The organism is Shewanella sp. MBTL60-112-B2 (assembly GCF_019655055.1).
Taxonomy (GTDB): Bacteria; Pseudomonadota; Gammaproteobacteria; order Enterobacterales; family Shewanellaceae; genus Shewanella.
On sequence record NZ_BPFA01000006.1, the window covers coordinates 1 to 57,671 of the forward strand.

Genomic DNA, 57,671 nt, shown 5'->3' on the forward strand with positions numbered 1-57,671 from the left:
GATAAAAGGCGCTTAGGCGCCTTTTTTGTATTTTCCTGTTGAAATCAGGTTACTGTTGATAATGGTTATCAGTACTCTATTGATTCTTCTCTGACAGGATGTTTTTAATCCTCCTTCGATTGAGTCTTTTTAAAAAGTTGCCTTAATATCTGAAAGTAGAGGCTTTATCCTATAGATGTGTTGGCATTTTTAGTCTTTATTAGTGAAATCTAAAAGTGATCTCTTTCATAGTTTTAGCCTTTAATCCTAGAAAGTCCTTTTGCAAATTCTCAAGAAGCGTAGACTAACCTCAAAACATGCAAATAAAATGCATGATTAAAATATAGGAGTTAGTGTCGTGTTTTGTATTCAATGTGAGCAAACAATTAGAACACCTGCGGGTAACGGCTGTAGCTATACCCAAGGTATGTGCGGTAAGTCATCTGATACTTCAGACTTACAAGATCTTCTTATCTATATCTTACAAGGCGTGTCTTCATATGCGGCACTGGCCCGTGAAGTGGGGATTATTGATCATGAGATTGATACCTTTGTGCCAAAGGCATTCTTCGCGACACTGACTAACGTGAACTTTGATGATGAACGTATTATCGCTTACACCACTCAAGCTGAAACGTTCCGTAATCGCTTAAAAGCAGCGTATGAAGCTAAGTGCAGCGAACTCAATATCGAAGCTAAGCCAATGAATGCGCCAATGCAGTTGGTACTTGGTGCAAGCAAGCCTGAAATGCTTTCTCAAGCACTTCAAGCTGTACCTAACCGTGGTAAAGATGAAGTTCATGAAGATATCATGGGTTTACGTTTACTTTGCTTATACGGCCTTAAAGGCGCTGCTGCCTATATGGAACACGCTCGCGTACTTGAGCAAACTAGCGACGAAGTTGCTGGTGAATTCCATGAGATCATGGCTTTCCTTGGTGAAGACTCAGTTGATGCCGATAAGTTATTTAATACTGCCATGCAGATTGGCCAGCTTAACTACCGCGTAATGGCAATGCTAGACGAGGGTGAAACTCACGCTTTTGGTCACCCAGAGCCAACTCAGGTCAATACCAAGTCTGTTAAAGGTAAGGCTATCTTAGTGTCAGGTCACGACATGAAAGATCTTGAGCTTATTCTTGAGCAAACAGAAGGTAAGGGCATTAACGTATACACTCACGGTGAAATGCTACCAGCTCTTGCTTATCCTGAACTTAAAAAGTATCCACACTTAGTGGGTAACTACGGCAGTGCATGGCAGAATCAGCAAAAAGAATTTGCCACATTCCCTGGCGCAGTGGTGATGACGTCTAACTGTATCATCGACCCAAATGTTGGTGACTACTCAGACCGTATCTTCACTCGTAGTATTGTTGGCTGGCCGGGTGTGACTCATCTAATAGGCGATGATTTTAGTGAAGTAATTGCTAAAGCTGAGTCTTTAGAAGGCTTTATCTATGATGAGATCCCCCATCTAATCACCATAGGTTTTGCTCGTAATGCGCTAATGGCTGCGGCACCAACTGTAATTGAAAATGTGAAGAGTGGTGCAATCAAGCATTTCTTCTTAGTTGGTGGTTGTGACGGTGATAAGCAAGAGCGTGGTTACTTTACTGATATTGCGACTCAAGCTCCAGCTGACTCAGTTATTCTGACTTTAGGTTGTGGTAAGTATAAGTTCAACAAACTTGAGTTTGGTGACATCAACGGTATCCCACGCCTATTGGATATTGGCCAGTGTAACGATGCTTACTCTGCTATTCAGCTTGCAATTGCGCTTTCTGAAGCATTCGAATGTGACATCAATGAACTACCGCTTACTTTAGTACTTTCTTGGTTTGAGCAAAAAGCGATTGTGGTACTGCTAACGCTATTGTCATTGGGTGTTAAAAACATCATGACAGGCCCAACAGCACCTGCATTCTTAACGGCTAATCTAGCTAAAGTGTTAGAAGAAAAGTTTGGTCTTCGTAACACAACTACAGTTGAAGCTGATTTAAACCGTGTATTGAATGTCGCGTAGCATTAACTGATTGGGTGAAAGTTAAGTCAAAAATGGTCACCTACGTGTGGCCATTTTTTAGTTCTAAGGTTTATGTGGGAAAGGTAGGTGTCGCATGAATGTAGCAATCAATAGTCAAATCTCTAAGCCGGATCCATTTTCGGCTCAGCAGTGGCAATCGGGTGAGCATCAGTTAGTTTGTGTGGAAAAGTGGAATGAAACTCACGATGTCATAAGTTTTCGATTTCAGGGCACAGAGCCTGTAAAGTTTCACTTCAAACCGGGGCAGTTTCTGACCCTGCTACTTGAAATTAACGGCGAGAAAATTGGCCGTAGTTATACCATTAGCTCATCCCCTTCACGGCCTTATTCGATTGTACTAACTATCAAGCGTATTGAAGGCGGGAAGGTTTCTAACTATTTAGCAGATAATCTTGAAGTCGGACATCTAGTGCGCGCTTTGGGACCTGATGGCGCATTTAACTTGGTAGATATCCCTGCTAAAAAATACCTGTTTTTAAGCGCTGGTTGCGGTATTACACCAATGTTTTCCATGTCGCGCTGGTTAACCGATACCGAAATGGGTCCCGATATAAGCTTCCTGCACAGTGCAAAGTCTAATAAAGATCTGATTTTTGAATCAACCATTGCACAAATGGCCGAGCGCAGTAGCGAATTCAAGCTTAACTATATTTTAGAAGAGCTTGGCATATTTGCTAATGTTGGAGTAAGCGGTAAGTTTACCGACAAACAAGCAGGGCGCTTAAATGCTGAAAATCTTGCACGCCTAGTACCAGACTTTAAAACTCGTACTGTGTTTGTCTGTGGTCCAGAGCCTTATATGAATGCCGTTAAAGCATTACTAGAATCGTTAGATTTTGATATGTCGCAGTTTCATCAAGAAAGCTTTGGCACCTTTAAAGGTGATAGTGCCGAGCTCGATGCTGCTATAGAGCAAGGTACAAACAATAGTGCCGATGCTAGCGGCTTTATGCTAAGTATTGGTGACAGAAACCGCACCTTGTCTGCTGGGCAAACACTGCTGGACGGCATTGAGGCGGAGGGCTTACCTATTATTGCTGCTTGTCGTTCAGGAGTATGCGGCGCGTGTAAGTGTAAGGTTGTCGATGGTGAAGTAGAGTCATCAAGTCTGATGGCATTAACAGCAGATGAAATAGCACAAGGGTACGTCCTTGCGTGTTCGACTAAGTTAAAGTCGGATGTGAGCTTAGAGCTTTAGCTGAGCGTTTAAGTCTTCATGGAATAACGGTGATTAAGTCGATTGCATGAAATCTTAAATAATCCAGATGTGAAAGTTGCGTTACAGACAATGAGAAAGTAAGGTTAAAGACAGCGCATGAAGGATTTGCGCCTGTCTTTTTATACCAAGTATGTTCCTCAGGTATTATTTCTCTATGGAGTGGCGCATGGCATCAACTTTACATTCTCAATCGCTAGCACTAGAAGATAGAAGCCTTGCTCATCTTTTGTATGGGCTTATGGCCTGTTTTCCGCTTTTTCTCGTTCCCGCAGGGCTTAGCCTACTTATTAATATCTACCAGCCGCAACAAGATCCAAATAGCACTATGGCAGTGCACTTACGTTGGCAGCGCTGGTCTATCATGGGTCTGTTTACCGTTTTTCTTGTTGGTTATCTAGCTAGTCAACAATGGCTTAGTACAACACTGTATGTTGCTGGTGCAGTATGGTTTTCTGGCCGTGTGTTTAAAGGTTGGTTAAGCCTCATTGAAGGCCGAAATCTTTAGTCAAATATATCTAACCCTACCTATCTAACCTAAATATTTAGAATCAGACTGAGACCTGCCTGTGACTAGTTACGAAATTCTTTGCCTGCTATCTGCACTTTCTTTAGTTATTTCACTTATCTCTTCTCGCTTACATCGTTGGCAGCAAACCATCACCATTACCGCCTTAGCTTTAGGGCTGAGCTTAATTATTTTAATTGCCGGTAAAATCTTTGGCGTCGAGCTCTACTCGACTTTGGTGACAGATCTCGAGCAGCTTGATTTTAAGGCCTTACTGCTTAACGGCATGTTAGGCTTTTTATTGTTTGCAGGTGCGCTGCAGATAAAGCTCAATGTGTTAAAGCAGCAGCGCTGGGAGATCTTTGTTCTAGCATTTGTTGGAACACTTATTTCTACTTTAGTTATTGGTGGTTTGCTATACCTGCTGTCTGGCTTTTTGGGATTACAGCTTAACTTTAGCTACTGCCTTTTGTTTGGGGCCTTGATCTCGCCAACCGATCCGATTGCTGTGCTGGCGATAATTAAGCAGCTAGGTGCGCCAGAAGATATCGCGATTCAAGTCGAAGGCGAATCACTGTTTAATGACGGCATCGGCTTAGTTATTTTCGTTGCCATATCTCAGGTGGCCTTCTCCACTGAACCGTTAACGTTTGCCGGTGTCAGTGGTTTATTTATTCGTGAGGCGTTAGGCGGATTGCTATATGGCGGGGTGTTAGCGGCGATGCTTCATGGCATGCTGCATTTATCCGAAGAACGTACTCAGTATTTATTAATGACACTGTTAGTGCCAAGCGCGGGGTACGTTGGTGCAGATATGCTTGGTGTCTCAGGCCCGTTAGCTATGGTGGCATCGGGAATTATTATTGGTAATGTCAGTGTACCTAAGTTACTTAAAGAGAGTGAGTGGGACCATCTCGATAGTTTTTGGCTGCTGATTGAGTCTTTCTTTAATTCATTATTGTTCTTACTGCTTGGCTTATTGTTACTACTGATCCATTTTGACGCCGAGCTATGGTGGTTCATGTTGTTGGCTGTGCCGATAGTTCTTATTGGCCGTATCATCAGTATTTATCTGCCTTATTTCGGATTCAGGCGCTTTAGACGCTATAACTCTTATGCAGAGAAGATATTAGTTTGGGGTGGGCTGCGTGGGGGCTTAGCACTGGCGATGGCGATGAGTTTACCTACGGGAGTATTGATTATACCTGGTAGTAATATCGATTTGCGTGAACTACTTATGGTGATGACGTATGCGGTAGTGGTGTTTTCTATACTCGTTCAAGGAACCACAATTCCAAGCTTAATTGATAAAAGTAACGCCGAGCATGCTGCTCAGCGTAAACCTTAATCTGCACTCATTCTCGCCAGCTCGCTATTACCTGCTCTCACTCATCTTTGTTGCAGGTAATGGAGAGCGTCGGCTAATGGTACAAGTTACCTAATACCGCTTTAACAAGCTCACCTGGCTGACCTTGAGCTGCAATATCTATCGCGCTTAGGTTTATCATGACACCATCACCTTTAAGCTGCTTAATGGCTTTAGCAAATGTAGCGAGCTGATCTGCATCAATGGCATAACTTGGATTAACAACAACGGGTAAGTGACTCAAGGCTTTTAGCTCAACCAATGCGGCCAAATCTAGCGATGGTTTACCTGAATTGTTCAATGTAGTCACGCCTGACTCACAAAGTATCAGCTGCTGATTACCTTGGCTGAGTACTTCTTCTGCGGCATTAAGCAGGTCATCTACACTTGCCATCGCATTACGTTCTAAAATCACAGGAACCAGCAAACTGCCTAGTTGGCTTAGTATGGCTTGGTTATACATTAAGTTGCCTGCAAGCATCACCACATCGGCAAATTGGATTGCCATACTTAAATCTGTTTCGTGCTCAATGGCTAACACACAAACTAGATTAAATTGGCTCAGGGCATGCTTAAATTTCTCTATCGAGCTAATAAGATCACTTTGTTGACTCAAGCCCTGAATAACAACCGCTTGGAATCCTGACTCTTTAAGCTCTTTTGCCATTTGTTCAAATTGCAGCAGATCAAGTGGCAACTGTACCTGAGCTATAGCGCCTAGATTCCCATCGCCGAGGCTTAGTTGGCCGCAAATCACTTGAGTAGATTCATTTTTATATTGCTTACTTACGCGCATCTGTTTACTCGGCGGCGTAGCGGCAACTGTGGTCGATTTAGACGTGTCAGGTTCTATCATCAATTGGCTATTACTTAGCTGAGTTGGTTTAACTGTTTCACATGGATAGCAGCCAAGCACCTTAATAAAACGAGTGGTTCTTTCTAACTCTTTTAATGCTGCTTGCATCGGCTCACTCGATAAGTTTGCATCGATATCGAGATAAAACATCTCTTCCCATGGTGTACCAGGAATTGGACGCGACTCGAGTTTGCTCATATTCAGGTTACGGGCTTTAAGTACCAGTAAGGCTTCAACCAGTGCGCCTGGTTTCTGCCCCGTAGCCATAATAAGTGTGCACTTAGCTGGAAGCTGAGACGGTACTTCGACTGCTTTTCTTGCTACAACTATAAAGCGGCTTTGGTTGATTTTTTGATTGGCAAGCCCACTTTCAACGGCTTCTAATTGATATAGAGCGCCACCTTCAGCGCTGCCGATTGCTGCTACGCTGTTATCATTGGCATTACAGACCATTTCCATTGCTTCGGCGCTGCTTGAGCAATATTCGAGTTTAAACTCGCCGTGTTGACTCAGGTAGCGACTGCACTGACTTATTGGCTGTGGGTGTGCGTAAACGGTTTTGATATCATTAATGGTGCTGCCACTATTTGCTAATAAACAATGGCCAACTTCGATAGTGGTTTCACCGACAATGGCAAGGCTGGTGTGCTGCAGCACATCATAAACTTCGTTGATTGAGCCTGATGATGTGTTTTCAATAGGTAGAAAACCATAATCAGCGTGTCCAGATTCGACGGCGGCAACGATTTCATCAAAACTTTGGCAGCCTAAATCTTGCATCTCTACTTGGCGTCTATCGCAATAACGACTCGCTGCGAGGTATGAATAAGAACCGCGAGCCCCTAAATAGGCAATGCAATATTGTTGCTGCTGAGTTTCAGGGTTTGCACGGCCATGCAAGTAGGCTTGTTGGTTAAGCACAGAGTCTTCGATAATGCTTTGATACAGAGATATTACGTAGTGAGCATCTAAACCTTGTTCACGGCCTTGTTTCACCAAGCGAGATAACAGCTCTTTTTCACGAATGGTATCGCGTATAGGCCTAACATCAACCTCTTTACTGCGGGCGACATCTAAACTTAATTCTCGGCGCTTAGCAAGCAGAGCCAGTAGTTCATTGTCGAGACTAGTGATCTGCTCTCGAGTGTGGTTTAAGGGTTGTGGTTTACTCATCTTAGCCTCTGAATCTATTTCTAATATCCGTAGCAACAAGCTTCAAGTGAAAGCTTGTCCTTGCTGATATAAAAAAGCCTCCCATGTGGGAGGCTTTGGAATTTTCACTTTCGTTTTTACACCGAAATTCCGCCTCCAGGAGTGGGGGATATAAAAAAGAAAGTAAAAAATGCAGTATGGATTTTGTTCATGCAATTAAAACTAAAGGTGGGGGGCTTGAGTGTCAATCAAAACTTGGTGTAATTGAGTTTTTTGCATTAAAAAGCGCACCCGAGGGTGCGCTTTGCGTGTAAATTTAACAATGATATCAAGCTGCGTATTCCTCCTCTAAGTTGTCATCAAAGTCGTCATCAATGGCATCATCTTCTACTTTAAGTGCTGCGTGACGTTGACTTTCTGGTTTATGAGTCAGGCGATTTAGCTGTTTCTCCAGCTTTTGTCCCATTGCATTAATTGCTGCGTAAAGGTCGTCGTGTTTCGCCTGGGCAAATAATTTGGCACTTGGAATGCCTACAGAAGCTTCAATTTTAAAACCTTGCTTCTCCTGCTCAATAATAACGTGTGGATTAATTAGCTGCACATCGTGTCTTGCTAACTTATTTAATCTGGTCTCAATACGTTCGCGGATAGATTCAGTAACTTCAAAGTGCTTGCTAGTAATCTTTATCATATTTCGAACCTTTTGTTGTTTCCTTGAGTTCAGATTACCAATCTCAGGCAGGAAAGTCGTGATCTAAATCACATTTTATTGGCTCTTTTAAACTGTTCGGCTTTTATTTGATCACTTAGACAAATATAGCCAATAACTGGCCAAATTTCCTTGAAAATCGGTAAAAAGCAGGTCATATTGGATTGGATAAGTCCTACCTTATTTAGCACTTCCAACAAAAAAGTGTGTGTAAATAACCCCATAGCTCTTCTTTATTTCCCGCTTTATAATGTGCCCGTAAACTAAAATTAATTACTAAGAGTGGCTAAACATGGAACAAGATCTAGTCAAAGTTAAAGTGTGGGATATTCCAACAAGGGTTTTCCATTGGGGAATGCTGTGCTTGCTTGGTGGATTATGGTGGACAGCAGATGCTGGAGAAATGGAATGGCATCAGATTTTAGCCTATATGTTGATGGTATTGATTGGTGTCAGACTAGTTTGGGGATTCATAGGCAGTGACACTGCGAAGTTTAGCCACTTTGTTCGTTCGCCAAAAACGGTTTTGAACTACCTTGGTAAAACGAAGCGCGAGGGGATTTCAACATCGCTTGGTCATAACCCTGTTGGTGGCTATATGGTCGTCGCTTTAATTACCCTTGTATGTGTGCAATTGGGCACTGGATTATTTGCCACTGATGATATTTTTACTGAAGGCCCGCTTTATGGGCTAGTCAGCTCTGATACCGCTAGCTGGCTTACATGGTTACATAAGAAGAATTTTGATTTGATTTTAATCCTAGCGGCAATACACGTATTAGCAGTTGGGGTGCATATGATCAAAGGTGATAAAATCCTTGGGGCTATGTTTAGCGGTTATAAGAAGTTACCTGAGTCAAAGGTCGTTGCTGTAAACGCTGATGAACTCGCCTTTGCTTCTGTGATTAAAGCTGTTGTTATTGCGGCAGTGATTGGCGTATTGGTTGTGAATTACTTAATGCTACCTGTGATTGATATGCTTTAATCAAGGTATAGAATCTACAATTTAAAAAGCCTGTTTAATTAAACAGGCTTTTTTGTGTTTGGCGCAAAGATAAATTAGTCTTTCTTATATACGTCGTGACAGCCTTTACAGCTCTTACCTGTATTACCAAAAGCTTTCTTAATCTCTTTTTTATCACCTTTGCTAGCAACAGTTGCTAAAATGGCTGCATTCTCTTGGAAGGTTTTCATCTTAGCGTCAAAATCAGCTTTGTCACTCCAGATTTTTGCCAATGCTTCAGTATCGCCTTTATCTGAACCAGCAACAAATCCTTCAAGAGGCAGCTTTGACAGCGCAGCTACATTTTCTGCACGCATAGCAAATACTTCTGCATTGTATTCTTTCTTGCCTTTTAACATGGCGCCCATATCACCAAAGTTATAAGCAATCATGCTGAAAGCTGATTGGCGGTAATGCACTGCATCTTCAGCTTTTTTAAAGTTATTAGCTTGCACACTTGTGGCCAAAGTAGCTGTTGCAAGTAGTGCGCTAAGGCTCATTATCAATGTCTTTTTCATATTAAATCTCACGTTTTTATTATGTAGTGTGAACTTTGTCGGCTCATTGTAGCTAAATTTATCCTACTGACTCCAATCGTTTTTTACTTTAGTTACGCTTAGTTACAAATGACTGTTTTAGCAGCTTGCTTAAGGCAAAGCTAATAAGGTTGGGAAATGTGTAAGCTAGACCAGATTCTTGCTACACTACCGTAATGACGCACTAGTACGTGACTATACTTGTACGTTATGGGTTTATTGTAGCTGTAAACAGGAGTTGAAATGCGTGCAGAGTGGGATTCAGTTTTAGAGAAAGTCTTATTACAGCAAGAGCGACAGAATTTAATCGTATTATTTGAGCTATTGCTTACAGAAGAAGAGCGCAGTGCCGTGGCGGGGCGGTTAAAGGTTTTTCAGACATTATTACAAGGTGAAATGAGTCAACGGCAAATTGCTCAAGAATATCAGATAAGTATCGCGACGATTACTCGTTGCTCCAACTATCTGAAGCACATGAGTTTGCAGCAAAGAGAAGGTATTAAGCAGTTAATCTTATAAAGGTTAACTGCTCAAATTATACTCTATAAAGATGACGTGCTCTGTTATCGACTCGGCAGGTTAGTTATATCTTGTATCAACTGTGCGGTGACAGTTTTGTGTTTGCGGTACATCGCGCGGCTGATAACAATGTATAGCGCATAGCTTATTAATACCATGCTAAACACTGGAGCTAATTTTGAGTCGAGCTTTAACAGTAATAGCGCAGTGAGTATGTATATGTACGGCATGTGTTCGTAAATAAATGCTGGTAACAGCCCTTTTCGTCGGCGCTTTTTAGGATCGGTACGACGGTTACTCGAGCGTAATGCATAGACTCGACTTCCCATGAGAAATAATAAAATTGAGAATACCTGGGCATAGGTTTGCTCAAGCATCATGACACTTATGCTGCCGATAGCTAAATAAGTGTAGGGCAGGGCTTCGTAAACGGGTTTAGATAGCATTTGCAGTTCCTTTGCAAAAAAGAATACCGAGCAGCTCCGCTGCTGATTAGCATTGTTCGTTAACGCCTGCAGTTTAGATTAAAAAAAAGCCCGCTTCACTTTAATCAGTGAAACGGGCTTAAATTCATTCTAAAGAACTAGAAGGATCTAGTGTCTGCAGCCACAGCCGCCGTTACCGTCACAGCCTTCTTTAGCTTCTTTTGTTTCATCGTCACTGCAGCAACCGCCTTCGTGTCCGTGATCGTGTTCACCACCACAACAACCGCCTTCCTGTCCGTGATCGTGTCCACCGCCACAACAGCCGCCTTCATGAGAGTGACCATGACTACCACATCCGCCGCCATGAGCGTGGATATGACCGTGAGCGATCTCTTCTTCTGTAGCTGCGCGAACTTCAAGTACTTCAACATTGAAGGCTAGAGATTGGCCTGCAAGAGGATGGTTACCGTCAACAACAACAACATCGTCTTTAACTTCGGTAACTTGAACTGGGCGCTGACCCATTTCAGTTTCAGCAATAAAGCGCATGCCAGGAACGATATCTTCGATGTCGCCAAATGCAGAAATAGGCACTTCTTGACGAAGACCGTCATGGTAAGCACCGTAACCTTGCTCTGCATCAACGGTTACATCAAGGATGTCACCTTGTACTTTGCCTTCAAGCGCAGCTTCTAAACCAGGGATCATGTTTTCTGCACCATGCAGATAGATCATTGGCTCGCCTTCAAAAGAACTTTCTACAAGCTGACCTTTCGCATCTGATAATCGGTAATGGATGCTAACAGCACATTTTTCGGTGATTTTCATATTGGCTCCAATCGGAAATTTGCGCGCATTCTAGCCTGCTTTAACGGGATTTGCGATAGAGTGAATCCACTTCTGCTACCTAAGCCACATCTTTAATTTCGATAAACCGTGTTGAGTCGGACAAGTTTTGTTCTCTACATCTGTTTTTTATTGTTAACTGGCAAATTAATCCACCTAAATGATTAAGCTAAAACGGGCTGTTTTTTTGAGTGAATTTGTTAAGAAAACCGGTTTGGTAGTCGTTTTGATATGAGCCTATACTCATAGCCAAATACCCTGTTGGTAATGACTTGCTTTAGGTTTTTATCTATTTAATATCATTTGGTTATAAGTTTTTAGTGATTTAGTTTACGTAAACGTAACTTGGTTTTCATCCTGTTTCTGGCTCGATGACTGATTATAAATAGGTATTTATGAGTGCTTTGGCTTGGGATTTTGCTTGTAAGCTCATTATTAACAATAAACTTGTATTTAGGGGTTGACACTCGCGGGTGAAAAAGGCAATTCTGTTAGTACACAAATTATTCCATTTGGATAACTACAATTTTTTATGTTTAGCCAAGTTTTAATGATCACCACCATTATTACAACCACCACGATTACGAACGTGGGGGCGGGCTAAGCACAACCTGATATTAGTAAAATATCAAGCCCGCTCCCCCAAAAGGAGCGGGCTTTTTTGTTTCTTAGGTGGCGCGGTAAAAGGAGTTTTTGATGAAAGTTATGAAGTTTGGTGGTACCTCGCTTGCTAATTGGCAGCGTTTTAAAGGCGCTGCAGAGATTGTTAACCAGTCAGCAAAACTAGAACCAACTGCAGTGGTTCTGTCCGCGCCTGCGACGGTCACAAATGGCCTAATTGAGATGGTTGAGGTTGCTATCAATGGTGGCGATTACCGTGCCGTGTTAGCCAATGTTGAGAAGGTGTTTGACGATTTGTATGGTGCAGCTGCGGTAAGTTTAAACCCGGAGCAAAACGCACTTTTACTCGAAAAGCTCAAGCAACAGCTTGGCTTTTGGCAGAGTAAGCTTGAAGGGATGAGTTTACTGGGTGAGTGCCCTGAAAGTGTTGAAGCGCAGATTTTGGTTGGCGGAGAGAAGCTGTCTTCTGCATTAATGGTCGAGGTCATAAAATCCTTTAACCATAGTGCTGAACTATTACTACCTGAGTCTTTATTATTAGGTTATGGGCCGCGTCTTGAGTCTGCAGTGGATATTGAAGCCAGTAAACTCCGCTTTAACGCTGTGGATTTATTAGCAGCAAGGGTTTGGGTAATGCCAGGTTTTACTGCCGGCGATGCCCAAGGCAATATCGTGACACTAGGGCGTAACGGCTCTGATTATTCAGCAGCGGTATTATCGGCTTGTATTGGTGCAAGTTGTTGTGAGATCTGGACCGATGTCGATGGGGTCTACAATACGGACCCAAGAGTCGTTGCCGACGCAAAACTGCTATCCCAGCTGAGTTATCAAGAAGCGATGGAAGTTTCATATTTTGGGGCTAAGGTTTTACACCCTAAGACTGTGGCACCCATCGCTCAGTATCATATTCCTTGTTATATCCGTAATACCTTCAACCCTGAAGCAGTGGGAACGCTAGTATCGGATCAACCAGATGAAACAGGTCTGCATGTAAAAGCGATTTCCAATCTCGATGACCAAACAATGTTTGATGTGTCAGGCCCAGGCATGAAGGGAATGGTCGGCATGGCGAGTCGCACACTCGGCGCCATTTCTCGCTCGGGAGTTTCGGTATCTTTAATCACCCAGAGCTCATCTGAATATAGCATCAGTTTTTGTGTTGCCACTGAAGATGCGATTAAGGCTAAGTTTGCTCTAGAGCAGGAGTTTGAGCTTGAGCTAAAAAGTGAGATTTTAGAGCCTGTCGAGATGCGTCATAACTTAGCGATTGTATCCTTGATTGGCGATGGTATGCGCACTCATAAAGGCGTAGCGGCAAAATTTTTCCAAGCGCTTGCTCAGGCAACGGTTAATATTGTTGCGATTGCCCAGGGCTCTTCAGAGCGTTCAATTTCTGCGGTTGTTGAGCAGCGTAAGACTAAGCATGCAATCTCTGCCTGCCATCAATCATTCTTTGATGTGCAGCACTATCTCGATGTGTTCCTAGTGGGTTGCGGCAACGTGGGTGCAGGCTTGCTTGAGCAAATAAAGCTGCAACGCAGCATGTTAAAAGAGCAGCATATTGCTATTCGCGTCTGCGGCATCGTTAACTCTAAAAGAATGTTGTTAGATGCTCAGGGTGTCGACTTAGCCAACTGGCAAGGGTTATTGGCCGATTGTGAGCAAGAGGTCGATCTTGATGGCATGCTAAAATGGGCAAAAGAGCAGCAATTACTTAACCCTGTGCTGGTGGATTGCACCTCGAGTGAACTTGTTTCAAATAAATATCTAGATGTGATGAACGCTGGCCTACACGTAGTGACGCCTAATAAGAAGGCTAACACTCGTGATATGGCTTATTACCAAGACTTAAGAGCAACAGCCCTTAAGCAGCGTCGTCAGTTTCTGTACGAAACAACGGTCGGCGCCGGTTTACCGGTAATCGACAACTTGAAGAAGCTACTGTTTGCGGGTGATAAATTGCTACGTTTTAACGGTATCTTATCGGGAAGCCTGTCTTATATTTTCGGCATGCTAGATGAGGGGATGACACTGTCTCAAGCAACTTCAATTGCTAGAGATAAGTGCTTCACAGAGCCAGACCCTCGTGATGATTTAAGCGGTATGGATGTTGCTCGTAAGGTGCTAATTCTTGCGAGAGAAGTCGGAATGCAGCTTGAACTTAGTGATATTAAAGTCGAGTCTGTGCTGCCTGAGTCATTTGACGCCTCAGGTGATGTTGAGCAGTTTATGGCTAATTTACCTGCATTAGACTCTGCTGTGGCTCAACGTATCGAAGCGGCCAAGGCGCAAGGCAAGGTACTGCGTTATGTCGGCCAGATTGATGATGAAGGCTGTAAAGTTAAGATTGCCGAAGTCGATGCAAGTGATCCGCTATACAGTGTTAAAGGTGGTGAGAATGCATTGGCCTTTTATAGCCGCTACTATCAGCCAATCCCATTTGTGCTCAGAGGCTATGGCGCTGGCACTGACGTTACTGCAGCGGGGGCATTTGCCGATATATTACGTACTTTAAATTGGACTCGTGAGGTGGGTGTATGAGCGTAACCATTTATGCTCCAGCGTCTATGGGCAACGTAGGCGTAGGTTTTGACTTACTCGGTGCAGCTTTAGCCCCTATCGATGGCAGTTTGCTAGGTGACAGGGTAACCGTTGAACCTGCCGAGCATGGGCTGTCACTGGTTTTGCAAGGCCACTGGGCGAGCAAGCTGCCACAAGATGAGCGAGAAAATATTGTTTATCAATGTGCAGAGTTTTTCTTAAGTCATCTCGGTAAAGATGTGGGCCTTAAGTTGACCCTTGAGAAGAACTTGCCCGTAGGCAGTGGACTCGGCTCTAGTGCTAGTTCAGTTGTTGCCGCATTGGCGGCCTTGAACGACTTCTTCTATAAGCCATTCTCAGAGCAAGCTTTGTTACGTTTAATGGGCGAATTTGAAGGCAAGATCAGTGGATCAATTCATTATGATAATGTCGCACCTTGTTACTTAGGTGGTATGCAGCTGATGCTAGATACCCCGAAAACAGTTTGTGAAGCGATCCCAGATTTTAAACAGTGGTACTGGGTCGTGGCGTACCCTGGAATTTCCTTATCGACCTCTAGAATGCGTCAGTTGATGCCAAGCGAGTTTGATAAACAGACAACCATTGATTTTGGGCGTTACTTAAGTGCATTTGTGCATGCTTCATATAAGCAAGATGCAGAGCTTGCGATTGCAGTATTAAAAGATGTGCTGGCCGAGCCTTATCGCGCCGCGGAAATTCCAAATTATCAAAAGGCGAAGGCAGCATTGGCCGAATTTGGCATGCTAACGACAGGGATCTCAGGCAGCGGGCCAACATTATTTAGCATTACCGATGATCTTGATGTGGCTAAACAAGCACAGCAATGGCTGGATGCGAACTATGTTGAGCCTGGCAAAGGCTTCTCTCATATATGCAGAATAGATAACCAAGGGACTCGTCGAGTCGATGAAGCCTCTTAACAAACAGAATTTTAAGGAAGTTGTCATGGAGTTGTATAACCTAAAGCATCCATCTCAGGTGGTGAGTTTTACACAAGCGGTTAAGTTAGGGCTTGGAAAAGATAGAGGCTTATTTTTCCCAAAAGCCATCCCGGAGCTACAGGATGTGGATAGCTTATTGGCATTGCCATTCGTAGAGAGAAGTAAAAGAGTCATCGGCGCTTGGTTAGCTTCAGAGCTTGGTCAGGATACCGTCGATAGATTGGTAGAGCGTGCATTCAACTTTGAGCTTCCCTTAGTGCAAGCGGATAGTCATCTTTATAGCCTTGAGCTATTTCACGGGCCAACCCTTGCCTTTAAAGACTTTGGCGCACGTTTTATGGCGCAGTGTTTAAATGAATTGGCAAAGTCGGAAAAGATTAACATCTTGACTGCTACTTCTGGTGATACGGGGGCGGCGGTGGCAGATGCTTTTTATGGCTTAGATAATATCAATGTAGTGGTCTTATATCCTAAAGGGAAGATAAGCGTACTGCAGGAAAAGATGTTCACCACTTTAGGCAATAATATTCACACGGTAGCGGTAGAGTCAGACTTTGATGCCTGCCAAAGCTTAGTGAAGCAATCTTTTGAAGATCTTGATATTCGAGACGGCTTGCATCTTAACTCGGCAAACTCAATCAATATTAGTCGCTTACTGGCTCAGATCTGTTATTACTTCGAGGCGGTAGCTCAATTTAAACAGCATAATGAAGGCGAGCCTGTTATTGCGGTACCAAGTGGAAACTTCGGTAATCTTACAGCGGGTCTATTTGCTAAGGCGATGGGGCTACCTGTAAAACGTTTTGTGGCAGCAACGAACAGCAACGACACTGTACCTCGCTATTTAGGCAGTGGCGACTGGCTGCCAGAAGCCACTGTTGCCACTATCTCTAATGCAATGGATGTAGCTGAACCAAGCAATTGGCCGCGTGTTGAGGCAATAGTCGAGGCGAAGGGCTGGTCATTGACAGATATCGTTGGTCTAGGAGTCTCTGAGGCTGATACTGCAGAGTCAGTAAAAGCCTTGAACAGTGCCGGATATTTGTCTGAGCCTCATGCGGCAATTGCTGCCCTAGCATTAAAGCAAACAATGTCTGCAGATGAAAAAGGCATTTTCTTAGCTACAGCGCACCCTGCAAAATTTAATGAAGTCGTGGAAGATATTCTGGCTATAGACTTAACTCTACCAGAGCCTTTGGCTCGAGTTGTACCAAAGCAAATTTTATCGGCGCAGCTACCAGCAGATTTTGGTTTATTAAAGCAGCATCTTTTTAAAGTACTAGCAGCTTAAAATGTCGATGTTACTTAGAAAGGGGAGCTGTTAAGGCTTCCCTTTTTTTGTTGGTCAATTGTGTGTGTTCATTTAAATGTACACATGTGTTTTCTTATGGCTTTAATAGGTTTAACGCTTAACCTTAATCATTAACACTTGATACCGAATGTGCCGTCCAAACCTAATGCAGTGTGATGTATATCACTATTCTTGTCTGGGAATTTTTATATCTTGCGCCGCAGATTTTAAAAGGCGGGAGTCATTGTGTTACGTTTTGTCATGGGTATTGTATTAGTAAGCCTATTAAGTGGCTGTGCAACAGAAGATTTTGAGCTGTATCATCGAATTAACGAGGCCTATGACTTTGAGGTGACACATTGCGATAGCTTTGCGATGGTAACAGGCTTTGGCCGTGGTGATAATGCACTAGCCGATGCTAGATTAAGTGCCATTAAACAGGGAGAGGAGCTTAAAGGCACTCATATCGTATGGTTGCAATCTGATTTAGGTGAACCAACAAAAGTGGTCGCAGTGATCTATAAGTGTTTGCTCTAGTCCGTTAGCGCTGCCTTACTGTTTTGCAAGGTAGCGTAACCAATTAATCTCCTCTTGCCAGATCTCTGGTCGCACAGTTTCTAAAATAAGCGGGATCCCCTTTACCGCCTCTAACTTCATTAGGCTGGCAAACGCTTCTTGGCCTATTTCCCCTTGACCTAAAGACTCATGGCGGTCGACTCGGCTGTTGAGCGGCGTCTTACTGTCATTAAGGTGCATGGCTTTCAGGTATTGGTTACCGACGATTTTATCGAATAGCTCAAAAGTCTGCTCACAGCTGGCTTGAGTTCGAATATCATAGCCTGCAGCAAATAGGTGGCAGGTATCGATACAAACACCAACTCTCGATTTATCCTCAACCCCATCGATAATCTGCGCCAGTTGCTCAAAGCTATGGCCAAGGTTTGAGCCTTGACCTGCAGTATTTTCGATTACAGCAGTTACAGTAGATGTACGCTCCAAGGCTAAATTAATCGACTCGCTAATATTGGCTAAACAGTCATCGATTGGTATTTTTCGCAGATGGCTACCGGGATGAAAATTAAGTAGCTTTAGTCCAATCTCTTCACAGCGCTGCATCTCATCATAAAAGGCTTCTCGTGACTTACCCCGTAACTCAGGATCTGGGTGGCCAAGGTTTATAAGGTAGCTGTCATGGGGCAAAATAGCCTCAAAAGCAATGCCGGATTCGACGCAGTGCTGCTGAAATAGTGCTACCTGCTTAGGATCTAATGGGGCAGCTTGCCATCTACGTTGGTTCTTGGTGAATAGGGCAAAGGCATTTGCGCCAATTGCTGCAGCGTTAAGAGGCGCATTTGCTATGCCTCCAGCTGCACTGACATGTGCTCCAATTAGGTGAGGGGCATGCATCTTTGTGATTCCTTGTTGAGCCTAGGTTTGTTCTTTGACTATTATGCCATGCAAGATCTCCCTGTAGTTGCCATATTTATTTTTAGTTAGCCCTATCGATACAAGTTATTGTTAGTTAATCCAAAATTAGTTGATCTCTATCATTCATTTCATAGTAACGGGCTTGTTATGCTGGGCGTTATTTATACAGTTTACTAATATAGAAGATAGTGGGTGCGAATTAGGATGGAGATGACTATGCTAGCGAGACTCATGCACGACCATAAGCATATTGCTATTTTGCTTAAGGTTTTAAAGGCTAAATATACTAAGCTGGCCGCAGGTGAAGCGATAAACTATAACGTGGTACGAGATATAGTGGAATATATGCAAAGTTACGCTGAGCATAGCCACCATCCATTAGAAGAAATTATCTCAGAGTTTTATTGGAACAAGCTTGGCCGGTCACATATTAATGAAAAGCTGACTTCTGAGCACTTAAAATTAGGCGAAGCTTCTAGCTCCCTTATGGCGACGTTGAACCTGATTTTAAATGATATTGTGGTATCGAAAGAGCAGCTAGTTGCTGATTTAGAAAGTTATGTTCTGCTGCAGCAATCACATATGGAATACGAGGAGTCAACTGTATTCCCTAAGTGGAATACAGTCATTACCGATGAAGACTGGAAGAAAGTATCGACACTGTGTGACGCCCGTTTAATTGAAGACCCTTTGTTTAATGAAAACGATAAAGCGTTATTTGAAGAGCTAAGGGAATACTTGGATACGGCAGATTAGTAAATCGTAACTTGTTTGGTAAAACTAAAAAAGAGCGCTGAGGCGCTCTTTTTGTTTTGTTATCACATCAGGAGGGTGTCAAGCTCGCCACTGAAATTGTTATCCATTTCTTGAAGTTCCTTAAGTAAGCGGTGCTTCTCTTTTAGAGCTTCAATTTCACGCCACTTCCGCTTTTTATTGGAGCTTCTTGAGCGGCTTGGCTTCTCTACTATACTATCTAGCGCACTACCATAATCGAGTCGATTCATGGCAACCTCCTGTTTTTTATTTTGTCTTCAATTTAATAGCATGATTTTTGTTCATGTTGCAACTAAAATGTTTCAAAAATGTTAAATCAGGGTGAAGTTTTAATGTTTTAGTTTTAGCTCGTGGTGGATGAATGTGGATGTATTTCAAGTTGTGGTGGAATACTCCGCTGTGAAAAAACAAAAAAGCCAGTAGAAACTGGCTTTTTGTCAGGCGTGGAAGGCTTGTACTGATTGCTATTAAATATTGCCCTGTTTAAACAGGTTAATTAAACCATTGCTCGATGAGTCGAGCTCTTTGGCTTCAATTTCTGCGACTAGACGTTCTAGCACATCATTACCAAGCTGCTTACCTAACTCAACACCCCACTGATCGAAAGAGTTTATTTGCCAGATAGCGCCTTGAACAAAGGTTCTGTGCTCATAAAGGGCAATAAGTGAACCTAAGGTAGACGGAGTTAGCTTGTCCATCAAGATAGTGTTGCTTGGTTTATTACCCGGCATCACTTTATGCTTAGCAATAAGCTGCTTTTGCTCTTCACCGAGATCGCTTTGATTAAGCTCGGCTAATGCCTCATCGAATGTTCTGCCCTGCATCAATGCTTGGGTTTGTCCAAAGCAATTTGAAGCAAGTTGTACATGATGTTCACCCACAGGGTTGTGGCTATTTAGCGGCATGATAAAGTCAGCAGGGATAAGTGCAGTACCTTGATGCAGTAGCTGGTGGTATGCATGTTGGCCGTTGGTGCCTTCGCCTCCCCAAATAATAGGACCTGTGCTGTAATCAACATCAGTACCGTTTAGGGTGACAGATTTACCGTTACTTTCCATATCGAGTTGTTGGAAGTAAGCAGGTAGTCCTCTTAAGTAATGATCATAAGTCAACACAACATGTGACTGAGCATTAAAGAAGTTACCGTACCATAGAGAGAACATCCCCATAATTACCGGCATATTGCTTTCTAATGGGGTATTGGCAAAGTGCTCATCCATCTCATGGGCACCAGCTAATAACTCGCGAAAGTTATCCATGCCGATAAGCAATGCAATAGGTAAACCAATAGCAGACCATAATGAGTAGCGGCCACCAACCCAGTCCCACATTGGGAAGATGTTGCTGGCGTCGATACCAAACTCAGTTGCTTTAGCAACATTAGAGCTTACCGCAACAAAGTGTTTAGCTACATCAGATTGCGATGCACCTTGGCTTAAAAACCACTCTTTTGCCGTTAGCGTATTAGTGAGGGTTTCTTGCGTACCAAAAGACTTAGAAGACATCACAAACAGAGTTGTTTCTGGATTGAGTCCTTTAAGTTTTTCTGTGATAGAAGTACCGTCAACGTTTGCTACAAAGTGGCAGTTTAACTCTCCGGTCCAATATGGACGTAGAGCTTGAGAAACGATTTTAGGGCCTAAGAAGGAGCCGCCAATACCTATACTAACAACGTCGGTAATAGTTTTACCGGTATAACCTTTCCACTGACCAGAAGTCAGCGACTCGACGAACTCACCCATTTTTGCCAATGTTTGCTGAACTTCGGCAACAATATTATTGCCATCAACATTAATGACTTTGTCAGCAGGGGTACGCAGAGCCGTGTGCAATACCGCACGTTGTTCTGTGTTGTTGATTGCCTGTCCAGCAAACATCGCCTTAATCTTCGATTCAAGCTGAGAGTCTTTGGCTAAATTAAACAGTAATGACATTGTCTCTTGTGAAGCACGGTTTTTAGAGAAATCTAAAAATAGGCCACATGCTTGAGTCGACATATTACTGAAGCGTTCAGGTTCAGAAGAAAAGAGTTCGCGCATATGAGGAAGGACTTTACTGTGCTTCTCAAGTGCTTGCCAGCTAGCTTGTTGAGTGAGTTCTGTCATTGTCTTGTCCTATTCCGTTAAGACGAAAGCTTTTCTTTAAGCATAACTTCAAGCTTACCCTGATCGATAGCGAAGTTACGAATACCCTCGGCTAGCTTCTCAACTGCCATAGGATCTTCGTTGAACTCCCAACGGAACTGGGCTTCAGTCATGCTCGCTTCAGGTGCAACCACTTCGGTTGCTGCAAGTAGCTTTTGGACGATAGGGGTGCTGCTATTTTGTAACTCTTCTAGAAGTGCTGGGCCGATGGTAAGGCGGTCACAACCTGCAAGTTCAATTATCTCGCCTGTGTTACGGAAGCTTGCGCCCATAACAACAGTATTAAAACCATGACGTTTGTAGTAGTCGTAGATACTCGTTACTGATACGACACCTGGGTCTTCAGCGGCGCTATATTCAAGACCTGTATCTTTCTTGTACCAGTCAAGGATACGACCAACGAAAGGAGAAATTAGGTAAACCCCAGCTTCTGCACATGCACGTGCCTGAGCGAAGCTAAATAGCAAGGTTAAGTTACAGTTAATCCCTTCTTGCTCAAGTTGCTTAGCAGCACAAATGCCTTCCCAAGTAGACGCTAACTTAATAAGGATACGAGACTTGTCGATCCCTGCGGCCTGGTAAAGATTAATCAGCTTGTGCGCTTTGGCGATTGAGCCTTCTTTATCGAATGAAAGACGGGCATCGACTTCAGTTGAAATGCGACCTGGAACAATTTTTAAGATCTCAAGACCAATATTGACGGCAAGTTTATCACCGGCATCTTCAATCTGTTGCGCTAATACGTCACTTTGGCCTTTGGCCCATTCGATGGCGTTTTCGATTAATGCACTGTACTCAGGGATTTCAGATGCTTTTAAAATAAGAGAGGGGTTGGTCGTGGCGTCTTCTGGCTGGTAGCGTTTTATGGCTTCAATATCGCCAGTATCGGCAACAATTGTAGTGAAAGCTTTAAGTTGTTCTAATGTGTTGGCCATGTGTATCACATCCTTACTCTAGGAACTGCATCGATTGGACAATTAATTTAGCAGCTATTAAAAGCCATTTTAATGAACATTCCAACTATATATGAAAAAAAATTACACAAAAGTTGCAAAAAATCATTTTAAGCGTGTTTTTTGGTAATCTAAGTACAAGATTCTGCTAAAAATTGTTGTTGGGTAAAAGTTTAATCAAGAAGTATAGCGTTTTTATGAAGGCATAAAATTAAAAAGGCTCACGGTTGTGATAACCGTGAGCCTTTACTATCGAGTGTTGACTTTATTTAAGCACTGGAGTGACAGCTATATCTGTAACATGTGCTTCTATACGACGGTTTGCAGCGTTAGCTTCTGCAGAATTGCCTTCCATTAACGGCCTTGTTATACCGTAACCTTTAGTTGAAACTCTGCCCGGTTCAATACCGTATTCGTTAATAAGAACCTCTGCAACCCCGATTGCACGGCGTTCAGAAAGATCCATATTGTAGTCGGCTTTACCAGTATTAGAGGCGTAACCTGAAATCGTCACCGTAGAGTTAGGGTGCTGTCTCATATACGTAGCTAACTCAGTCATAGCACCATATGAAGACTTCTCTACTTTATCGGAGTTATTAGCAAACTTAGCTGCAATATCAAGCTGCGTCTCTACTTCTAGGTAGATAGGACAACCGTTCTCATCAACCTTATACTCAAATGGCGTATTTGGACACTGATCCATATCGTCGTTGACACCATCATTGTCTGAGTCTAGTACTGGAACAACAGGCTTAGCTTTACTACCAAAGCGATAGCTTAGCTCAAGACCCCAGTAGTTACTTTCCATCTCTAGGGTTTTCCACTTATCTTCGTCAAGGTTCTCATAGCGACGATATTTGGCTTGCAGCTTTAGGTTGTCAGTAATGTTGTAACCAATACCTGCACCAACGTAAGGCGCTACACCGTTATCGCTATAGTATTCGCTACCGTAATTCTTATTGTTAGAGATCACGTAGTTGAAGGCACCCGCTTCAGCAGACAGACTCCAATCACCCGCGAATGGCCAAAATGCTACCAGGCCAAGGTTCATGCCTTTGGCGCCGACATCATTTAGCTTGTTAGAGTAGTCAACCCATTCAGCGCGGCCTAGATCACGATAACCTAGCTCAGCGCCAAAGTAGTCATTAAATAAATAACCTGCGAATACGTCCCATGCATATGGGTCGTCCTTACCACAGCTCTTCATGGTTTTTTGGTCACAATTGGGTTCGTAGTTATTGATGCCGACACCGCCACCTACATACCAGGGGCTCATGCCATCAGCTGCGCTAGCAGCAAAAGGTAACATCGAAGTAAGCAGAACTGCTTTTAGAGTGTTGTTCATCATTCAAAATCCTTATGTGTTATGAAAACTTTCTCCGACTGCCTTTATTAAATATAAGCAGCGCTAGCGCTTATTACGGAGCTCCCTTTATGTTTTAGCTAGCTGACACTATTATCTGCTGTAAATGTAATATTTTCCACTTCGATTGTTAATTTTTATGGATAATTCAAGTTGCAAAAAAGGGCGCTTTAAAAAGCGCCCTAAAATTAACAGTGAAATAAGCTTCCAAATGAGGCTATTATCGGGTCCAGACCCAGTTCTCAATGCTTTCAGGGTCAACCCCGTTAGCTTTGATGTAATTTCTGTGGTCGACTAAGCGCTGCAGCATGTCTGTGGTGATAGCTACATGCTGAGTTTCATCAATAACGCTCTGCTGGAATAGCTTGTAAGCCATGTCAATAACCAAGTGATAACGTGAAGTACCGTTACGTACGCCCATATCAAATGGTGTTGTCGTTGAACCTTCCTCTTCATAACCTTTGATTCTGAAGCGCTTACTGCCTTTATAGTCAAACACAAGTTTCTTAATAGTGTTTGGATAGCCGTGGTAGTTAAATACCACGCCTTTATCAGCGGTAAAGACTTCATCCATTAACCAAGGTTTACTTTGGAACTCTAAGCTACCGAGGCCACTACTTGTTAGCTCTGTAACGCTCACGAAACGAATTCTAACTCGTGGTAAGAGCTCACGAATGAGTACCAATGCAGCCATTGCTTCTTGCGTGACGTAGTCACCACAACCGACAAGCACTACATCTGGATTTTCATCTGAAGCAAAATCCCAAACCATGACTCCGTCTTTAGCTTGTGTGCGGGCTTCATCGAGCGTTAGCCATTGTGGCAGATCTTTCTTACCAGCAACTAAGATGTTTAACTTGTCACGGTCGGCATAGGCGCGCTCGGTATAAACCAATGTGCTGTTACCATCAGCGGGTAAATAAGCTGAAATGATCTTAGGGTGTTTCTCTAGCATCGCACCGAGGAAGGATGGATTTTGATGTGAGTAACCGTTGTGATCTTGACGCTCAAGTAGCGATGACAATACTACGTTGCAAGCTGGTACCGGTTTACGGAAGTGAACTCCTTGGCTAGCGTAAACGTATTTACAGTATTGGTCGGCCATTGATGAGACAACTTGTGAGAAGGCCTCATAAGTTGGGAACATCGCATGGCGTCCCGTTACTGTGTAGCCATGTAGCATACCGAACAGTAGATTTTCAGATAGTAGCTCGATGACTCGGCCATCACGGGACATGTCTTCATCCCAGCTTTCGATAGGCCACTGCCATGCTCGGCTTGTTTCTTCAAACACAGCTTGTAGTTGGTTTGAATAGGTTTCATCTGGGCAGAAAATACGTAGATTGCGTTGGTCGCGGTTGAGCTTGAATGCATCACGCATCCATTCACCCATCTTAAACATAGATAAGCCACGATGACCGCGTGGAGTTTCAGGGCCGTAGGCAAGCTTTTCAAGATCGGGGTTGGCTAAAGCTCTAACCACTTCACCACCGTAACTTAAATGTTGGCGGCCACAAGTGAGTTCTTTAGGTGGTAGAAGAGACTGAATGTCTTCATCGAAGATCAACTCACCTTTATCGTTGATACTATATAGCTCGCTGAACTTATAGCTGGCTAACCAAGTATTAAGCGCATCTAGGTGACCTTTATCACTGGCACACTTATTAACGATAACTTGGTGGGATTCACAGTTACCTTCTAATTTCTTGCCATTAAACTCAGCAGTACCAGTCCAGCCTTTTGCCGTACGCATCAAAATCACTGGCCAGCGTGGTTTAACAATGTCTTCGCCTGCACGAGCTCGGGTCTGGATGTCATTGATCATTTCATATGACTTATCCATGGCCGCAGCCATTTGTACGTAGACGTCTTCTTCGAGCTGATCATCCACAATAATTGGGTAATAGCCTAAGCCTCTAAACTCAAGATCGAGTTCTTCATGGCTCATACGACCCATACGAGTTGGGCCAGAGATCTTATAGCCATTAATATGTACGATAGGTAGTACTGCACCATTGTTCTTTGGTGAAACAAGGCGGTTAGCGTACCAAGATGCTGCTAGCGGCCCTGTTTCAGATTCGCCGTCACCAATTAAACAGGCAGCGATAAGATCGGGATTATCTAACACGGCGCCCCAAGCAACAGAGAGCGAATAACCTAATTCCCCTCCCTCTAGAATTTGACCAGGAGCTTCAGGGTTTGCATGAGAAGGATAGCCATAGGCCGCTGAGAACTTCTGGCAAATATCGGTAATACCGTCTTCATTATATGGAATGGTGTCTGGGTAGAAATGGCTCAAGGAGCCTTCCATAAACAGGTTTGCTTGAACGGCAGGGAAACCATGGCCTGGGCCAACCAAGTAAACGAAGGAGCGGTTGTGCTTTGTGATAAGTCTATTGACGTTAGCATAAACAAAGTTGATACCTGGACATGTTCCCCAGTGGCCAAGTAGTCTAGGCTTGATATCGGTATGTTCGAGTGCGCGTTTATGCAGCACGTTTTTCTTTAAGTAAATTTGTGATGTCGCTAGAAAGTTAGTTGCTCGAACAAACTTCTTTAGTGCGACAATTTCTTGCTGATGTGCCATAAATATCCCCATTTACGTAATCATAAAGTTAAACAAATTTCATAATAGTCACTATATTTGTAATTTTATTACAAAAACGTGGCCTAGCTCCGATTTATTGAAAGCAATTTGTACAAAAAGTATAGTCATTTGCATGTGAATGTTGTGTTAATTTGGTTATTTTGGGTCGAGGTGTTTGTGTTGGTCTGTGATGCAGATGTCAGGTAAGTGCTGAACTGTGATCTATATCGCTCGGGGTTGAAGCAATGCTATGCTATTTTGCTGCGCGGAATACAGCAGGCGTGATGTAGTTTTTTCACGTTTAAGACAATTTGAAAATAAAATCTGCTGTTATTTAAATACTTAGGAAGGTTTAATACAGGATAGACACCATCGAGGGCTGGGACTGGCTTGATTGGGGTTTGTCATGGGGATTGAAATAATATGATAGAAACAACGATTAACTTTCTCAATGCGTTACTTTGGGGAAAGCTATTAGTATATGGTCTGGTCGGCGCCGGACTGTATTTTACAGTTCGACTGGCATTTATTCAGCTTACTCATTTTAAGCATTCTGGCGAAATTATGCTTAAAAGTAGACAAGGCGGAGGTCGACAAGGCCTTTCATCTTTCCAGGTTTTCTGTACCAGCATGGCAGCTCGTGTAGGCGCTGGTAATATGGCTGGTGTAGCTGTTGCGATTACGGCGGCAGGCCCAGGTGCTGTATTTTGGATGTGGCTTATTGCCATACTAGGTATGGCTACCGCAATGGTAGAGTCAACATTGGCACAGGTTTATAAAGTGCGCGATCAAGACGGCCAATTCCGTGGCGGTCCTTCCTATTATATGGAAAAAGGCCTTGGTCAACGTTGGATGGGGATCTTATTCTCAATCTTCCTGATTATCGCTTTCGGTCTGGTATTTAATGCTGTTCAAGCCAACACCATTACAGGTGCAATGACACAGGTCTTTAACTTGGATGCGACTTATGTCGGCATCGGGATTGTGATCGCTAGTGCCTTCGTGATTATGGGGGGCTTGAAGAAAGTGGCGAAGGTATCGGAAATTGTTGTTCCGATTATGGCTGTAGCCTATATCTTGATTGCTTTTGTTGTTGTTGCAATGAACTTCGAGAAGCTTCCAGACGTATTTATGTTGGTGATTAAGAGTGCATTCGGTCTACAAGAAGCCGTTGCTGGTGGTGTGGCTTATACTATCGCTCAGGCTATGCAGGCGGGGATTGCGCGCGGACTATTCTCTAACGAAGCGGGTATGGGGAGCGCGGCAAACGTCGCAGCAAGTGCATCTCCAAATCCTAATCACCCAGCTTCGCAAGGCTTTGTACAGATGATGGGAGTGTTTGTTGATACTATCGTTATCTGTACTGCAACAGCGGCTATTATTTTGTTAGCGGGCGACTTGGGCTCTGATGGCGATGGTATTAAGCTAACTATCGAGGCACTGACTCAGCATGTTGGCCCATGGGGCGGCGGATTCGTTGCATTAGCAATTTTGTTATTCTGCTTTACTTCCATTATTGCAAACTACTCATACGCTGAAACCAATGTGATTTTCTTATCGGGTAACAGTAAGAAAGCACTACCTATCTTTAGAATATGTGTTTTAGGTATGGTGATGTTTGGTGCTGTAGCTAAGATTGGCCTAGTGTGGAACTTAGCCGATGTGTCGATGGGCTTAATGGCTACCGTTAATATTATCGCTTTACTGTTATTGTCTGGTTTAGCTGTTCGAGTGATTAATGATTATCGCCAACAATTAAAGAGCGGCGAAACGCCAACTTTCGATGCGAGTAAGTTCCCAGAGCTTTCTAACTTAGAAGGCGGGATCTGGACGAGTAAAACTGTTGAAGAAGAAGCTAAGGCACAGGCTAAGGCCGAAGCTCAGGCTGAAGCAGATACGACTCGTGCTTAATCTATAAGCTTTATCAGTACAATCTAAAAAACCACGCTGTTAAAGCGTGGTTTTTTTGTTTTAGTTCAGTATGATTGTCCCAGTTTAAGAATTTATCTTTTAAGGACTTTTGCATGCTGATCTTAGTCTCTCCAGCCAAAACACTCGATTTTGACAATCCTCCAGGCAGCGAAAACTATTCAATGCCTACGCTACTCGAACAAAGTGAACAGCTGATTGAGGTTTGCCGCAAGCTAACACCAGCAGATGTGGCAACACTGATGAAGGTGAGCGATAAAATTGCAGGCTTAAACGTAGCAAGGTTTAGCTCATGGCAAAAAGACTTCACACCAGCGAACGCTAAGCAAGCGGTATTTGCTTTTCGTGGTGATGTATATACTGGGTTGGATGCAGATACACTTTCCCCTCAGAGCTTAGATAAGGCTCAGCAGCAGTTGAGGATCCTGTCAGGGTTATACGGTTTGCTAAAACCTCTAGACTTAATGCAGCCGTATCGTTTGGAGATGGGTACTCGCTTGGCCAATGAACGAGGGACCAACCTCTACCAATTCTGGGGCGACATCATCACTGATGAGATAAACCAAACGACGGCAGAGCAGGGTAGTGAATTTATTGTTAACCTAGCGTCAAATGAATACTTTAAAGCGGTTAAGCCTAAAAAACTAAACGCAGGCTTGATTACTCCAGTGTTCAAAGATTGCAAAAATGGTCAGTACAAAGTGATTAGTTTCTTTGCCAAAAAAGCTCGTGGCATGATGGTACGTTATATTCTGGATAATAATGTTGACTCATTAGAGGCGTTAATTAAGTTCGATACAGCTGGTTACTACTACAGTGATAAAGATTCGACAGTAAACGCACCAGTCTTTTTGCGTGAAGAGCAATAGTCTCCAGTTGCATGCATAGACATTATTTAAAAGCAGCCCTCAGGCTGCTTTTCTGTTTTCTAAGCTGACATAAACCTTTATACCTGAATGCTAATTGCGCTTCAGAAAGAAGCTGAGGCTCTGCTGAGGGCTATTACCACCTTATTTGATGCTAGATACTGGTTTTATCCTGTTAGTCTTTTAAAGCGATATTTACACTGTTTAGAGAAATTTAGAAGATTAGGATTCAACTTGTTCGTCACTAAAAGCGAAGCTAAGGGCTTTTTCTAACCCATTTCTCTGAACAAGGGCGCCTCTATAGTCCGCATGGTTACTTTTATTGGTCTTTAAGCAGCGACAAACTGACCCTAAGGGCGGGTTGAGATAGATGTTTATTATGAGTTTTCTCTGAATTTATTACTTATATCTCACTTTTAAAAACAATCTAGTAAAAAGTGTGCTTTACCTCCCGACTATATCTGTAAGGCAACGCTATATTAGGGCGTCGGTTTGTTTTAGGAGAAATGGCTCGTAATGAATATAGAACTAATGCAGCAACGAGCAGACCATGCCGTTGTATTGTTGAAAGCTTTAGCCAATGAACGTCGTTTATTTATCTTGTGTTACCTTCTTAATGAAGGCGAGATGTGCGTTGGTGAAATGAACAAGAAATTGGGTTTAAGCCAATCAGCTCTGTCCCAGCATTTAGCTTGGTTACGTAAAGATAATTTAGTCGAAACACGCAAGGAAGCTCAAACGGTTTATTATTCGTTAAAGAGTGATGAAGTTGCTGAGATCATTAAATTACTGAACAACATCTATTGCGATAGCTTAAAGACGGTAGCTTAATTAAAGCTAGGTTCAGTTTTTAGCGGAGGTGGTTTATTTGCTAAGAACTTGTTTCAGCCTGAAAGCTGTCAGTAGAGTAGATGAAATATAGAGAGGCTTGCCTCTCTATTTTTTTATCTACTGATTTTGAAACTATAGATCTAAAGGCTTTGGATGATTTAGAGGTGTTTGGGCTGGATTGGATTTGCTTGAAGGGAGTTTGAAGGGGTTTATCGCACTCAAGCTGAGCATTGTTACTTGTTTGGCTTATATTGGAGCCTTTATTATCTATGCTACTGTAGTAGCGAAAATTAGATATAAAAAAACCGGCCAAGGCCGGTTTTTATCATTTGCTTTAAAACTAAAATTAAGCTGCTAGAGCTTTGATTTTAGCGTTCAAGCGTGACTTATAACGAGCAGCCTTATTCTTGTGAATAAGACCTTTAGTCGCCATACGGTCAACAATTGGTTGTGCTACAGCGAAAGCAGCAGTAGCTGTCGCGTGGTCACCTGCATTGATTGCAGCAATTACTTTTTTAACGTAAGTACGTAACATTGAGCTACGGCTAGCGTTGTGTTGGCGACGCTTTTCAGATTGAAGCGCGCGCTTCTTTGCAGACTTGCTATTAGCCAAGGTGCAACTCCTAAAACTGGGTTTGGTATTTTTAAGGTCGAGGAATATGCCCTATTTTTGCCACTTTGTCAATGGCAATGATCGAATCAATCTGATTAACTCAAAATAATCCAACCAGCTTGGCTATCTTCAACCTAACTCGTGTAATATGTGGCCCAATTCTAGCAGGTATTACCATGAGACAATAGAGGCAATACCAATTTTTACGTGATATTGCCTAAAGTAATTTAGCTCTATTTCGGAGCAGGGGGCGTTTTGAGCAAGAAGTTAGTAAAGTCAGGACTTATTGTAAGTGCTATGACGTTGATTTCCCGTGTTTTAGGTTTAGTTCGAGATGTTGTTATAGCTAATCTTATGGGAGCCGGGAGCAGTGCGGACGTATTTTTCTTCGCCAATAAAATCCCCAACTTTTTAAGGCGTCTATTTGCTGAGGGCGCTTTTGCACAAGCATTTGTTCCCGTTTTAACTGAGTATCAAGAAAAAAATACTAGTGAAGAAGTTAGGGAGCTGATCTCTAAAGTCGCAGGTACTCTAGGTATACTTGTTACTATTGTGACCTTAGTCGGGGTAATAGCTTCACCGGTGTTAACAGCGCTGTTTGGCGGTGGTTGGTTTTTAGCTTGGGTTAATGACGAGCCTAATGGGGAAAAGTTTGAGCTGGCTTCCTTGATGTTGAAGATCACTTTTCCTTACCTCTGGTTTATCACCTTCACGGCATTAGCTGGCTCAATTTTAAACACTCGCGGTCGTTTTGCTGTTTCAGCCTTTACCCCAGTGTTTTTAAATATTGCCATTATCGCGGCTGCGATTTATCTAGCGCCAAATTTGAGCAAGCCTGAAATAGGCTTAGCATGTGGTGTGTTTTTAGGTGGGTTGATTCAGTTCTTATTTCAAATTCCTTTCTTGATAAAAGAAAAGGCGATGGTCAAGCCAAGTTGGGGGTGGAATCATCCTGGCGTAACGAAAATTCGTACCTTAATGATCCCGGCACTGTTCGGTGTGTCAGTTTCACAAATAAACCTGCTACTCGACACTTTTATTGCTAGTTTCTTGGTGACTGGGTCAATCAGTTGGCTCTATTACTCAGACCGATTACTTGAGTTCCCACTCGGTTTGTTTGGTATTGCTATCGCAACGGTTATTTTACCTGCGTTATCTAAGCGTCATGTCAATGCGGAAAGTCGTGAGTTTGCCAAAACTATGGATTGGGGAGTCAAAGCCATAATTTTGCTAGGTCTACCTGCAATGTGTGGCCTTATTATGTTGGCTAAGCCGATGTTGATGGTGCTATTTATGCGTGGCGCATTCAGTTATAACGATGTTGAAATGGCATCATATAGTTTGATGGCTTATGGTAGTGGTCTACTCAGCTTTATGTTGATTAAAATTTTAGCCCCAGGTTATTACTCCAGACAAGATACCAGAACGCCTGTCCGCTACGGCATTATCGCTATGGTCAGTAATATGGTGTTTAACCTGATCTTTGCCATCCCATTCGGTTATGTGGGTCTTGCCATTGCTACGTCTATGTCGGCATTCCTTAATGCGGGTCTATTATATCGTGGGCTGCATAAGGCAAATGTCTATCGAGTCAACAAGGCTACCCTGATGTTTTTGAGTAAATCGGCAATAGCGGCGGGTGTGATGTTACTGGTATTGTTCCAATTTGAACCGACAACACCGCAATGGCTCGACTTATCCTTTGTCGAACGTAGTTATACCTTGGCTAAGTTGATTGTATTTGCAGCAGTCGCTTACTTTATTTGCCTAGTTTGCCTCGGAATTCGTCCTTGGAAGATGAAAGCTGCAGTTTGAGTGCTGATTATAAAGGCTAGCTGGTATATAATCCGCCCATTTACTCTCATGTGTCGTGTAAGATAATGGAATTAATCCGCGGTATTCATAATATTTTGCCGAAACATCGAGGTTGCGTATTAAGTATAGGCAACTTTGATGGTGTTCACCGTGGTCATGCGGAAGTGATAAATCGGTTAGTCAAGAAAGCAGAGCACCTAGGCTTGCCTGCTGCAGTGATGACCTTTGAGCCACAACCGCGAGAGTTATTTCAAGGTGAAAATGCACCGGCTCGTTTAAGTTTGTTGCGAGACAAGATAGTCTTGCTTGATGAGTTAAAGATCGATCGCCTATTGTGTGTAAACTTTAATAATAAGTTTTCCAGTTATAGTGCCGAAGATTTTATCGAGCAGCTACTCGTTAAAGCCCTAGGTGTTAAGTACTTAGTTGTTGGTGACGATTTTTGCTTTGGTAAACAGCGCCAAGGTAATTTTGATATGTTACGCAAAGCTGGTGAGAAGTTCGGTTTTGCCGTGGTGAGTACCCAAAGCTTTATTTTGGGCGATAAACGCGTCAGCTCCACAGAAATCCGCCAGTTACTTGCTAAGGGCAACCTAGAGCAAGCAAGACGATTATTAGGGCACCCTTTCACCTTAAGTGGCAAGGTTGCTCATGGTGAGAAAATTGGTCGAACGATTGGTTTTCCTACTGCTAATATTGCTTTAAAGCGTAAAGTGACACCGGTTCGCGGTGTATTTGCGGTCAAGCTATATTGGGATAACAGCGATATATATGAAGGCGTGGCTAACGTTGGTTTTAGACCTACGGTTAATGGTCAAGTCTGTCAGTTAGAAGTCCACTTGTTTGATTTTGACGGTGACCTTTATGGTAAAACTGTTGAAGTGGAGTTAGTGGCAAAGATTAGAGACGAGCAGCCATTTGGATCGTTAGATGCGCTGAAAAAACAAATTAAAGATGATGCCAACAGAGCGAAAGCCCTACTTGGTAGCGATGCAGGCTGAACAGCTTAGCGAACAAAACGGTAAAGGATCAATGAGCGACTATAAATCTACTTTGAATTTGCCGGAAACAGAGTTTCCGATGCGTGGTAATTTGGCTAATCGTGAGCCAGAGATGTTAAAATCTTGGACCGAAAACGGACTGTACCAACAGATCCGTGCAAGCCGTAAAGATGCTAAACCGTTTATTTTGCATGATGGTCCTCCATATGCGAACGGTGATATTCATATTGGCCACTCAGTAAACAAAATTCTTAAAGATATTATTATTAAGTCAAAGACCATGTCTGGTTTTGACGCGCCATACATTCCTGGTTGGGATTGTCACGGTCTGCCAATTGAATTAAAAGTTGAGCAAAAAGTCGGTAAGCCGGGCCATAAGGTTACTGCGGCAGAGTTCCGTCAAAAGTGTCGTGAGTATGCGGCTAAGCAAGTTGATGGTCAGCGTGAAGACTTTATCCGTTTGGGTGTGTTTGCTGATTGGCAAAACCCATACCTAACCATGGATTACAGCACCGAAGCTAATATTGTGCGTTCACTGTCTAAAGTGATCGACAGCGGCCATCTGCACAAAGGTGTTAAGCCAGTGCATTGGTGTACAGATTGTGGTTCTGCTTTGGCTGAAGCTGAAGTTGAATATGAAGATAAGATGTCTCCAGCAATCGATGTTGCTTTCTCTGTTGTTGATAAGCCTGCTTTACTAGCAAAGTTTGGTCTAAGCGATTACGCACACAACATCTCAATGGTTATTTGGACCACAACACCATGGACTCTACCTGCTAACCGCGCGCTAGCAGTGGGGGCTAATGTTGAGTACACCTTAGTTGAGATGGTTAAAGATGGCCAAGCGCAAGCATTAGTATTAGCCACTGACCTGTATGAATCATGTGTTGAGCGTTTTGGCGCCGAGTCACACACAGTACTTGGTACTGCTGCGGGTAGCGATTTAGAACTATTACGTTTTAACCACCCATTCTATGACTTTGATGTACCGGTTATTTTAGGCGATCACGTAACAGTTGACTCTGGTACTGGTGTGGTACATACCGCTCCTGGTCACGGTCAAGACGATTTCGTGGTTGGTCAAAAGTACGGCCTAGAAGTGGCTAACCCTGTTGGTGATAACGGCGTTTATAAAGCGGATACAGAAATCTTCGCAGGTTTGCATGTATTTAAAGCTAACAAGAATGTTGTTGAGCTATTAGAAGAGAAAGGCGCACTACTTAATCATGTACAGATTAAGCACAGCTACCCACATTGCTGGCGCCACAAAACACCCATTATCTTCCGTGCAACGCCGCAGTGGTTCATCTCTATGGATCAAAAAGGTTTACGCAAGCAAGCTCTTGGTGAAATAGAACAAACTCAGTGGATCCCTGACTGGGGCCAAAGCCGCATCGAGAAGATGGTTGAGAACCGTCCTGATTGGTGTATTTCACGTCAACGTACTTGGGGCGTACCTATCACCTTGTTTGTACACCGTGAAACAGAAGAGCTACACCCAGACAGCGTGTCTTTGATGGAGCGCGTAGCTGCTCGTATCGAACAACAAGGCATTCAAGCTTGGTGGGATCTAGACGCATCTGAGCTATTAGGTGATGAAGCTGACCAGTACCGCAAAGTAACTGACACATTAGACGTTTGGTATGACTCAGGTTCTACTTTCTCGTCAGTAGTTGCAGCGCGCCCAGAATTTAACGGCCACCCAATTGATCTGTACCTTGAAGGTAGCGATCAACACCGTGGTTGGTTTATGTCATCGTTAATGATCTCAACTGCGATGAATGGTAAAGCACCTTATAAGCAAGTATTGACTCACGGTTTCACCGTTGATGGTCAAGGCCGTAAAATGTCTAAGTCTGTGGGTAACGTAATTGCTCCGCAGCACGTCACCAATAAACTAGGTGCAGATATTCTACGTTTATGGGTTGCAGCAACAGACTACAGTGGTGAGATGACAGTTTCTGATCAAATCCTAAACCGTAGCGCTGACGCATATCGCCGTATCCGTAACACGGCTCGATTCCTATTGGCTAACATCAATGGCTTTAACCCTGAAAGCGATATGGTTGCAGTTGAAGACATGGTTGCATTGGACCGTTGGGTTGTTCGCCGCGCAGCAGCATTGCAGGAAGAGCTATTAGAAGCGTACGACCAGTACAACTTCCACTTAGTAACGCAAAAGTTAATGCAGTTCTGCTCTGTTGAGCTAGGTAGCTTCTACTTAGATATCATTAAAGACAGACAGTACACTGCCAAAGAAGATAGCAATGCTCGTCGTAGCTGTCAGTCTGCACTGTATCTTATCTCTGAAGCTATGGTTCGCTGGATTGCGCCAATTCTAAGCTTTACAGCTGATGAGATCTGGAAGCTGCTTCCTGGTGAGCGCGGTGAATACGTATTTACTGAAACGTGGTACGAAGGCCTTAAGTCAGTGACACTTGAATCTGACCTAAGCGATGAGTACTGGGATCAGTTACTTGCAGTTCGCGCAGAAGTTAACAAAGTCATTGAAAACGCACGCCGTGAGAAGCAAGTAGGTGGTTCACTAGAAGCTGAAGTGACCTTGTTCGCAGATGAAGCGCTTCAAGTCGCTCTTGAAAATCTTGGTGATGAGCTACGTTTCGTGTTGCTAACATCAAAGACTGAAGTGGTTGCTTTAGCACAAGCTCCAGCTGATGCTATTGAGACAGAGCTTGCTTCATTGAAGTTAAGCCTTAAGAAATCTGAAGCTGAGAAGTGTGAACGCTGCTGGCACCATAGAGAAGATGTTGGCGCAGTTGCCGAGCATCCAACACTATGTACTCGCTGCGTAACAAACATTGAAGGCGATGGCGAAACCCGTCAGTTTGCTTAATAAATGATAGCAACGGCTCTTTTATAGGGCCGTTGTTTTTTTATCAGTTAATTTTGTATTGTTTATCAAAACCTTAAATTATACGAGTTGATGCTATCTATGGAAAAGGAACATTTAATGCCAACTAACTGGAAAGACAGTGGCCTGCGTTGGTATTGGGTAGTTGTGTTGGTATTTCTTGCCGACCAGGTATCCAAGCAATGGGTATTATCAAACTTTGATTTATATGAGTCGATTCAGTTATTACCTGTTTTTAACTTTACCTATGTACGTAACTACGGCGCGGCCTTTAGCTTTTTAAGTGACGCAGGTGGCTGGCAACGCTGGTTGTTTACCTTTGTTGCTGTTGGCTTTAGCGTATTGTTATCGGTTTGGCTGCGTCAGCAACCAAGTAAAATGTGGCGCTTAAATCTGGCTTATACTTTAGTTATTGGCGGTGCACTAGGTAACCTTATCGACCGTTTACAGCATGGATATGTTGTCGACTTTTTAGATTTCTATTGGAATACTAGCCATTTCCCTGCATTTAATATCGCTGATTCAGCGATTTGTGTCGGTGCAGCGCTTATCATTTTGGACTCATTTGTTGCGGGCAAAGATGATAAAAAAGCAGATGGTATAAAGGAGTAACTTAAGTGTCAGAAATGCATTCAGTTTTATGTCATATGAATATCGTTCTTGAAGATGGTTCAACTGCAGAGAGCACTCGCTCAAGTGGAAAACCTGCAAGATTCAACGTGGGCGATGAGAGTTTGAGTCCGGCGTTTGAAGCTGAAATTGTTAACCTGAAACAAGGTGACAAGCACAACTTTACACTGCAGCCAGCCGATACTTTTGGTGAATCAAATCCCGACGCTGTTCATCATATGGACAGGAGCCGTTTTCCTGCTGACATGAAACTGGAATCTGGTGTGATAGTGAGTTTTGCAGGCCCTGGTGGCAGTGAAATTCCAGGCATGGTGAGAGATGTGGTCGCTGATTCAGTCACCATAGATCTGAACCATCCACTAGCAGGTCAAGTGCTAACCTTTGAGCTTGAAGTGGTGCAGGTACTGTAATTATGAATATTCTTCTAGCAAACCCTCGTGGTTTTTGTGCTGGTGTCGATCGTGCTATTAGCATTGTTGAGCGAGCATTAGAGCTGTTTTCTCCACCAATTTATGTTCGCCACGAAGTGGTTCATAACCGTTATGTGGTGCAGAACTTAAAAGATCGTGGCGCCGTGTTTGTCGAAGAGCTGGATCAAGTACCAGACAATAGCATCGTTATCTTTAGTGCTCATGGTGTGTCGCAGGCGGTGCGAGCGGAAGCGAAGAAACGTGGCCTTAAGGTATTTGATGCGACTTGTCCACTTGTCACTAAGGTGCACCTACAAGTTGCTCGTGCAAGCCGTAAAGGTATTGAGTGCATTTTAATTGGTCATGCAGGGCACCCTGAAGTTGAAGGTACTATGGGTCAATACGATAACTCTTCAGGTGGCGTGCATTTAGTTGAATCCCCTGAAGACGTAGCGAGACTTGTAGTTAAAGATCCAGATAACCTTTGTTTCGTAACTCAAACAACCTTATCAATGGACGATACCGCGGATGTGATCGCGTCTTTACAGAAGAAGTACCCCTCAATTGAAGGGCCACGTAAAGATGATATCTGCTACGCGACGCAAAATCGCCAAGACGCGGTACGCAATGTCGCTGAAGAAGTGGAACTGTTTATTGTGGTTGGTTCTAAGAACAGTTCTAACTCCAATCGTTTGCGCGAGTTAGCAGAGAAAAAGGGCACGCAGGCATTCTTAGTAGACAATGCTGATGATGTCGATGCGACTTGGTTTAATGGTGTGCAACGTGTAGCGGTAACTGCAGGTGCCTCGGCTCCAGAGGTCTTGGTTAAACAAGTTGTCGATGCGATTGCCAATATGGCACCTAGTGTTATAACAGAAGTCGAAGGGCAACTAGAGGATACCGTTTTCGCGGTTCCAGCAGAACTTCGCTGAGAAAATACGACAAAATCTTGATACGTATTGTGACAAATTTTAAAAGAGGCTTAGGCCTCTTTTTTTTGCTCTAAATTCAATCAAAACCACTGTTTAACATGATATTTCTTTAAGTACATCTATTCAACATTCGACTAAAGTGGTATTGATCTATATGCTGTGATTTTTTCACAAAACATCAATTTTAAACGTTAAAACAACAATCTAGGTGTCAATAAAATGATCAATTCAGGGGGATTGACGGGATGCAAATCAGAGAGAACGGACTTTCATTAATCGAAGTATTAGTTGCTTTGGTTATTTTAACCGTTGGCTTGATTGGTGTGTTCAATCTCCACGTGGTTTCTAAGCGTGGTAGTTTCGAGTCCTTCCAGCAAACCTTAGCGGCATATTCTGCAAACGATATTGTTAATCGGCTTCGCTTAAATCAAACGCAAAAGGTGGCTTATAGTGGTGAATATACAGGAACCTTGAATAAACCTGGAAAGTCTTGTGACGTTGCAGTGAACGCTAATGTGACTTGTTCAAACTCAGAAACGTTAGCCTGGGATATCTATCAATGGAAATTACTCATGGATGGCTTGGATGATGCCACTGGCTGCATTGAAGCGAAGGCAAATGGCGATGTTGCCATAGCCATTACTTGGCGAGGCATTCAGGAAACTAGTGATGGTGCGGCAAATAGGACTAGTTTTGTAAAAGGTTGCGGCATGGAAAGTAATCGCCGCCGTGTCTACTTACTAGAAACGGTGATCCTATGAGACAGAATACTTTTTATCTAGTAAAACCTTTAGGCTTCTCACTTGTAGAGCTAATGGTGGCTATGGTGATCAGCTTGTTTTTAACTGCTGGTTTACTCTCAATGTTCTCCATGTCTTCTTCTAATGTCACTACCACGAGTCAATTTAACCAATTACAAGAAAATGGCCGTATTGCACTGGCATTAGTTGAGCGTGATGTTAGCCAAGTTAGTTTTATGGCTGATTTGACTGGCACAGATCTGAATGTGGGCGTTAACACCTCTATTCTAGCTGCCGCGATTCCAGCAGGCAGTGATTGTATTGGTGGGGGGCCTAACAATGCGAGTTTGCCTGCAAGTGGTACATCTACAAATTTTAGAAAGCTTTGGGGATACGAAAGTGGAGTTGGCGCGGAGTCCATTGCATGTTTGGCAAGTGTCGTTGCCAATACTGATGTGTTGCAAATAAAAAGGCTAGTCGGCCCTGCTACCACTTCATTTAACAACAACCGTTATTACATGGGGACCAGTAACAATCAGGCAATAATATTTGCTGGAAATCAAACCCCACCGACTATAGATAACGGACGCTTCTGGGAGTATCAACATCATATCTACTTTATCGAAATGAGTAATGGTGTGCCTGTTTTAATGAGGCGAGTACTTGGCGTCGGCGGTATGAGTAGCGCTAACTCGGTTGAAGAGCTCGTTGAAGGCGTCGAAAACTTTAGGGTGATGTATGGTTTTGATATTAACGGTGACAATAGTGCCGACAGCTTTATGCCTGCCGCAAATGTGACCTCCCCCATGTGGGACGGGATGCCAAACCAACGATTAGTTGCACTCAGATTATACCTGCTGATCCGAACGGTAGAAGAAGATAATAGCTATACAGATACGCAGACTTATGAACTTGGTGATAAGAGTATCGCCGCAGCAAATGATGGCTTTAGGCGTCGAGTGTTATCGACAACAATTGTACTAGAAAACCCAATATTAGTAGGAAGCTAATCATGCAAAAGCAGAAAGGGGTAGTGTTATTTTTTGCACTAATTGTACTGTTGATTATGACGGTGATAGGCGTGGCATTGGCGGTAAATTCCACTCAGTCGATCCGTATGGCTGGAGCAGGCTCTGAGCGGGTGTTAGCAAAGTCTGAGGCAAAAGGGGCTCAAGACAGGGTTATTGTTAATAATGCAGGCCGCAATTTTGCCAACGTTAATGCGATGAACCCGGTTAAAGATCCTAGTTTCAATGTTACTAGCTCATTTATAGCATTGTCAGATGGTGATATTGATTGTGCACGAAAAGTTCATGCTAGTCAGGCGAGTGTAATTGATTGTGTTCCAATCGAAGTATCGAGTCAGTCAACATATGGCCGAAGTAATATGGGGCGTTTAACTCTAGTAGCAGGAATAGAACAAGAAGTTCTAGCTAACTCAGGAAATTAGTAATGAAAATTAATAAATGTCTTAAGTCAATTACCATCTCGCTTACGGTGGCGCTGACAGTTTTCTCAGGAATGAGTTTTAGCGATGATACTGAACTTTATGTATTTGAGTCATCAGCTCGCTCAGGCTCTCGACCTCAAGTACTGATCATCTTTGATAACTCCAGCAGTATGACAACCTGGGAGTGGACTGATGAATTGTATGATCGAGGTGAGACAGTTGATGATGGCACTAAAATATTTTACAGCAAGGGCGGAGTTGGGGTTCCTAAGCCAACAAGTACTAATTACTTTCAAGGTGCAGTTAATGGATGTGCATCCTCTAAAGAGTATTTAGCTGACTATGGCATGTTTACGGGGTTTATCCGCCAATATAGCTTTACTGGTGAAAATGGTGAGTGGTCTGAGCTACCCGATATATTAGGTAATAATGTTAGCACACTTGACTGTTTTGAAGATTTTGAAGATAAGAATAATCTTAATTTTGGCAATGCAACAGGCATAGGTTTTGGTTTTCCTGTTGATAGTTTAGGCTCAAAAGATAGCCCAGTGCTTTATACCTATATAAATGAAGGTGCTGAAGCTTCAGATATCGATGCTGCTGTTGAAACGGCTACACTGACTGAATTTGGTACAGGAAAGTCTGTTTCTTTATATACCGAGCGCTATGTAAATTGGTATCACTCGCCTAAGAATGAAGTTTGGAAGTATCGCTTAGATATTGCAAAACGAGTGATAGAAGACACGGTTGTCGCGACACCTGGGGTTGATTTTGGTTTGGCGGTGTTCAATGGCAATTACAATAGTAGTCAGAATGGTGGAAGGGTGCTCTCGGGGATTAAACGCCTAAATACGGGGGAAAAAGTATCTTTAATTGACACCATTAATGAGCTTGGACCCGATACATGGACACCATTATGTGAAACCTTATATGAGTCTTATCTTTACTTTGCAGGTAAATCTGTCAGATATGGTTTACAAGCAGATGGCTATTTGCCAGAGAGAGATACAACAATAGAAAAAGATGGATCTTACATTTCGCCTTTTAATACGATGAGATGCTCTAATAATGCTTATGTTGTTTATATTACCGACGGCGAACCTAACAGTGATAGTGACGCAAACTATGACATAGGACAATTAGATGGCTATCGTCCAGATGATCGTGAACGCGGTAGTTACATGCCCGCGTTAGCGAGTGTGATGAATCGTAAAGATGTTAATTCTTCTATTGATGGCGAGCAGAACGTTACAACATTTACCATTGGATTTAGTGAAGGTGCCAGTAGTGCAGCCCCCATATTAATCAAAACGGCAAATCTAGGGGGCGGTAAATACTTCGCGGCTAAAGATGCCACAGAATTACAATCGGCATTACAAGAAGTTTTCTCAGATATCTTAGAGGTAAATGCAAGTTTTACTTCACCCTCAATTGCTAGTAATAACTTTGATAGAACTCAAACCTTTGACTCGGTTTATTATGCAATGTTTTTGCCCAATAAAGGCGCACGCTGGGTGGGTAATGTTAAGAAGTTTAAAGTGCAAGGTAATGGTGACATTGTTGATAAGAATGGTGCTAACGCTATCGGTGATGATGGAAATTTAAAAGACTCCGCATGTTCATATTGGACGCCTAATTCAGTTTGCTCTGCAGCCAGTGGTGGTGGAGATGGCAACGATGTTCTTACTGGAGGTGTGCTACATGAGCTGCAAACCACAAGTATTAATGACCGAACAATTTATGGTGACTTTGGTAACAAGGGGGGCCTGTCTGAATTTAGCCGTAATAAAGCGGTGATAAAAGCGGGAAGTGCATCGGCATTAGCTGCTTACATGGGGATTAGTCCCTCGCAAATTAATGATTATTTTGATTGGATAAAAGGGGAGGACGTTGATGATGATGACAACGATAATTCAACCTCAGATGTTCGAGGGGATGTGTTTGGAGATCCACTACACTCTAGACCGGTAGCGATTAACTTCGGTACAGAAGGCAATCCTGATATTCGGATTGTGTTAGGGACTAACCATGGTTTCTTACACATGTTTAGAGACGAAGGTAACACAGTTTCAGAAACTTGGTCATTTATGCCTTATGAGTTGTTACCCAATATCAGGGAGCTTAAGGCTAATGTGCCAACAGGCCTGCATTCGGTGTATGGCTTTGATACTCCCCCCGTGACATTTGTGCAAACAAAAAGCTCTGGTGAAGTTGAAAAAGCATGGCTATTTGCAGGAATGAGACGCGGTGGTAAATCCTATTATGCGTTAGATATCTCAGACCCAGATAGTCCTAAAATGATGTGGAAAGTCAGTGCTGATGATCCTGGGATGGCGGAGCTTGGGCAAACCTGGGCCGAACCTGTAGTGACTTATATACCGGGCTGGCCAACAGGTAATACTGATTACTCAAAAGCAAAGCCAGTATTGATTTTTGGTGCTGGTTACTCTCCGTCAACTAAAGATAGCGCAGCCGTTGGAACGGATGACTCACAAGGTCGAGGAGTGTTTATATTAGATGCTGAAACTGGTGCTTTAGTGCATTCGTTTGGTCCAAACAATGGCAGTAATGTTACTCAAATGCCAGGGATAAAAGACAGTATCCCAAATGCTGTAGCCCTATTAGATAGTAATGGCGACAAATTAACTGATCGCATTTACGCATCCGATACAGGTGCAAATGTTTGGCGAATAGACCTACCTAGTGCCAACCCTAAAGACAGAACTCGTCCTTGGACAGCATTTAAATTTGCTGATTTAGGTGGCAACTCAGTTACTAGTGATAGACGCTTTTTTGTTGAGCCAGCTGTAGCCCAAACCGTATTTACCAATATTGCTGAAGTGGATATCACCGTTGGCGGGCAAACAACAAGCACGACAACTTATCAAAGTGTTCCTTATGATGCTGTGGTAATAGGTTCGGGTCATCGCCCACATCCACTTGATGTTAAACGAAGTGATTACTTCTTTACCTTGCAAGATCGCAATGTTGTTACTCGCTCGTTTACTGGTTCTGGAGATAGTACTATCCCAGACCCAATCACATTTAATAATCTTTATGACGTGACTTCCGGTTCACCTGTAACGGATGCTGATAATATCGAGTTTGGCACAACGTTAGGCTGGTACTATAACTTCGGTGCTGAGGGGGAAAAGAGTTTAGCTGCAGCAACGATTATTGAAGGACGGGTGTTCTTTACTTCATACGTACCTGGCCAAGCCTCAGATGCTAATCAATGCTTAGTTTCGGGGATGGGAAGATTATATGGTTTTGATTTGCATCGAGGTACTCGCTCTTATACTCATGAATACTTAGAAATGGGTGAAAGAGTACCCGATACCCCACAGCTCGTTGTGCCGCCAAATGGTTCAGATGACAGCTATATGTACCTAATTGGTATCGGCGCAGCAGGAGATAAAATGGAACCTGTTGATTGCCCTGCTGGCAGCATTGATTGCCCTCCACCACCGCCTTGTGCACCGGGAGACAATAAGTGTGTTGGCGGTGCGTTAGGGGTTAATCGAATTTATTATCACGCAAACTAGTAGGTTAGGTAGATGTTGAAAAGTAAAGGTTTTACCTTAATTGAATTAATGATCACTGTGGCGATTATTGGCATATTGGCATCCATAGCTTACCCATCATATGTTGAGTATGTGGCAAAAGGTGTTAGAGCTGATGGTTTATCGTTACTTGTTGAGGCGGCAAATAGGCAAGAGCAGTTTTATTTAGATAATGAAAATTACACCAAAGACATGACTAAGCTAGGTTTTAATAAGAGTCCGTTTGTCAGTGAAAGTGGTGATTACAGCCTCAGTAGTACTATTGGCACAGGCAGTTTTACTCTTATAGCTACAGCCATGGCTGGGCAAGCAAAAAGAGATAGCGAATGCGCGACAATCACAATCACTGAAACTGGGGCTAAATCTCCTAAGGCATGCTGGTAATGAAGTGGACTTTATTATTAGCGTTGGTTTTAGTTTCTAGCGTGCAAGCTGTTGAGTCTGAAGTTAAAAAACAAGACTATAAGTGTTATGTCGAAACAACGGCAGATCATAGGATTGAGTTTTTTCATTGGCAGGTTGATGGCGTACAAAAGCTTCAAAATAAACTTGTTGCAATGCAAGTCTATACAAAAAACCGTCATGTCCGTGCCTATATTAAAGATGTTATCGAGTGCGCTCCATTAGATGAACCATTTAAAAATGCTAAGGCTAGAGCTTTAGATGAGATTAAGCCAAGATAAATGCTGAAAGCTTAAATAAAAAACCACCAATAATTGGTGGTTTTTTATTTAACTGCAGCTTAGTCCAGTAGCTGTAGAGGTTCGTACTTTGCCTGATGAAATGATATCGATGGCTTTTGAGTGCTCGTTCGTCTTACTCGAAGGGCAATATACAATTTGCCTGTTAGCGCCTGATGAGATCCCCGTTAGCATTCCTTCTGGACTGAAACTAATCGAGCTTAACGCATAGCTAACAAAGTCATTTGAGTTAAATGCATCGACTTCACGAATGACCTGATCTGTTACTCCATCAGTACTGTCGAGCGTCCCTATGGTGCCGTTATCAATAAAGATGCTGTAGCCATTTTGCCAATCAGTGCCACAACTTGTACCTGATAACGGACAAACAGTCACGATAGCGCCATAGCTAACTGCATGACTTCGAGCGACAGTTAGAGACTGTTGGATATTTCGAATTGCAGAGTCACTGCGAGATGCTTCGTACATTGAAGTAAAAGAGGGCACAGCAATGGTAATCAATATTGTTGCGACAGCTAAAGTTACCATTAGCTCAACAAGAGTGAAGGCGCGTATTGTTTTTTTATAGTCTCTCATGGCGGTGTCCTTTGCCTAATAACTCCTGCAGTATATTACAACGATCATGTCTTTTCTGCAGATATATTGGTTTGTAGAAATTTTTAAAAGGTCTGACTGTAAAGGAAAATAACTTAAAGCGCCATGAGTGGCGGAAGCGCCGCGCCTCAACGAGTTACCTAACGGCAGTGCGAACGTCGCATACTTGCTTATGATAAGGCCATATAGCGTTTTATTGTGGCGCTAAGTTCATTGCCAATTTCCTGCCATAAATAAAGATTGAATTAGTGATTCAGTCACTATAGCTCTTAATCACACGCAAGTCGGACTGGTGCTTCTCTTTGAACTTAAAGCCCTACAGATACTGTAATTATGAAGACCTCCCTGGTAAACCCACTTGTTTTTATACCGAAGTCTCTCGCTCAATTAGCATTGTTGAGCGAACGTTTGAGTTATATTTCCGCAATTTATGCTCTTCAGCCACATGGTTAATGGTTTAGAGCGAGTTGAAGTGACTATCGGACATAGGCCTAAAAGTGTTGGTTAGCAGCTGTTGGAGTAAATATACAGATGCCACCAAGTGCTTCAATAGACGTTGAAAGCACGATTAGAGTAAGGATTTTGCGTTACTCGTAGCTCATTGGTGAAAATTTAAGCACTAATACACAAAGTGAAATAAAAAAAAAGTGGCTTAGGCTTCTTTTTTTTTGAATTAAATTCAGCTACATAAGGCATATTAATAGGTGAGAAGGACTTGACAAGCTAAAACCGCGCTCGACTAGTCTGTTATTAGTCTGTATCTTTTATGTTGTCGCAAGTTACCGATTTATAAAGGTAAAAGAATAATAGCAGTGTCAATAATATGGCGAACGAAGAGGGTTTGACGGAATGGAGACCAGAGAGAAAGGACTTTCATTAATCGAAGTGCTCGTCGCTTTGGTTATTTTAACTGTTGGCTTGGTTGGTGTTTTCAACCTTCACGTCATCTCTAAACGTAGCAGTTTCGAGTCCTTTCAGCAGACACAAGCTGCATACCTCGCTAATGACATCGTTAGTCGTATCAAGTTAAACCGCTCACAACTTACCTCGTATAGCGGAAGCTACAATGGAGCATTATCTCATTCAGGAAAATCATGTGATGTTGCAGCTGGCGAACCTGTTGAAACTTGCAATACATTCGAGACTCGATTATGGGATCTCTATCAGTGGGACCAACAAATTGTAGGTTCGTCTGAATTGGTTGCAGGGAAGAATGTTGGTGGCTTGGATAACGCCACAGCTTGTATCGATGCAAAGGCGAGTGGCGAGGTTACGGTTGTACTTAGTTGGCGTGGAATGAATAAAGTCTTGAAGGGGGGGAATCAACCTGCCTTTGTCCGTAGTTGTGGCGGTAACAAAAACGATAATCGACGCCGGGTTTACTTCATTAATACGGTAATTCTTTAATCTTATGAATACGAAAAATAAATTAAGTCATACGCAGCTTGGCTTTTCACTTGTTGAACTGATGGTTGCAATGATCGTCAGTTTATTTTTAACACTTGGTGTTTTTTCAATGTTCGCAATGTCATCTAAGAACGTGACAACGACGAGTCAGTTTAATCAACTGCAAGAAAATGGTCGGATAGCACTCGCCTTGATTGAAAGAGATGTGAGTCAGTTAGGTTTTATGGGGGATATGACTGGTACTAACTTTGTATTGGGAGTGAATACAACAATTAACGCCCCTGCTATTGCTGCTGCTAATGATTGTATAGGGGCTGGTGCCAATAATGCGAGCTTTCCTAATAATCAGGCTGCCCATTTTAGACGGATTTGGGGTTATGAACATAGCGTTGGAGGCGGGGGGATGACATGTCTTTCTGATGTGTCGGCCGATACTGACGTACTGCAAGTTAAGCGGTTAATAGGACCTTCTATAGCGCCAACTGCACTGAATTCAAATCGCTATTATATGGCTACAACGTCTAGCCAGGCCGTTATTTTTGCTGGAGAACAAGCTGTTCCGCCACTAACCAACTCTCGAATTTGGGAGTTACAGCATCATGTGTATTTCATACAAACTGATAATGACGTACCTGTACTTATGCGTAGAGTGTTAGGCAAAGGTGGAATGAAGTCAGGAAGTAGCTACGAACATCTCGTTGAAGGAATAGAAAATATTAGGGTTATGTATGGCTTTGATAGTAACGGTGATAAGAGCGCGAATAGCTTTATGCCAGCGGCAAACACTACAAGTCTTATGTGGGATAACACCGGATTACAACGTTTAGTGGCCCTGCGTATTTATGTATTAGTTCGCTCTCTTGAAGAAGATAACAGTTATACCAACAACACAACTTATATGCTGGGTGACAAGCAGATAGTAGCTAACGGTGATGGATTTAGGCGTAAGGTTGTGATGACGACAGTAGTGCTTGAAAATCCAATTCTGATGTAGGAATTAATGAATGAATATGAAAAAACAAAAGGGAGTCGTGCTTTTTTTCTCGCTCATCATTTTACTTATTATGACAATAATAGGTGTGGCTTTAGCAATAAACTCAAATCAATCTATAAGAATGGCTGGAGCGGGTTCTGAAAGGGTGGAAGCGATGGTTGAAGCCCATGGTGCACTGGACAAAGTGTTAGCGACAAGCGCTGGAACTACCCTAGCAAACATTGTTACATCTCAAATCATAGCTGACGATACATTTAATGTATCTAGCACCTTAGAGCCTATGTCTGATGGTGATGTTGCTTGCCAAAGAAGTTCGGCGGCAAGTGGTGCTAATTTAATTAGTTGTAGGCGAGTGGAGATCTCTACCGACGCTAGTTTCGGTCGTAATGATATGGGCCAAGTCAGTATTGTCACAGGTGTTGAACAAGAAGTATTAACAGGGAGTTAACTATGTTGGGTAAGCGAATTTTTATAGCTGCTACATTCGCTGTCGCGGTTTTCTCTGGTGCAAGCCATAGTGATGATACTGAGCTTTATGTCTATGAGTCATCGGCCCGTTCTGGAGCAAGGCCCCAAGTGCTAATTATCTTTGATAATTCAGGTAGCATGGGGAATATGGTCGATGATGCTGAGGCATTTTATGATCCAGATGTCACTTATCCAGCGGTAGGAAGCGATAACTCTTTACAAGAAAGAATGGTCTATTTTACTAAAGGGGGGATTGATAATACCGCAATGCCAGTGCCTGATAGCCCATCAGAAAGTCGCCGTTTTTTATCAGAGATAAACGGTTGTGAGACCTCTTGGGATTACCTAGAAAAGTATGGTGTTTTTACTGGTTTCTTCAGAGAGTATGGCTTTTCGGGACAAAATGGAACATGGCAGGAAGTGCCTGATAACAATGGCGCCAATATTACTCATATTGATTGTTTCGATGATATAGAAGGCAAAAAGTGGCGTAATGCACCTAATCAACCATCAGGTTTTCCGATTGATAGTGCAGGTAAAAAGCAAAATCCAATTCGCTACGCAGAAGTTAATGGCGGGTCTAGTCAAGCAGAAATCGATGCCGCTTATGAACAAGCGAAGCAGACTGCTTTTGGAACCGGCCAACCTATTACTCTCTATACTGATAACTACTTGCGTTGGTATCACGGAGATCAAGAGACTGTACCGAAGACACGATTAGAAATCGCTAAAGAGGTGATTAAAAATACCATTGTCACGACGCCGAGTGTTGATTTCGGCCTCGCTATTTTTAATATTAACTATCCTCGAGAGGGGGATGGCGATGGTGGCCGGATTATCTCTGGCATTAAAGAGATGAACGAAGCGAATAAAATCTCTTTACTGGAAACTATTGATAACTTACCTGCATCGACCAATACGCCGTTATGTGAAACACTTTATGAAGCCTATCGCTACTTCTCTGGTAAAAGCGTTTATTTCGGTGATGACGATTATAATGTCGGTAACTTAGGTTATAAAAAGAACATTCCCCCTCGTGATACGGATAAGAATGTAGAATTAAACGGGAAGTATGTTTCGCCTTTTAAAGAGTGCCAGAATCGAGCCTACGTTGTTTATATTACTGATGGTGTTCCGACATTAGATCAAAATGCCAATCAGGAAGTATTAGCTTTACCCGGTGTAAGCTCTAGCGACAAATTTATAAATACTAGCCCTTCTTTTACCAGTTACCTGCCAGCGCTAGCAGGTTGGATGAATACTAATGATGTCAATACATCTGCAGATTATCCTGATGACCAAAATGTAACGACATTTACGATAGGCTTTAGTGAAGGGGCTGCAGATGCGGCCGATTTACTATTAAAAACAGCTGAGAAGGGGGGCGGAGAATATTTTGCTGCAGCGAATGCATCCGCTTTACAGTCTGCCCTACAACAAGTCTTTTCACAGATTTTAGAAGTTAATGCAAGCTTTACTTCTCCTTCTATTGCGAGTAATAACTTTGATAGAACTCGAACCTTTGACTCTGTTTACTATGCGATGTTTTTACCTAATAAAGGACCAAGATGGTCTGGTAACTTGAAGAAGTTTAGAGTGACGGGCGATGGTGACATCGTTGATAAAAATGGCGCTAATGCGATAGGGGAAGATGGTAACTTAGTCTCTTCGGCATGCTCCTATTGGACTCCGGATCTAGTTTGTGACGCAGCCAGTGATGATGGTGACGGAAACGATGTTAGGGTCGGTGGTGCTGCAGAATCTCTACGAAAAGTCCCACAGAGAACTATTTTAAGTAATATTGGCTCAAATGGCAGTTTGGCGACATTTAATAAATCGAATGCATCGAATTATGCTGGTGGAGATGCTCTGCTTGCACTGCATATGGGCGTGGATGAAACCCAACTGGAAGAGGCGTTCAACTGGGTCAAAGGTTACGATACTGATGATGATAATGGTAACTCACAGACTGATGATGTCCGTGAGCAACTTATGGGCGATCCACTTCATTCCCGGCCGTTAGCAATCAACTTTGGTAGCGCTAACTCACCCGATATTCGCATCCTAATGGGAACCAATCATGGCTTTTTGCATATGTTCAAGGATGAAGGTGCAATCGTGAAGGAATCTTGGGCCTTTATGCCATATGAGTTAATACCCAATATTCGGGAGTTAAAGGCTAATGTTCCAACAGGAGTTCATTCTGTTTATGGTCTTGATAGTTCTCCTGTTAGTTACGTCAAGACCGGAGCTTCGGGATTGGAGAAAGCATGGGTCTTTGTTGGAATGCGTCGTGGTGGTAAATCATATTATGCCTTCGATGTTACGACTCCTGATTCTCCTAGGTTTATGTGGAAAATTGATTCTAATAGCGCCGGAATGGCTGAGTTAGCTCAAACGTGGTCAGAACCGGTCGTTACCCACATTCCTGGCTGGCCTGTGGGCAATACAGATCCTAGTAAGGCGAAGCCTGTATTGATCTTCGGTGCTGGTTACTCGCCGTCAACCAAAGATGGCGCAGCAGTGGGTATTAACGATTCAGAAGGTCGTGGTGTTTATATTGTTGATGCAGAAACTGGCACTCTTGTACATTCATTTGGTCCAAGTTCAGCATCTAATACAACTCAGCTTCCGGGAATTACTGATAGTATTCCTAACTCTGTAGCTGTATTAGATAGTAACAGTGATAAGTTAACCGATAGAATTTATGCCTCGGATACTGGCGGTAATATTTGGCGACTGGATCTCCCTAGTGCTAACCCTAAAGATTCGACCCATCCTTGGACAGCATTTAAATTCGCTGATCTAGGGGGGAGCTCCTTAACAAACGATAGACGCTTCTTTGCTGAGCCTGTTGTTGCTCAAACTGTTTTTACCAATTTATCTGAAGTTGATGTGACTTATGATGGCAGCACTACGACAGTAAAAACTTATCAGGATATACCTTATGATGCCGTAGCTATTGGGACTGGACATCGTCCACACCCTTCAGACAAGACTCGTCAAGATAAGTTATTTACCCTACAAGATCGTAATGTGGTGACACGATCTTTTAATGGGGCGAGTGGAAATACGGTTCCTGAGCCTATTACTTTGGTGGATCTTTATGACATCACGAATAAAGCAGCCTCGACTGAATCGGAGAACATTGCCTTTGGTAAGAAGTTGGGTTGGTATTATAGCCTTGGAGCAATAGGAGAGAAGAGTCTCTCAGGAGCATCAATAATACAAGGTGTAGTGTATTTTACCTCCTATGTACCGGGAGATACCTCTTCAAGCAACCAGTGTTTGATCGCAGGGATGGGGCGCTTATATTCTTTTGCTTTGCATAAAGGGACTCGAACTTATACGCAAGAGTATATTGAGCTTGGCGAGAGAGTACCGGATACGCCTCCTCCCCTAATACCTGAAGGGGATATTTATTTCCCCATTCCAGATGCACCAAGACTACCTTGCGTAGAGGGAGATATTAATTGTCCTAAACCACCCGAGTGCCAAAATGGTGATGATAGGTGTGTCGGTTCTGCTCTCGGGGTTAACCGTATTTACTACCATGCAAAGGACTAAGGTATTTTATGTTTAATGCTAAAGGTTTCACACTTATTGAGTTAATGATTACTGTTGCGATAATAGGAATATTAGCTTCAATTGCATACCCCTCTTATGTTGATTATGTTATTAAATCCGCACGTTCTGATGCGCAAGTAATGTTATTGGAGGCGGCGAATAAACAAGAGCAGCTATATTTAGACTCCCGAGCTTATACAGTTTATATGACAACTTTAGGCTACTCTGAAAGCCCTGCTTTAACTGAAAATGGTTACTTTAAAGTGAGTAGTGTAGTTCCAAATAAAGGGCAGTTTAAACTAACCGCTACGGCTACAGGAAACCATTCATATAGAGATCAAGTTTGTAATTCAATGGCAATTACTGAATCAGGAGTCAAGACTCCGCAGGAGTGCTGGTAATGAAAAAATTGTTATGTTGCCTATTGTTAATTTTGCTGTCGAATTCAGTAGTGGCAAAGACAAAAGAGGTGAAAGACTTTAAATGCTTTCTTAAAACGACTAAAGCAGACCAAATAGCTTTTTACTCTTGGCCTGTTAACAAGTTAAAGCTAAAAATGGCAAAATTACCAGCAAATAAAGTACCAGATAGAAACAGCGGTAATCGAGCTTATATTAAGGAAGTTGTTGAGTGCGTGGGGTTGCACGAAACCTTTAATACCGCAGCGGGGAAAAAACTAGACAGTTTGACTGTTCGGTAATCTACTTATTTAAAAGTAGTAATATGGCTAATTACAGCTTTAAGTTTAGCTACAGGTGGTCTTTGCTGTTGAAGACTAGCTCTTACCTGTCCGACTGATTTTTACAGCTTTGCCATTATCATTGATTTTACTTGTTAGACAATATGCGGTGATTCCTGAGGTAAATTTCCCGGTTGTAAGAGCATCAGAAGGGAAACTAATAGGCTTTTCATCGTGGCTAATAAAATCTTTCGAATTAAAATCATCCATAACTGAAATCACTTTGGCCATCGATACAATTAGTGACATCAAGAGTCGAAGTGTTCCATTATCTATAACTACACTGAGCCCATCTTGCCAAATTGTGCTGCATGTTCTTACAAAAGTGGGCAAACAGTGAAAGTGACCATTAGCTCTACAAGAGCGAATGTTTTAATCTATTGGATTTATTTAATACTTTTCACAGCTAATGTCGTTTTGCTGTGAGAAGCGAATTCTTCCTGATTGGCTAACGATAACTGCACGGGATTGAGAGTTATTTACAGTATCTGGGCAGTAACTTAACGTCCCATTGGTACCCGAGGCGAGTCCATCAGGGAGGAACCTGATGGCAGTACGATTGTATCCTACATAATCCTTAGGGTTAAATGGACCGATTTGATAGATAACTTTGTCATTACCGTCTATCAAGTTGGGTTGGCCTGAGTCGCTGAAAACGGTAATGTTATTTTGCCAGTCTTCACTACAACCTTGTGCCGATATTGGGCAAACGGTTACTCTGTAACCGTAGGCAACAGCATGATTCCTTGCTAATTGTATCGATTGTTGGATTTTTCTTATGTTTGAATCACTACGGGCTTGGGCATAAAAACTGCTGAAAGAGGGGGCGGCTATCACTGTTAGAATAGTCGCAACGACGAGAGTTATCATAAGTTCGATTAAGGTAAAACCTGCAGTTCTGTGATGCATATAAACTCATCCTTGAGTCGGCTTTAATATTTACATCCTGTAAATATTTTTTTGGGGGGAGAGGCAAAGTGTAGCTTACAGGCGTCTATTGCAAGTGCCTATTGATATATTGTTCTGTTATATGAAGACTGCGTTTACTTTTGTGCTAAGTCATAAATCACTTTAGGCTTCATAGTTTTACTAGTGCGTGATAAGCTAGCGCGCAGCCAAATTGAGCCTTTCAGCAAGTTTTTAGGGAGTTTTACAATGAAAAAAGTCGAAGCCATTATTAAACCATTTAAGTTAGATGATGTGCGCGAATCACTTGCTGATATAGGTATTACTGGCATGACTGTTTCAGAAGTTAAAGGTTTTGGTCGTCAAAAAGGACATACCGAGCTTTATCGTGGGGCTGAGTATATGGTCGACTTTTTGCCTAAAGTTAAAATTGAACTTGTCATTCAAGATGAACTATTAGAGCAAGCATTAGAAGTTATTGTTGATACTGCGCGTACAGGTAAAATTGGTGATGGTAAGATTTTTGTCACTGATATTGAACGTGTTATTCGTATTCGTACCGGTGAAGAGAACGAAGAAGCGGTATAGCGATTAACGACTTTTTCGCATTATCTGTTATGACAAGTAATGCGAAAAAGTAGAGTTATACTAGAGCTTGTATTAAAGGTTGTCTTAAAGATTAAACCTGAAATTATATAGTCAGTTCAACTCAAGTCTATCTAAGCTCTTGGCTTGGCCGAAGAGTCTCTAATTACAGGCTCAGGCTGGAAGATTTTTGCCAAGTCTGACTTTTCCTCTCTACGTTTAGCAATCAATAATTCAGTCGCAATATGTGCGATCTCTTCATTAGGCTGATGCACGGTCGTAAGCTTAGGCCAAGTCTGGCGTGAGAAAGGGCTATCCTCGAAGCCTACAATAGAGATCTCAGCAGGAATATCCACTCCCTCTAATCTTGCTGCAAATAAAGCTCCCGCCGCAATTTCATCGTTACAGGCAACAATAGCAGTTGGTCTAACCCTTTGACTCAGTAATTGTTTTGCCCCTTGAACGCCGGACTCAAAAGAATATTTACCATCGATGATATGTTCTTGATTAACAGGGAGTTTGTTGTCTTTTAGTGCCTGCTTAAATCCAGCTAAACGTTCTTTGGTTGACTCGTGTTCATGATCGCCACTTAAGAAAGCGATATCTCGATGGCCTAAGTCGATAAGATGCTGAGTTATCGATATTGCACCGGATTTGTCATTGACCAAAACCGCTAAACCAGAGCCTTTGCCGGCTTTCTCTCCGGCGATAATTCGAACATAATTCGCGTCGATGTTATCAAGGGCTGCCAAGATCACCGGATCTTCTGATAATGGAGGCGTTAGCACTAAGCCTGATAAACGGTTGTGCTTTACCAATTTAGTCAGCTCTTCACAGATGTTCTCTGCTCTTGAATTACAAGGGTGGATCAATAATTCGTAACCTAAGTCTTTACACGCAGACAGAATACCGTTCTGCATATCGATGATGTAATAAGCGTTAGGATTATCATAAATAAAACCAATTACATAAGACTTAGTACCAGCTAGGTTTCTTGCCGCTAAATTAGGCTGATAGTTCAGCTCGTTAATAGCTGCATTAACTTTATCTATTGTGGCCTGCTTTACCGCAGGTTCATGATTGGTAACCCGTGACACTGTTTTAATCGATACGCCAGCATGTTTGGCAACATCATTTATGGTGACTTTCATTAAGCGATATTCTCGTTAGTTACACACTTTGTGCCGCCAAAAGATGGTAACACAAGATTAACAAACAGCGCGACAAAGGTGCAATTTGTCCGGAAATTTAGCGGTATAGTGCGAAGTTTTAGTCGATTTAGCAATGATAAGCAGCTAACTTTTTGCGTTTTTTCTCATTAAAACGAAAAAGCTTAATTATTAAACAGGACATTTGTTGGTAGTTAACTAACTGTATTTTAAACGCAAAAATACGTCCATTTTCACTATATTGTTATTGTATACAATTATAATGATGTAATTGGTTATTTTGTTGTGGCGCAGCTGTTAATAATTGTGTAGTGTTTGCTCTAGACATGACAGCGTTGTCATTCCGCTTCTGGAATGGTTATGGATATAAAAAAAAGATAATAAGTTATGGAAGGGAAACGAGATGCGACCATCTACCTTTAAGAAAAGTGTACTAGCTACAAATATCGCGCTGCTGATGAGCGGGGCTATGTCTGTTTCTGCTGTGGCAGCAGAGGCTGATGCGAAAACCGCAACAGCAGACGAAAACATTGAGAAGATTGAAGTACGCGGTATGCGCGCTTCAATGAAAGCCTCAATCAATGCTAAAAGATTCTCAGATTCAGTTGTTGATGCTGTAACAGCTGAAGATATTGGTAAGTTTCCCGACGGTGATGTTGGTGAGTCACTAGGCCGTATCCCGGGTGTTGCCGTTAACCGTCAGTTTGGCCAAGGCCAGCAGGTTTCTATTCGAGGTGCATCAAGCCAGTTAACTCGCACTTTGCTTAACGGCCATTCAGTTGCATCGACTGGTTGGTACGATCAACAGGCCATCGACCGTAGCTTTAACTACTCTTTACTTCCGCCTGAAATGGTAGGCGCAATCGAAGTTTATAAGTCATCACAAGCGGATATTCCTGAAGGTGGTATTGGCGGTACGGTAATCGTTAAGACCCGTAAGCCACTCGACTTAGATGCAAACTCTGTATTTATCAGCGCTAAGGGCGACTACGGAACAATCTCTGAAGAGGTCGATCCTGAACTTTCTGGTTTATACAGCTGGAAAAATGAAGATGAAAACTTCGGTTTCCTACTTTCAGCTGCAGCTTCAGAAACTAATTATCAACGTAACGGAATTGAATCCCTAGTCGGTTGGGGGGATATCGTTCCAACAACGTTCGAGCAAGAACGTGAGCGCACGGCAATTAACGGTGCCTTACAATATCGCCCAACGGATAACCTAGAGTTTGGCTTGAATATCATGAGTCTTGATATGAAAGCTAATAACGCAAACACATCACTGTTTACCATGTTCCCTGATGATAAAGAAGCGGCTTGTGAGCAAAAAAATGCTTCAGGGACTTGTACCTTCTATCGTCGCGATGGTAAGGGTGAGAATCCTGGTTGGGCACAAACTTGGGCTCGTAAAGCGAGTATGGATTCAAATACTTACGATTTAGATTTTAAATATGAAGCTGACAGCTACACCTTAGAAGGCCGAGTGGGTAACACTAAGTCTGAAGGTGGTACTGACATGACTGCTAACTATGGTTTCTGGTTAGGTCAACCTGGCGATTATGCTGGTACATACGATGCGACCGGTGAAGTGATTAAAATTGATATCGCCAATAAGTCATTTGATGCAGAAGATTTTGGTGGTCCACTCTCGCCAGCAGGTTGGTCTCTTAAGAAGCAGCCAAATTCAGATGAAGAGACTTACGCACAGTTCGATGTGACAGTTCCTGTAGATTTAGGCGCCATTACCTCATTTAAGTCTGGCGTCCGTTGGGCTGACCATGACGTAAAGCAGGAAACTTTCCCTGCTATCGTTAATGCTGATGTGACAGCTAAAGACGCATCGGCTTACTATTCTGGAACAGTTTCTTCTGGCGCAGGTTTCACTCTGCCTAAGCCAAATTTAGATGCAATGCTTGCAGATGCAAACGCGGCAATTAGTGGCTTTAGTAATGAAGGCACTGTTTATAAATCTGGTTACGGTACCATTACTGAAGAGAACTTAGCCCTGTATCTAATGGCTAACTTCGAGTCTGACGGTGTTCGCGGTAACTTTGGTTTGCGTTATATCTCAACCGACGCCTCTTCTGATTACTATAAGCTGCAATCTGATGGTACTTACGCAGATAACTTGAGCACAAGAGATGCTAGCTATAGCGATGTGTTACCGAGCGTGAACGTAGCATTTGATGTTGCACCAGATGTGATTATCCGTACTTCGGCGTCACAAGTTATCTCTCGCCCTAACTATAGTGATATGTTTGCTTCTTCTGCATTAGCAGGTTATGAAGACGGCACCGCGGGCAATGAAGTGGTCAATACAGGTAACATTGCACTTGAGCCATTTAAAGCGACACAAGCAGATTTGGGTGTTGAATGGTACTTCAGTCCAGACGGTCTAGTAGCTGCGACATACTTTATTAAAGATATCAGCTCATTCGTTACTTCAAATCAAATCTTAGATCAAAGCATCGGTATTATTGACCCAGATTCAGGCGAAGATAGCTGGACTAAGTCAACGAAGAAGAATGGTACTGGTGGTCAAATTCAAGGTGTCGAGTTTCAATTACAAGATTCATTTGAAAACGGCCTAGGTTATTCTGCTAACTATACGTTTGCAGATTCAGATGCTCCTGCTGACAACTATCCTGATGAAGTGAGTGTATTCTCTGATTCATCTAAGCATACGGTCAACCTAGTGGGTTACTACGAGATGGAAGACTTTTCTGCTCGTGTAGCTTATAACTGGCGCAGTGAATACATGATCCGTGAGCTTCCAGGTTTCTACGGCAACCGTGAGCATCAAGACTACGGAACGGTTGATTTAAGTGCTAACTACAACATTACTGATTACCTATCAGTGACTTTTGAAGTGGTTAACCTACTTGAAGAAGATAGCGTACAGCTCGGTGTAGCTCCAGATTCAGCTGAAGTTAAGCCAGAGCTTAAGGATGGTTACCCAGCATGGAGCTTCGAAGGTGAAGCGCGTTATAAGCTAGGTGTTGCATTACGCTTCTAGTTAAATAGAAAGATGACTACAACTTAAAGCCCAGCATTTGCTGGGCTTTTTAT

The 57,671-nt window shown here is 42.8% G+C and carries 50 protein-coding genes and 1 other annotated feature; of the genes, 34 read left to right on the forward strand and 16 right to left on the reverse strand.

Annotated features, from left to right (window positions below; translation table 11 throughout):
* Positions 1 to 337 precede the first annotated feature (337 nt).
* The 4 genes from hcp (at position 338) to K5Q73_RS05070 (ending at position 5,095) form a co-directional block, all read left to right on the forward strand.
* Positions 338 to 2,002 (forward strand): hydroxylamine reductase, encoded by a 1,665-nt coding sequence (gene hcp / locus K5Q73_RS05055; RefSeq protein WP_220764439.1) that lies wholly within the window; start codon positions 338 to 340, stop codon positions 2,000 to 2,002.
* A gap of 94 nt (positions 2,003 to 2,096) precedes the next feature.
* Positions 2,097 to 3,221, forward strand: a complete 1,125-nt coding sequence (locus K5Q73_RS05060; RefSeq protein ID WP_220764441.1) for a hybrid-cluster NAD(P)-dependent oxidoreductase — start codon at positions 2,097 to 2,099, stop codon at positions 3,219 to 3,221.
* A 187-nt stretch (positions 3,222 to 3,408) separates the two neighbouring features.
* A complete protein-coding gene (locus K5Q73_RS05065; RefSeq protein WP_220764443.1) occupies positions 3,409 to 3,747 on the forward strand; it encodes a hypothetical protein in 339 nt (112 codons plus the stop codon).
* A 61-nt stretch (positions 3,748 to 3,808) separates the two neighbouring features.
* Complete coding sequence (locus K5Q73_RS05070; RefSeq protein WP_220764445.1) at positions 3,809 to 5,095, forward strand: sodium:proton antiporter; 1,287 nt, start codon at positions 3,809 to 3,811, stop codon at positions 5,093 to 5,095.
* A 73-nt stretch (positions 5,096 to 5,168) separates the two neighbouring features.
* Here the strand turns inward: K5Q73_RS05070 and K5Q73_RS05075 are convergent, their stop codons facing one another.
* The gene (locus K5Q73_RS05075) at positions 5,169 to 7,142 is read right to left on the reverse strand and encodes a chorismate mutase (protein WP_220764448.1); all 1,974 of its coding nucleotides are present in this window, start codon (positions 7,140 to 7,142) and stop codon (positions 5,169 to 5,171) included.
* 67 nt (positions 7,143 to 7,209) lie between these two features.
* Positions 7,210 to 7,328: a sequence feature (Phe leader region), on the reverse strand.
* 121 nt (positions 7,329 to 7,449) lie between these two features.
* Complete coding sequence (gene hpf / locus K5Q73_RS05080) at positions 7,450 to 7,812, reverse strand: ribosome hibernation-promoting factor, HPF/YfiA family (protein ID WP_220764450.1); 363 nt, start codon at positions 7,810 to 7,812, stop codon at positions 7,450 to 7,452.
* 310 nt (positions 7,813 to 8,122) lie between these two features.
* Here hpf and K5Q73_RS05085 point away from each other — a divergent pair, with 310 nt between their 5' ends.
* Entirely contained in the window at positions 8,123 to 8,815 is a 693-nt protein-coding gene (locus K5Q73_RS05085; RefSeq protein WP_220764459.1) for a cytochrome b/b6 domain-containing protein, read from the forward strand.
* 74 nt (positions 8,816 to 8,889) lie between these two features.
* Here the strand turns inward: K5Q73_RS05085 and K5Q73_RS05090 are convergent, their stop codons facing one another.
* Entirely contained in the window at positions 8,890 to 9,351 is a 462-nt protein-coding gene (locus tag K5Q73_RS05090) for a cytochrome c (protein ID WP_220759659.1), read from the reverse strand.
* A 261-nt stretch (positions 9,352 to 9,612) separates the two neighbouring features.
* Here K5Q73_RS05090 and trpR point away from each other — a divergent pair, with 261 nt between their 5' ends.
* Positions 9,613 to 9,888: a trp operon repressor gene (gene trpR / locus K5Q73_RS05095; protein ID WP_220759662.1), complete on the forward strand. Its 276-nt coding sequence runs from the start codon at positions 9,613 to 9,615 to the stop codon at positions 9,886 to 9,888.
* A gap of 44 nt (positions 9,889 to 9,932) precedes the next feature.
* Here the strand turns inward: trpR and K5Q73_RS05100 are convergent, their stop codons facing one another.
* Entirely contained in the window at positions 9,933 to 10,334 is a 402-nt protein-coding gene (locus K5Q73_RS05100; RefSeq protein WP_220759664.1) for a hypothetical protein, read from the reverse strand.
* 147 nt (positions 10,335 to 10,481) lie between these two features.
* A complete protein-coding gene (slyD, locus tag K5Q73_RS05105) occupies positions 10,482 to 11,141 on the reverse strand; it encodes a peptidylprolyl isomerase (protein WP_220759666.1) in 660 nt (219 codons plus the stop codon).
* 714 nt (positions 11,142 to 11,855) lie between these two features.
* On the opposite strand from slyD, the gene thrA reads away from it, so the two are divergent.
* The 4 genes from thrA to K5Q73_RS05125 all read left to right on the forward strand — a co-directional run bounded on the left by thrA (position 11,856) and on the right by K5Q73_RS05125 (position 17,111).
* Complete coding sequence (gene thrA, locus K5Q73_RS05110; protein WP_220759668.1) at positions 11,856 to 14,321, forward strand: bifunctional aspartate kinase/homoserine dehydrogenase I; 2,466 nt, start codon at positions 11,856 to 11,858, stop codon at positions 14,319 to 14,321.
* A complete protein-coding gene (gene thrB, locus K5Q73_RS05115; RefSeq protein WP_220759670.1) occupies positions 14,318 to 15,262 on the forward strand; it encodes a homoserine kinase in 945 nt (314 codons plus the stop codon). The genes thrA and thrB overlap by 4 nt, the downstream gene beginning before the upstream one ends.
* Positions 15,263 to 15,287: 25 nt before the next feature.
* Positions 15,288 to 16,574, forward strand: a complete 1,287-nt coding sequence (gene thrC / locus K5Q73_RS05120) for a threonine synthase (protein ID WP_220759671.1) — start codon at positions 15,288 to 15,290, stop codon at positions 16,572 to 16,574.
* Between the two features lie 261 nt (positions 16,575 to 16,835).
* Complete coding sequence (locus tag K5Q73_RS05125) at positions 16,836 to 17,111, forward strand: hypothetical protein (RefSeq protein ID WP_220759911.1); 276 nt, start codon at positions 16,836 to 16,838, stop codon at positions 17,109 to 17,111.
* A 15-nt stretch (positions 17,112 to 17,126) separates the two neighbouring features.
* Here the strand turns inward: K5Q73_RS05125 and nfo are convergent, their stop codons facing one another.
* Positions 17,127 to 17,981, reverse strand: coding sequence for a deoxyribonuclease IV (gene nfo, locus K5Q73_RS05130; protein WP_220759673.1), 855 nt, complete (start codon positions 17,979 to 17,981; stop codon positions 17,127 to 17,129).
* Between the two features lie 237 nt (positions 17,982 to 18,218).
* On the opposite strand from nfo, the gene K5Q73_RS05135 reads away from it, so the two are divergent.
* Entirely contained in the window at positions 18,219 to 18,758 is a 540-nt protein-coding gene (locus K5Q73_RS05135; RefSeq protein WP_259650711.1) for a hemerythrin domain-containing protein, read from the forward strand.
* Between the two features lie 62 nt (positions 18,759 to 18,820).
* Here the strand turns inward: K5Q73_RS05135 and K5Q73_RS05140 are convergent, their stop codons facing one another.
* The 5 genes from K5Q73_RS05140 to K5Q73_RS05160 all read right to left on the reverse strand — a co-directional run bounded on the left by K5Q73_RS05140 (position 18,821) and on the right by K5Q73_RS05160 (position 25,823).
* Positions 18,821 to 19,006 carry a DUF3545 family protein gene (locus K5Q73_RS05140; RefSeq protein ID WP_012154330.1) on the reverse strand — a complete coding sequence of 62 codons (186 nt, stop codon included), beginning with the start codon at positions 19,004 to 19,006 and terminating at the stop codon, positions 18,821 to 18,823.
* Positions 19,007 to 19,243: 237 nt separating this feature from the next.
* Positions 19,244 to 20,881 carry a glucose-6-phosphate isomerase gene (pgi, locus tag K5Q73_RS05145; protein ID WP_220759677.1) on the reverse strand — a complete coding sequence of 546 codons (1,638 nt, stop codon included), beginning with the start codon at positions 20,879 to 20,881 and terminating at the stop codon, positions 19,244 to 19,246.
* A 17-nt stretch (positions 20,882 to 20,898) separates the two neighbouring features.
* On the reverse strand, positions 20,899 to 21,855 hold the full coding sequence (tal, locus tag K5Q73_RS05150) for a transaldolase (RefSeq protein WP_220759679.1): 957 nt from the start codon (positions 21,853 to 21,855) through the stop codon (positions 20,899 to 20,901).
* A 283-nt stretch (positions 21,856 to 22,138) separates the two neighbouring features.
* Positions 22,139 to 23,221, reverse strand: a complete 1,083-nt coding sequence (locus K5Q73_RS05155) for an OmpA family protein (RefSeq protein ID WP_220759680.1) — start codon at positions 23,219 to 23,221, stop codon at positions 22,139 to 22,141.
* 235 nt (positions 23,222 to 23,456) lie between these two features.
* Complete coding sequence (locus tag K5Q73_RS05160; protein ID WP_220759682.1) at positions 23,457 to 25,823, reverse strand: phosphoketolase family protein; 2,367 nt, start codon at positions 25,821 to 25,823, stop codon at positions 23,457 to 23,459.
* A 423-nt stretch (positions 25,824 to 26,246) separates the two neighbouring features.
* On the opposite strand from K5Q73_RS05160, the gene K5Q73_RS05165 reads away from it, so the two are divergent.
* From K5Q73_RS05165 to K5Q73_RS05175, 3 genes are all read left to right on the forward strand, one after another.
* Complete coding sequence (locus tag K5Q73_RS05165) at positions 26,247 to 27,734, forward strand: sodium:alanine symporter family protein (protein WP_220759684.1); 1,488 nt, start codon at positions 26,247 to 26,249, stop codon at positions 27,732 to 27,734.
* A 113-nt stretch (positions 27,735 to 27,847) separates the two neighbouring features.
* Positions 27,848 to 28,621 carry a peroxide stress protein YaaA gene (yaaA, locus tag K5Q73_RS05170; protein ID WP_220759686.1) on the forward strand — a complete coding sequence of 258 codons (774 nt, stop codon included), beginning with the start codon at positions 27,848 to 27,850 and terminating at the stop codon, positions 28,619 to 28,621.
* Between the two features lie 513 nt (positions 28,622 to 29,134).
* Positions 29,135 to 29,449 (forward strand): metalloregulator ArsR/SmtB family transcription factor, encoded by a 315-nt coding sequence (locus tag K5Q73_RS05175; protein ID WP_202720391.1) that lies wholly within the window; start codon positions 29,135 to 29,137, stop codon positions 29,447 to 29,449.
* Between the two features lie 346 nt (positions 29,450 to 29,795).
* Here the strand turns inward: K5Q73_RS05175 and rpsT are convergent, their stop codons facing one another.
* Positions 29,796 to 30,062: a 30S ribosomal protein S20 gene (rpsT, locus tag K5Q73_RS05180; RefSeq protein ID WP_220759688.1), complete on the reverse strand. Its 267-nt coding sequence runs from the start codon at positions 30,060 to 30,062 to the stop codon at positions 29,796 to 29,798.
* Positions 30,063 to 30,317: 255 nt separating this feature from the next.
* Here rpsT and murJ point away from each other — a divergent pair, with 255 nt between their 5' ends.
* The 12 genes from murJ to K5Q73_RS05240 all read left to right on the forward strand — a co-directional run bounded on the left by murJ (position 30,318) and on the right by K5Q73_RS05240 (position 44,158).
* Positions 30,318 to 31,877 carry a murein biosynthesis integral membrane protein MurJ gene (gene murJ, locus K5Q73_RS05185; protein ID WP_220759690.1) on the forward strand — a complete coding sequence of 520 codons (1,560 nt, stop codon included), beginning with the start codon at positions 30,318 to 30,320 and terminating at the stop codon, positions 31,875 to 31,877.
* 65 nt (positions 31,878 to 31,942) lie between these two features.
* Entirely contained in the window at positions 31,943 to 32,878 is a 936-nt protein-coding gene (gene ribF / locus K5Q73_RS05190) for a bifunctional riboflavin kinase/FAD synthetase (protein WP_220759692.1), read from the forward strand.
* A gap of 31 nt (positions 32,879 to 32,909) precedes the next feature.
* Positions 32,910 to 35,732 carry an isoleucine--tRNA ligase gene (ileS, locus tag K5Q73_RS05195; protein WP_220759693.1) on the forward strand — a complete coding sequence of 941 codons (2,823 nt, stop codon included), beginning with the start codon at positions 32,910 to 32,912 and terminating at the stop codon, positions 35,730 to 35,732.
* 117 nt (positions 35,733 to 35,849) lie between these two features.
* A complete protein-coding gene (gene lspA / locus K5Q73_RS05200) occupies positions 35,850 to 36,362 on the forward strand; it encodes a signal peptidase II (protein ID WP_220759695.1) in 513 nt (170 codons plus the stop codon).
* Positions 36,363 to 36,376: 14 nt separating this feature from the next.
* Positions 36,377 to 36,790, forward strand: a complete 414-nt coding sequence (gene fkpB, locus K5Q73_RS05205; protein WP_374706813.1) for an FKBP-type peptidyl-prolyl cis-trans isomerase — start codon at positions 36,377 to 36,379, stop codon at positions 36,788 to 36,790.
* 2 nt (positions 36,791 to 36,792) lie between these two features.
* Positions 36,793 to 37,722, forward strand: coding sequence for a 4-hydroxy-3-methylbut-2-enyl diphosphate reductase (gene ispH, locus K5Q73_RS05210; protein WP_220759699.1), 930 nt, complete (start codon positions 36,793 to 36,795; stop codon positions 37,720 to 37,722).
* Positions 37,723 to 37,967: 245 nt separating this feature from the next.
* On the forward strand, positions 37,968 to 38,483 hold the full coding sequence (gene pilV / locus K5Q73_RS05215) for a type IV pilus modification protein PilV (protein ID WP_220759701.1): 516 nt from the start codon (positions 37,968 to 37,970) through the stop codon (positions 38,481 to 38,483).
* A complete protein-coding gene (locus tag K5Q73_RS05220) occupies positions 38,480 to 39,472 on the forward strand; it encodes a PilW family protein (protein WP_220759703.1) in 993 nt (330 codons plus the stop codon). Before pilV (K5Q73_RS05215) ends, K5Q73_RS05220 begins: the two co-directional genes overlap by 4 nt.
* A 2-nt stretch (positions 39,473 to 39,474) precedes the next feature.
* Complete coding sequence (locus tag K5Q73_RS05225) at positions 39,475 to 39,912, forward strand: PilX N-terminal domain-containing pilus assembly protein (RefSeq protein WP_220759705.1); 438 nt, start codon at positions 39,475 to 39,477, stop codon at positions 39,910 to 39,912.
* Positions 39,913 to 39,914: 2 nt separating this feature from the next.
* The gene (locus K5Q73_RS05230) at positions 39,915 to 43,457 is read left to right on the forward strand and encodes a pilus assembly protein (RefSeq protein WP_220759707.1); all 3,543 of its coding nucleotides are present in this window, start codon (positions 39,915 to 39,917) and stop codon (positions 43,455 to 43,457) included.
* A gap of 12 nt (positions 43,458 to 43,469) precedes the next feature.
* Positions 43,470 to 43,859, forward strand: coding sequence for a type IV pilin protein (locus K5Q73_RS05235; RefSeq protein WP_220759708.1), 390 nt, complete (start codon positions 43,470 to 43,472; stop codon positions 43,857 to 43,859).
* The gene (locus tag K5Q73_RS05240) at positions 43,859 to 44,158 is read left to right on the forward strand and encodes a TapY2 family type IVa secretion system protein (protein WP_220759710.1); all 300 of its coding nucleotides are present in this window, start codon (positions 43,859 to 43,861) and stop codon (positions 44,156 to 44,158) included. Before K5Q73_RS05235 ends, K5Q73_RS05240 begins: the two co-directional genes overlap by 1 nt.
* Positions 44,159 to 44,206: 48 nt before the next feature.
* On the opposite strand, the gene K5Q73_RS05245 is transcribed toward K5Q73_RS05240, so the two are convergent.
* Positions 44,207 to 44,752, reverse strand: a complete 546-nt coding sequence (locus K5Q73_RS05245; protein WP_220759712.1) for a GspH/FimT family pseudopilin — start codon at positions 44,750 to 44,752, stop codon at positions 44,207 to 44,209.
* An 867-nt stretch (positions 44,753 to 45,619) separates the two neighbouring features.
* On the opposite strand from K5Q73_RS05245, the gene pilV (K5Q73_RS05250) reads away from it, so the two are divergent.
* The 6 genes from pilV (K5Q73_RS05250) to K5Q73_RS05275 are packed head-to-tail and all read left to right on the forward strand — an operon-like array spanning position 45,620 to position 51,906.
* Positions 45,620 to 46,177, forward strand: coding sequence for a type IV pilus modification protein PilV (gene pilV / locus K5Q73_RS05250; RefSeq protein WP_220759714.1), 558 nt, complete (start codon positions 45,620 to 45,622; stop codon positions 46,175 to 46,177).
* A 4-nt stretch (positions 46,178 to 46,181) separates the two neighbouring features.
* Positions 46,182 to 47,171, forward strand: coding sequence for a PilW family protein (locus tag K5Q73_RS05255; protein WP_220759717.1), 990 nt, complete (start codon positions 46,182 to 46,184; stop codon positions 47,169 to 47,171).
* 16 nt (positions 47,172 to 47,187) lie between these two features.
* Entirely contained in the window at positions 47,188 to 47,619 is a 432-nt protein-coding gene (locus tag K5Q73_RS05260) for a pilus assembly protein PilX (RefSeq protein ID WP_220759913.1), read from the forward strand.
* Positions 47,620 to 47,621: 2 nt separating this feature from the next.
* Positions 47,622 to 51,206 (forward strand): pilus assembly protein, encoded by a 3,585-nt coding sequence (locus tag K5Q73_RS05265; RefSeq protein WP_220759719.1) that lies wholly within the window; start codon positions 47,622 to 47,624, stop codon positions 51,204 to 51,206.
* 8 nt (positions 51,207 to 51,214) lie between these two features.
* A complete protein-coding gene (locus K5Q73_RS05270; RefSeq protein ID WP_220759721.1) occupies positions 51,215 to 51,607 on the forward strand; it encodes a type IV pilin protein in 393 nt (130 codons plus the stop codon).
* Positions 51,607 to 51,906, forward strand: a complete 300-nt coding sequence (locus tag K5Q73_RS05275) for a TapY2 family type IVa secretion system protein (protein WP_220759723.1) — start codon at positions 51,607 to 51,609, stop codon at positions 51,904 to 51,906. Before K5Q73_RS05270 ends, K5Q73_RS05275 begins: the two co-directional genes overlap by 1 nt.
* A gap of 75 nt (positions 51,907 to 51,981) precedes the next feature.
* On the opposite strand, the gene K5Q73_RS05280 is transcribed toward K5Q73_RS05275, so the two are convergent.
* Entirely contained in the window at positions 51,982 to 52,155 is a 174-nt protein-coding gene (locus K5Q73_RS05280) for a hypothetical protein (RefSeq protein WP_220759725.1), read from the reverse strand.
* 180 nt (positions 52,156 to 52,335) lie between these two features.
* Positions 52,336 to 52,854 carry a GspH/FimT family pseudopilin gene (locus K5Q73_RS05285; protein WP_220759727.1) on the reverse strand — a complete coding sequence of 173 codons (519 nt, stop codon included), beginning with the start codon at positions 52,852 to 52,854 and terminating at the stop codon, positions 52,336 to 52,338.
* 246 nt (positions 52,855 to 53,100) lie between these two features.
* Here K5Q73_RS05285 and K5Q73_RS05290 point away from each other — a divergent pair, with 246 nt between their 5' ends.
* The gene (locus tag K5Q73_RS05290; protein WP_012154353.1) at positions 53,101 to 53,439 is read left to right on the forward strand and encodes a P-II family nitrogen regulator; all 339 of its coding nucleotides are present in this window, start codon (positions 53,101 to 53,103) and stop codon (positions 53,437 to 53,439) included.
* Between the two features lie 131 nt (positions 53,440 to 53,570).
* On the opposite strand, the gene K5Q73_RS05295 is transcribed toward K5Q73_RS05290, so the two are convergent.
* On the reverse strand, positions 53,571 to 54,587 hold the full coding sequence (locus K5Q73_RS05295) for a LacI family DNA-binding transcriptional regulator (RefSeq protein WP_220759728.1): 1,017 nt from the start codon (positions 54,585 to 54,587) through the stop codon (positions 53,571 to 53,573).
* A gap of 421 nt (positions 54,588 to 55,008) precedes the next feature.
* Here K5Q73_RS05295 and K5Q73_RS05300 point away from each other — a divergent pair, with 421 nt between their 5' ends.
* Positions 55,009 to 57,618: a TonB-dependent receptor gene (locus tag K5Q73_RS05300; RefSeq protein ID WP_220759730.1), complete on the forward strand. Its 2,610-nt coding sequence runs from the start codon at positions 55,009 to 55,011 to the stop codon at positions 57,616 to 57,618.
* The last annotated feature ends 53 nt before the right edge of the window (positions 57,619 to 57,671 follow it).

Bases quoted from the DNA above. Each gene is read 5' to 3' on its own strand.
- ispH (WP_220759699.1), top strand. From the start codon at position 36,793: ATGAATATTCTTCTAGCAAACCCTCGTGGTTTTTGTGCTGGTGTCGAT.
- K5Q73_RS05240 (WP_220759710.1), top strand. From the start codon at position 43,859: ATGAAGTGGACTTTATTATTAGCGTTGGTTTTAGTTTCTAGCGTGCAA.
- ileS (WP_220759693.1), top strand. From the start codon at position 32,910: ATGAGCGACTATAAATCTACTTTGAATTTGCCGGAAACAGAGTTTCCG.
- K5Q73_RS05160 (WP_220759682.1), bottom strand. From the start codon at position 25,823: ATGGCACATCAGCAAGAAATTGTCGCACTAAAGAAGTTTGTTCGAGCA.
- K5Q73_RS05065 (WP_220764443.1), top strand. From the start codon at position 3,409: ATGGCATCAACTTTACATTCTCAATCGCTAGCACTAGAAGATAGAAGC.
- pgi (WP_220759677.1), bottom strand. From the start codon at position 20,881: ATGACAGAACTCACTCAACAAGCTAGCTGGCAAGCACTTGAGAAGCAC.
- K5Q73_RS05255 (WP_220759717.1), top strand. From the start codon at position 46,182: ATGAATACGAAAAATAAATTAAGTCATACGCAGCTTGGCTTTTCACTT.
- pilV (WP_220759714.1), top strand. From the start codon at position 45,620: ATGGAGACCAGAGAGAAAGGACTTTCATTAATCGAAGTGCTCGTCGCT.
- lspA (WP_220759695.1), top strand. From the start codon at position 35,850: ATGCCAACTAACTGGAAAGACAGTGGCCTGCGTTGGTATTGGGTAGTT.
- K5Q73_RS05230 (WP_220759707.1), top strand. From the start codon at position 39,915: ATGAAAATTAATAAATGTCTTAAGTCAATTACCATCTCGCTTACGGTG.
- ribF (WP_220759692.1), top strand. From the start codon at position 31,943: ATGGAATTAATCCGCGGTATTCATAATATTTTGCCGAAACATCGAGGT.
- K5Q73_RS05270 (WP_220759721.1), top strand. From the start codon at position 51,215: ATGTTTAATGCTAAAGGTTTCACACTTATTGAGTTAATGATTACTGTT.
- K5Q73_RS05300 (WP_220759730.1), top strand. From the start codon at position 55,009: ATGCGACCATCTACCTTTAAGAAAAGTGTACTAGCTACAAATATCGCG.
- yaaA (WP_220759686.1), top strand. From the start codon at position 27,848: ATGCTGATCTTAGTCTCTCCAGCCAAAACACTCGATTTTGACAATCCT.
- hpf (WP_220764450.1), bottom strand. From the start codon at position 7,812: ATGATAAAGATTACTAGCAAGCACTTTGAAGTTACTGAATCTATCCGC.
- K5Q73_RS05135 (WP_259650711.1), top strand. From the start codon at position 18,219: ATGCTAGCGAGACTCATGCACGACCATAAGCATATTGCTATTTTGCTT.
- thrB (WP_220759670.1), top strand. From the start codon at position 14,318: ATGAGCGTAACCATTTATGCTCCAGCGTCTATGGGCAACGTAGGCGTA.
- K5Q73_RS05060 (WP_220764441.1), top strand. From the start codon at position 2,097: ATGAATGTAGCAATCAATAGTCAAATCTCTAAGCCGGATCCATTTTCG.
- K5Q73_RS05090 (WP_220759659.1), bottom strand. From the start codon at position 9,351: ATGAAAAAGACATTGATAATGAGCCTTAGCGCACTACTTGCAACAGCT.
- K5Q73_RS05290 (WP_012154353.1), top strand. From the start codon at position 53,101: ATGAAAAAAGTCGAAGCCATTATTAAACCATTTAAGTTAGATGATGTG.
- K5Q73_RS05225 (WP_220759705.1), top strand. From the start codon at position 39,475: ATGCAAAAGCAGAAAGGGGTAGTGTTATTTTTTGCACTAATTGTACTG.
- K5Q73_RS05245 (WP_220759712.1), bottom strand. From the start codon at position 44,752: ATGAGAGACTATAAAAAAACAATACGCGCCTTCACTCTTGTTGAGCTA.
- tal (WP_220759679.1), bottom strand. From the start codon at position 21,855: ATGGCCAACACATTAGAACAACTTAAAGCTTTCACTACAATTGTTGCC.
- thrA (WP_220759668.1), top strand. From the start codon at position 11,856: ATGAAAGTTATGAAGTTTGGTGGTACCTCGCTTGCTAATTGGCAGCGT.
- K5Q73_RS05165 (WP_220759684.1), top strand. From the start codon at position 26,247: ATGATAGAAACAACGATTAACTTTCTCAATGCGTTACTTTGGGGAAAG.
- K5Q73_RS05125 (WP_220759911.1), top strand. From the start codon at position 16,836: ATGGGTATTGTATTAGTAAGCCTATTAAGTGGCTGTGCAACAGAAGAT.
- K5Q73_RS05075 (WP_220764448.1), bottom strand. From the start codon at position 7,142: ATGAGTAAACCACAACCCTTAAACCACACTCGAGAGCAGATCACTAGT.
- K5Q73_RS05265 (WP_220759719.1), top strand. From the start codon at position 47,622: ATGTTGGGTAAGCGAATTTTTATAGCTGCTACATTCGCTGTCGCGGTT.
- K5Q73_RS05100 (WP_220759664.1), bottom strand. From the start codon at position 10,334: ATGCTATCTAAACCCGTTTACGAAGCCCTGCCCTACACTTATTTAGCT.
- K5Q73_RS05260 (WP_220759913.1), top strand. From the start codon at position 47,188: ATGAAAAAACAAAAGGGAGTCGTGCTTTTTTTCTCGCTCATCATTTTA.
- pilV (WP_220759701.1), top strand. From the start codon at position 37,968: ATGCAAATCAGAGAGAACGGACTTTCATTAATCGAAGTATTAGTTGCT.
- K5Q73_RS05220 (WP_220759703.1), top strand. From the start codon at position 38,480: ATGAGACAGAATACTTTTTATCTAGTAAAACCTTTAGGCTTCTCACTT.
- slyD (WP_220759666.1), bottom strand. From the start codon at position 11,141: ATGAAAATCACCGAAAAATGTGCTGTTAGCATCCATTACCGATTATCA.
- K5Q73_RS05140 (WP_012154330.1), bottom strand. From the start codon at position 19,006: ATGAATCGACTCGATTATGGTAGTGCGCTAGATAGTATAGTAGAGAAG.
- K5Q73_RS05285 (WP_220759727.1), bottom strand. From the start codon at position 52,854: ATGCATCACAGAACTGCAGGTTTTACCTTAATCGAACTTATGATAACT.
- nfo (WP_220759673.1), bottom strand. From the start codon at position 17,981: ATGCATGCCCCTCACCTAATTGGAGCACATGTCAGTGCAGCTGGAGGC.
- K5Q73_RS05155 (WP_220759680.1), bottom strand. From the start codon at position 23,221: ATGATGAACAACACTCTAAAAGCAGTTCTGCTTACTTCGATGTTACCT.
- K5Q73_RS05085 (WP_220764459.1), top strand. From the start codon at position 8,123: ATGGAACAAGATCTAGTCAAAGTTAAAGTGTGGGATATTCCAACAAGG.
- K5Q73_RS05280 (WP_220759725.1), bottom strand. From the start codon at position 52,155: ATGGATGATTTTAATTCGAAAGATTTTATTAGCCACGATGAAAAGCCT.
- thrC (WP_220759671.1), top strand. From the start codon at position 15,288: ATGGAGTTGTATAACCTAAAGCATCCATCTCAGGTGGTGAGTTTTACA.
- fkpB (WP_374706813.1), top strand. From the start codon at position 36,377: ATGCATTCAGTTTTATGTCATATGAATATCGTTCTTGAAGATGGTTCA.
- K5Q73_RS05295 (WP_220759728.1), bottom strand. From the start codon at position 54,587: ATGAAAGTCACCATAAATGATGTTGCCAAACATGCTGGCGTATCGATT.
- trpR (WP_220759662.1), top strand. From the start codon at position 9,613: ATGCGTGCAGAGTGGGATTCAGTTTTAGAGAAAGTCTTATTACAGCAA.
- K5Q73_RS05235 (WP_220759708.1), top strand. From the start codon at position 43,470: ATGTTGAAAAGTAAAGGTTTTACCTTAATTGAATTAATGATCACTGTG.
- K5Q73_RS05275 (WP_220759723.1), top strand. From the start codon at position 51,607: ATGAAAAAATTGTTATGTTGCCTATTGTTAATTTTGCTGTCGAATTCA.
- K5Q73_RS05175 (WP_202720391.1), top strand. From the start codon at position 29,135: ATGAATATAGAACTAATGCAGCAACGAGCAGACCATGCCGTTGTATTG.